Origin of the sequence: Nocardioides daedukensis, from assembly GCF_013408415.1 — a bacterium.
In the GTDB taxonomy this organism is placed as follows: domain Bacteria; phylum Actinomycetota; class Actinomycetes; order Propionibacteriales; family Nocardioidaceae; genus Nocardioides; species Nocardioides daedukensis.
The window spans coordinates 3,623,040-3,678,148 of record NZ_JACCAA010000001.1; the positions used below are offsets into that span (position 1 = coordinate 3,623,040).

Annotated in this window: 55 protein-coding genes and 1 tRNA gene (1 of these 56 only partly in view); 34 read left to right on the plus strand and 22 right to left on the minus strand. The window is 68.9% G+C overall.

Features of this window, described 5'->3' with window-relative positions; genetic code table 11:
• Positions 1-21 precede the first annotated feature (21 nt).
• From BJ980_RS17685 to BJ980_RS17695, 3 genes are read left to right on the plus strand one after another with little or no spacing between them, the layout of a single operon-like run.
• Complete coding sequence (locus BJ980_RS17685) at positions 22-477, plus strand: DUF2550 domain-containing protein (RefSeq protein ID WP_179503506.1); 456 nt, start codon at positions 22-24, stop codon at positions 475-477.
• 19 nt (positions 478-496) lie between these two features.
• The gene (locus BJ980_RS17690; RefSeq protein ID WP_179503507.1) at positions 497-1,438 is read left to right on the plus strand and encodes an ABC transporter ATP-binding protein; all 942 of its coding nucleotides are present in this window, start codon (positions 497-499) and stop codon (positions 1,436-1,438) included.
• On the plus strand, positions 1,435-2,259 hold the full coding sequence (locus BJ980_RS17695; RefSeq protein WP_179503508.1) for an ABC transporter permease: 825 nt from the start codon (positions 1,435-1,437) through the stop codon (positions 2,257-2,259). The genes BJ980_RS17690 and BJ980_RS17695 overlap by 4 nt, the downstream gene beginning before the upstream one ends.
• Before the next feature lie 30 nt (positions 2,260-2,289).
• Here the strand turns inward: BJ980_RS17695 and BJ980_RS17700 are convergent, their stop codons facing one another.
• Positions 2,290-3,138 (minus strand): GTP-binding protein LepA, encoded by an 849-nt coding sequence (locus BJ980_RS17700; protein WP_179503509.1) that lies wholly within the window; start codon positions 3,136-3,138, stop codon positions 2,290-2,292.
• A gap of 17 nt (positions 3,139-3,155) precedes the next feature.
• Positions 3,156-3,728, minus strand: coding sequence for a cob(I)yrinic acid a,c-diamide adenosyltransferase (locus tag BJ980_RS17705; protein WP_179503510.1), 573 nt, complete (start codon positions 3,726-3,728; stop codon positions 3,156-3,158).
• A 259-nt stretch (positions 3,729-3,987) separates the two neighbouring features.
• On the opposite strand from BJ980_RS17705, the gene BJ980_RS17710 reads away from it, so the two are divergent.
• The 5 genes from BJ980_RS17710 (at position 3,988) to BJ980_RS17730 (ending at position 8,056) form a co-directional block, all read left to right on the plus strand.
• Positions 3,988-4,299, plus strand: a complete 312-nt coding sequence (locus BJ980_RS17710) for an STAS domain-containing protein (protein ID WP_179503511.1) — start codon at positions 3,988-3,990, stop codon at positions 4,297-4,299.
• Between the two features lie 186 nt (positions 4,300-4,485).
• Positions 4,486-6,504 carry a protein meaA gene (locus BJ980_RS17715; protein WP_179503512.1) on the plus strand — a complete coding sequence of 673 codons (2,019 nt, stop codon included), beginning with the start codon at positions 4,486-4,488 and terminating at the stop codon, positions 6,502-6,504.
• A gap of 37 nt (positions 6,505-6,541) precedes the next feature.
• Positions 6,542-6,877 carry a hypothetical protein gene (locus BJ980_RS17720; protein ID WP_179503513.1) on the plus strand — a complete coding sequence of 112 codons (336 nt, stop codon included), beginning with the start codon at positions 6,542-6,544 and terminating at the stop codon, positions 6,875-6,877.
• A 72-nt stretch (positions 6,878-6,949) separates the two neighbouring features.
• A complete protein-coding gene (locus BJ980_RS17725; RefSeq protein ID WP_179503514.1) occupies positions 6,950-7,114 on the plus strand; it encodes a hypothetical protein in 165 nt (54 codons plus the stop codon).
• A gap of 39 nt (positions 7,115-7,153) precedes the next feature.
• A complete protein-coding gene (locus BJ980_RS17730; protein ID WP_179503515.1) occupies positions 7,154-8,056 on the plus strand; it encodes an FAD-dependent oxidoreductase in 903 nt (300 codons plus the stop codon).
• A 3-nt stretch (positions 8,057-8,059) separates the two neighbouring features.
• Here the strand turns inward: BJ980_RS17730 and BJ980_RS17735 are convergent, their stop codons facing one another.
• Complete coding sequence (locus tag BJ980_RS17735; protein ID WP_179503516.1) at positions 8,060-8,596, minus strand: DUF952 domain-containing protein; 537 nt, start codon at positions 8,594-8,596, stop codon at positions 8,060-8,062.
• 65 nt (positions 8,597-8,661) lie between these two features.
• Positions 8,662-9,360 carry an endonuclease NucS gene (gene nucS, locus BJ980_RS17740; RefSeq protein WP_179503517.1) on the minus strand — a complete coding sequence of 233 codons (699 nt, stop codon included), beginning with the start codon at positions 9,358-9,360 and terminating at the stop codon, positions 8,662-8,664.
• A 151-nt stretch (positions 9,361-9,511) separates the two neighbouring features.
• Here nucS and BJ980_RS17745 point away from each other — a divergent pair, with 151 nt between their 5' ends.
• Positions 9,512-10,693, plus strand: a complete 1,182-nt coding sequence (locus tag BJ980_RS17745; RefSeq protein ID WP_179503518.1) for a 3-hydroxyacyl-CoA dehydrogenase NAD-binding domain-containing protein — start codon at positions 9,512-9,514, stop codon at positions 10,691-10,693.
• 100 nt (positions 10,694-10,793) lie between these two features.
• Here the strand turns inward: BJ980_RS17745 and BJ980_RS17750 are convergent, their stop codons facing one another.
• Together BJ980_RS17750 and BJ980_RS17755 are read right to left on the minus strand one after the other, a co-directional pair.
• On the minus strand, positions 10,794-11,276 hold the full coding sequence (locus BJ980_RS17750) for a VOC family protein (protein WP_179503519.1): 483 nt from the start codon (positions 11,274-11,276) through the stop codon (positions 10,794-10,796).
• A complete protein-coding gene (locus BJ980_RS17755; protein ID WP_179503520.1) occupies positions 11,273-11,872 on the minus strand; it encodes a DinB family protein in 600 nt (199 codons plus the stop codon). Before BJ980_RS17755 ends, BJ980_RS17750 begins: the two co-directional genes overlap by 4 nt.
• 114 nt (positions 11,873-11,986) lie before the next feature.
• Here BJ980_RS17755 and BJ980_RS17760 point away from each other — a divergent pair, with 114 nt between their 5' ends.
• Both BJ980_RS17760 and BJ980_RS17765 read left to right on the plus strand, forming a co-directional pair.
• Positions 11,987-12,781 carry an alpha/beta fold hydrolase gene (locus BJ980_RS17760; protein ID WP_343047869.1) on the plus strand — a complete coding sequence of 265 codons (795 nt, stop codon included), beginning with the start codon at positions 11,987-11,989 and terminating at the stop codon, positions 12,779-12,781.
• Entirely contained in the window at positions 12,778-13,728 is a 951-nt protein-coding gene (locus BJ980_RS17765; protein ID WP_179503522.1) for an EamA family transporter, read from the plus strand. The genes BJ980_RS17760 and BJ980_RS17765 overlap by 4 nt, the downstream gene beginning before the upstream one ends.
• A 68-nt stretch (positions 13,729-13,796) precedes the next feature.
• On the opposite strand, the gene BJ980_RS17770 is transcribed toward BJ980_RS17765, so the two are convergent.
• The 3 genes from BJ980_RS17770 to mce form a co-directional block, all read right to left on the minus strand.
• Positions 13,797-15,170, minus strand: coding sequence for a coiled-coil domain-containing protein (locus BJ980_RS17770; protein ID WP_179503523.1), 1,374 nt, complete (start codon positions 15,168-15,170; stop codon positions 13,797-13,799).
• A gap of 136 nt (positions 15,171-15,306) precedes the next feature.
• Positions 15,307-16,647, minus strand: coding sequence for a crotonyl-CoA carboxylase/reductase (ccrA, locus tag BJ980_RS17775; RefSeq protein ID WP_179503524.1), 1,341 nt, complete (start codon positions 16,645-16,647; stop codon positions 15,307-15,309).
• A 162-nt stretch (positions 16,648-16,809) separates the two neighbouring features.
• Positions 16,810-17,277 carry a methylmalonyl-CoA epimerase gene (gene mce, locus BJ980_RS17780; RefSeq protein WP_179503525.1) on the minus strand — a complete coding sequence of 156 codons (468 nt, stop codon included), beginning with the start codon at positions 17,275-17,277 and terminating at the stop codon, positions 16,810-16,812.
• Between the two features lie 126 nt (positions 17,278-17,403).
• Here mce and BJ980_RS17785 point away from each other — a divergent pair, with 126 nt between their 5' ends.
• From BJ980_RS17785 to BJ980_RS17810, 6 genes are all read left to right on the plus strand, one after another.
• Entirely contained in the window at positions 17,404-18,606 is a 1,203-nt protein-coding gene (locus tag BJ980_RS17785; RefSeq protein WP_179503526.1) for an acetyl-CoA C-acetyltransferase, read from the plus strand.
• Entirely contained in the window at positions 18,606-19,628 is a 1,023-nt protein-coding gene (meaB, locus tag BJ980_RS17790; RefSeq protein WP_179503527.1) for a methylmalonyl Co-A mutase-associated GTPase MeaB, read from the plus strand. The genes BJ980_RS17785 and meaB overlap by 1 nt, the downstream gene beginning before the upstream one ends.
• Before the next feature lie 132 nt (positions 19,629-19,760).
• Positions 19,761-19,931, plus strand: a complete 171-nt coding sequence (locus BJ980_RS17795) for a hypothetical protein (protein ID WP_179503528.1) — start codon at positions 19,761-19,763, stop codon at positions 19,929-19,931.
• 7 nt (positions 19,932-19,938) lie between these two features.
• A complete protein-coding gene (locus BJ980_RS17800) occupies positions 19,939-20,460 on the plus strand; it encodes a PH domain-containing protein (protein ID WP_179503529.1) in 522 nt (173 codons plus the stop codon).
• Between the two features lie 11 nt (positions 20,461-20,471).
• Positions 20,472-20,960, plus strand: a complete 489-nt coding sequence (locus BJ980_RS17805) for a MarR family winged helix-turn-helix transcriptional regulator (protein WP_179503530.1) — start codon at positions 20,472-20,474, stop codon at positions 20,958-20,960.
• A 24-nt stretch (positions 20,961-20,984) separates the two neighbouring features.
• Positions 20,985-22,238: a hypothetical protein gene (locus BJ980_RS17810; RefSeq protein ID WP_179503531.1), complete on the plus strand. Its 1,254-nt coding sequence runs from the start codon at positions 20,985-20,987 to the stop codon at positions 22,236-22,238.
• A 19-nt stretch (positions 22,239-22,257) separates the two neighbouring features.
• Here BJ980_RS17810 and BJ980_RS17815 read toward each other — a convergent pair whose 3' ends face one another.
• The gene (locus BJ980_RS17815; protein ID WP_179503532.1) at positions 22,258-23,376 is read right to left on the minus strand and encodes a protein kinase domain-containing protein; all 1,119 of its coding nucleotides are present in this window, start codon (positions 23,374-23,376) and stop codon (positions 22,258-22,260) included.
• Between the two features lie 65 nt (positions 23,377-23,441).
• Here BJ980_RS17815 and BJ980_RS17820 point away from each other — a divergent pair, with 65 nt between their 5' ends.
• On the plus strand, positions 23,442-24,404 hold the full coding sequence (locus BJ980_RS17820) for a co-chaperone YbbN (protein WP_179503533.1): 963 nt from the start codon (positions 23,442-23,444) through the stop codon (positions 24,402-24,404).
• A gap of 3 nt (positions 24,405-24,407) precedes the next feature.
• Here the strand turns inward: BJ980_RS17820 and BJ980_RS17825 are convergent, their stop codons facing one another.
• From BJ980_RS17825 to BJ980_RS17850, 6 genes are all read right to left on the minus strand, one after another.
• Positions 24,408-25,334 (minus strand): NUDIX hydrolase, encoded by a 927-nt coding sequence (locus BJ980_RS17825; RefSeq protein ID WP_343047871.1) that lies wholly within the window; start codon positions 25,332-25,334, stop codon positions 24,408-24,410.
• Between the two features lie 68 nt (positions 25,335-25,402).
• The gene (locus tag BJ980_RS17830) at positions 25,403-26,278 is read right to left on the minus strand and encodes a phosphotransferase family protein (protein WP_179503534.1); all 876 of its coding nucleotides are present in this window, start codon (positions 26,276-26,278) and stop codon (positions 25,403-25,405) included.
• Complete coding sequence (gene glgB / locus BJ980_RS17835) at positions 26,275-28,449, minus strand: 1,4-alpha-glucan branching protein GlgB (RefSeq protein WP_179503535.1); 2,175 nt, start codon at positions 28,447-28,449, stop codon at positions 26,275-26,277. Before glgB ends, BJ980_RS17830 begins: the two co-directional genes overlap by 4 nt.
• Before the next feature lie 166 nt (positions 28,450-28,615).
• Positions 28,616-30,001, minus strand: a complete 1,386-nt coding sequence (locus BJ980_RS17840; RefSeq protein WP_179503536.1) for a maltokinase N-terminal cap-like domain-containing protein — start codon at positions 29,999-30,001, stop codon at positions 28,616-28,618.
• Positions 30,001-31,692, minus strand: a complete 1,692-nt coding sequence (treS, locus tag BJ980_RS17845; protein WP_179503988.1) for a maltose alpha-D-glucosyltransferase — start codon at positions 31,690-31,692, stop codon at positions 30,001-30,003. Before treS ends, BJ980_RS17840 begins: the two co-directional genes overlap by 1 nt.
• A gap of 44 nt (positions 31,693-31,736) precedes the next feature.
• Entirely contained in the window at positions 31,737-33,707 is a 1,971-nt protein-coding gene (locus BJ980_RS17850; RefSeq protein ID WP_179503537.1) for an alpha-1,4-glucan--maltose-1-phosphate maltosyltransferase, read from the minus strand.
• Between the two features lie 142 nt (positions 33,708-33,849).
• Between BJ980_RS17850 and glgP the strand changes: the two genes are divergently transcribed.
• Entirely contained in the window at positions 33,850-36,420 is a 2,571-nt protein-coding gene (gene glgP / locus BJ980_RS17855) for an alpha-glucan family phosphorylase (RefSeq protein ID WP_179503538.1), read from the plus strand.
• 38 nt (positions 36,421-36,458) lie between these two features.
• Here glgP and BJ980_RS17860 read toward each other — a convergent pair whose 3' ends face one another.
• The 3 genes from BJ980_RS17860 to glgX form a co-directional block, all read right to left on the minus strand.
• Positions 36,459-37,391, minus strand: coding sequence for an esterase/lipase family protein (locus BJ980_RS17860; protein WP_179503539.1), 933 nt, complete (start codon positions 37,389-37,391; stop codon positions 36,459-36,461).
• 72 nt (positions 37,392-37,463) lie between these two features.
• Positions 37,464-38,288, minus strand: a complete 825-nt coding sequence (locus BJ980_RS19530; protein ID WP_179503540.1) for an ion channel — start codon at positions 38,286-38,288, stop codon at positions 37,464-37,466.
• 2 nt (positions 38,289-38,290) lie between these two features.
• Positions 38,291-40,456 (minus strand): glycogen debranching protein GlgX, encoded by a 2,166-nt coding sequence (gene glgX, locus BJ980_RS17870; protein ID WP_179503541.1) that lies wholly within the window; start codon positions 40,454-40,456, stop codon positions 38,291-38,293.
• 75 nt (positions 40,457-40,531) lie between these two features.
• Here glgX and BJ980_RS17875 point away from each other — a divergent pair, with 75 nt between their 5' ends.
• The 11 genes from BJ980_RS17875 to BJ980_RS17925 all read left to right on the plus strand — a co-directional run bounded on the left by BJ980_RS17875 (position 40,532) and on the right by BJ980_RS17925 (position 47,672).
• Entirely contained in the window at positions 40,532-41,311 is a 780-nt protein-coding gene (locus tag BJ980_RS17875) for an enoyl-CoA hydratase/isomerase family protein (protein WP_179503542.1), read from the plus strand.
• Between the two features lie 84 nt (positions 41,312-41,395).
• Entirely contained in the window at positions 41,396-41,773 is a 378-nt protein-coding gene (locus BJ980_RS17880; RefSeq protein ID WP_343047873.1) for a hypothetical protein, read from the plus strand.
• A gap of 195 nt (positions 41,774-41,968) precedes the next feature.
• Positions 41,969-42,751: an electron transfer flavoprotein subunit beta/FixA family protein gene (locus tag BJ980_RS17885; RefSeq protein ID WP_425490343.1), complete on the plus strand. Its 783-nt coding sequence runs from the start codon at positions 41,969-41,971 to the stop codon at positions 42,749-42,751.
• An 11-nt stretch (positions 42,752-42,762) separates the two neighbouring features.
• A complete protein-coding gene (locus BJ980_RS17890; RefSeq protein ID WP_179503544.1) occupies positions 42,763-43,704 on the plus strand; it encodes an electron transfer flavoprotein subunit alpha/FixB family protein in 942 nt (313 codons plus the stop codon).
• A gap of 112 nt (positions 43,705-43,816) precedes the next feature.
• Entirely contained in the window at positions 43,817-45,067 is a 1,251-nt protein-coding gene (locus tag BJ980_RS17895; protein WP_179503545.1) for a glutamate-5-semialdehyde dehydrogenase, read from the plus strand.
• 49 nt (positions 45,068-45,116) lie between these two features.
• A complete protein-coding gene (locus BJ980_RS17900; RefSeq protein WP_179503546.1) occupies positions 45,117-45,266 on the plus strand; it encodes a hypothetical protein in 150 nt (49 codons plus the stop codon).
• 2 nt (positions 45,267-45,268) lie between these two features.
• Complete coding sequence (gene nadD / locus BJ980_RS17905; RefSeq protein WP_179503547.1) at positions 45,269-45,880, plus strand: nicotinate-nucleotide adenylyltransferase; 612 nt, start codon at positions 45,269-45,271, stop codon at positions 45,878-45,880.
• Positions 45,877-46,254, plus strand: a complete 378-nt coding sequence (rsfS, locus tag BJ980_RS17910) for a ribosome silencing factor (protein WP_179503548.1) — start codon at positions 45,877-45,879, stop codon at positions 46,252-46,254. The genes nadD and rsfS overlap by 4 nt, the downstream gene beginning before the upstream one ends.
• Entirely contained in the window at positions 46,251-46,859 is a 609-nt protein-coding gene (locus tag BJ980_RS17915; RefSeq protein ID WP_179503549.1) for a histidine phosphatase family protein, read from the plus strand. Before rsfS ends, BJ980_RS17915 begins: the two co-directional genes overlap by 4 nt.
• A gap of 108 nt (positions 46,860-46,967) precedes the next feature.
• Positions 46,968-47,040, plus strand: a tRNA-Ala gene (locus BJ980_RS17920).
• A 113-nt stretch (positions 47,041-47,153) separates the two neighbouring features.
• A complete protein-coding gene (locus tag BJ980_RS17925; protein ID WP_179503550.1) occupies positions 47,154-47,672 on the plus strand; it encodes a universal stress protein in 519 nt (172 codons plus the stop codon).
• 15 nt (positions 47,673-47,687) lie between these two features.
• Here BJ980_RS17925 and BJ980_RS17930 read toward each other — a convergent pair whose 3' ends face one another.
• Positions 47,688-48,158: a hypothetical protein gene (locus tag BJ980_RS17930; RefSeq protein WP_179503551.1), complete on the minus strand. Its 471-nt coding sequence runs from the start codon at positions 48,156-48,158 to the stop codon at positions 47,688-47,690.
• Positions 48,159-48,290: 132 nt separating this feature from the next.
• On the opposite strand from BJ980_RS17930, the gene BJ980_RS17935 reads away from it, so the two are divergent.
• The gene (locus tag BJ980_RS17935; protein ID WP_179503552.1) at positions 48,291-49,286 is read left to right on the plus strand and encodes a sensor histidine kinase; all 996 of its coding nucleotides are present in this window, start codon (positions 48,291-48,293) and stop codon (positions 49,284-49,286) included.
• Positions 49,283-49,945 carry a response regulator gene (locus BJ980_RS17940; RefSeq protein WP_179503553.1) on the plus strand — a complete coding sequence of 221 codons (663 nt, stop codon included), beginning with the start codon at positions 49,283-49,285 and terminating at the stop codon, positions 49,943-49,945. Before BJ980_RS17935 ends, BJ980_RS17940 begins: the two co-directional genes overlap by 4 nt.
• Before the next feature lie 16 nt (positions 49,946-49,961).
• Here the strand turns inward: BJ980_RS17940 and BJ980_RS17945 are convergent, their stop codons facing one another.
• Both BJ980_RS17945 and BJ980_RS17950 read right to left on the minus strand, forming a co-directional pair.
• Positions 49,962-50,723: an SDR family NAD(P)-dependent oxidoreductase gene (locus BJ980_RS17945; RefSeq protein ID WP_179503554.1), complete on the minus strand. Its 762-nt coding sequence runs from the start codon at positions 50,721-50,723 to the stop codon at positions 49,962-49,964.
• 17 nt (positions 50,724-50,740) lie between these two features.
• The gene (locus BJ980_RS17950) at positions 50,741-51,391 is read right to left on the minus strand and encodes a hypothetical protein (protein ID WP_179503555.1); all 651 of its coding nucleotides are present in this window, start codon (positions 51,389-51,391) and stop codon (positions 50,741-50,743) included.
• A 314-nt stretch (positions 51,392-51,705) separates the two neighbouring features.
• Here BJ980_RS17950 and leuS point away from each other — a divergent pair, with 314 nt between their 5' ends.
• Entirely contained in the window at positions 51,706-54,216 is a 2,511-nt protein-coding gene (gene leuS, locus BJ980_RS17955) for a leucine--tRNA ligase (protein WP_179503556.1), read from the plus strand.
• Positions 54,217-54,244: 28 nt separating this feature from the next.
• Positions 54,245-55,109 carry the 5' portion of a DegV family protein gene (locus BJ980_RS17960; RefSeq protein WP_179503557.1) on the plus strand. Its footprint extends 98 nt past the window's final position, so the window shows 865 of its 963 coding nt (coding positions 1-865); its start codon is at positions 54,245-54,247; its stop codon lies beyond the right edge, outside the window.

Consider the following 55,109-nt stretch of genomic DNA (forward strand, 5'->3'; position numbering starts at 1 on the left):
TCATTCTGGTTGGGAGGGTGAATGCCATTCTGGCAATGGATCGTCGATCTGATCGTCGTCCTGCTCATCCTCGTCGTCGTCTGCGGCTGCGCCCTGGTCATCCGTCGCCGGATGATCTCCCGCAACGGCGGCACCTTCGAGCTCAGCATCCGCGCCCGGTCTGCACAGATCGGGCGCGGCTGGGTTCTCGGGCTCGGCCGTTATTCGGGCGAGCAGCTGCAGTGGTTCCGGATCTTCTCGTTGGCCCCCGGCCCGCGGCGCTCGTGGCACCGTTCTGAGCTCAGCTATTCGGGTCGTCGCCAGCCGGCCGACAGCGAGCAGATGGCGCTGTACGCCGATCACGTCATCGTCATGGTTGCCACCCCCGACGGGCGGATCGAGATGGCGATGAACTCGGCATCCCTGATGGGCTTCCAGTCCTGGCTGGAGTCCGCGCCTCCGGGCGCCGACTGGACCCGGCGTCGCCCCCAGCTGTGAGTCCCGCATAGGTTGGGACATGCACCTAATCAGCGACGAAAGGGCGACCGTGGCGGGCACCGCGATCGAGATCAAGAACCTGACCAAGGCCTTCGGCGCTGTGCGGGCCGTGGATGACCTCACCTTCACGGTGAGACCCGGCGTGGTGACCGGCTTCCTGGGGCCCAACGGCTCAGGCAAGACCACCACGCTGCGGATGTTGCTGGGGCTCGTGGCGCCCGACAGCGGCAGCGCCACAATCGGCGGCCGGAAGTATGTCGACATCGATCGGCCGGCCTCGGTCGTCGGAGCAGCCCTGGAGGCGGCCAGCTTCCACCCCGGCCGCTCGGCGCTGGACCACCTGCGGGTCTTTGCTCCGCTTGCGGGAGTTGCGGACCAGCGCTGCAAGGACGTGCTCGAGCACGTCGGCCTGGGCCCGGTCAGTGACCGCAAGGTGGGTGGGTTCTCCTTGGGCATGCGCCAACGCCTCGGCCTGGCCACGACCCTCCTCGGCGATCCGGGCGTGCTGGTGCTCGACGAACCCTCCAACGGGCTCGACCCGGAGGGGATCGTCTGGTTGCGCGGGTTCCTGCGGCACCTGGCCCACGACCAGGGCCGCACCGTCCTGGTCTCCTCCCACGTCCTGGGCGAGGTCCAGGCCACCGTCGACGACGTGGTCGTCATCGCCGGCGGCAGGCTGGTCCACGAGTCGCCGTTGCAGGACCTGGTCGCGATGGCCGCTGACCGGGTGAAGGTGGTGACCCCTGACATCGACGGCTTCACCCGACTGGCCCAGTCGCGGGGTTGGCAGTTCGAGGTCGTCAGCGGTGGTCTGCACCTGATCGGCGCAGGTCCGGCCGAGGTCGGGGCCGCCGCACACGCCGAGCGGCTCGAGATCCATGGCCTGGCCGGTGAGGGCAAGGGCTTGGAAGAGGTCTTCCTCGAACTGACCGACCCCAACCGTTCGGCGGTGGCAGCATGATCGCGACGATGGCGAGCGAGTGGCGCAAGATCACCACGACCAAGATGTGGTGGCTGCTGGCCCTGGTGATGTTCGGCTACATGGCGTTCCTGGGAGCCGTGCTCGGGTTCTCCCTCACCCAGAGCACCGAGCCGACCGGACCCGGGATGGGTGGCGGCGGCGTACCGTCGGGCCTCGAGGCAGCACAAGCGACGTACACCGTCGGGGCATCGCTGGGCTATGTGTTCCCGTTGATCGTGGGCGCGTTGGCGATGACCGGCGAGTTCCGCCACCAGACGATCACCCCGACCCTGCTCTACCAGCCGGTTCGCAGCACGGTGCTGTTCGCCAAGCTCGCGGTCAACCTGGGACTCGGCCTGGTCTATGGCGTGATCGGGACCCTGGGCGCGGTCATCGGCGCGGCCCCGTTGCTCGGCACGGTCGGCGACGGGCTTTACCTCGACAACGGCGAGGTGTGGGGCAACCTGATCTTCTCGGTCGTCTCCCTGGCCATCTGGGCGGTGATCGGCGTTGGGCTGGGCACGATGCTGACCAACCAGGTGGCCGCGATCGTGATCATCCTTGCCTTCACCCAGTTCGTCGAGCCGATCCTGCGGATCGGCCTGGCCGCCGGAGGCGACGCGCTGGACCTCGGTGCGATGAGCGAGAGCGCCAAGTTCCTGCCCGGAGCGGCTGCCGAAGCGCTGGTCGGCTCGTCGTTCTATGCCGCCTCGGGTCTCGAGCTGCTCGGTCGCTGGGCCGGAGCGGCGGTGCTGATCGCCTATGCCGTGGTGTTCGCGGTGATCGGCCGGTTCACGACCCTGCGCAAGGACATCACCTGAGGCTGGGCCGGTCGACCGGGGGAGTCGGTCTCAGCCGGCCCGGTGCAGCTCGATCGCCTCGCGCATCGCGTCCATGACGTAGGTCGGGACCGGCAGTCCGCGGCGCTGGGCCCAGAGCAGGTCGTTCTCGACGCGACTGATCTCGGTGACGAAGTGGTCCAGGTCGTCCTCGACCCCGAGCGCGACCAGCACCGCACCGAAGTCGGCCCGCTGCAAGTCGTTGTTCGCACCCACAGGGGCGAACGAGATCCGCCGCAGGCGGGCGATCAGCCAGCGCTGCCACGGCGAGAGCTGGGCGTCGAGCGCCGTGGCCGAGAGCCGGTAGAACGCATAGTGGCCGGGCTCCTGGCGCCGGATTGGGGCGATCACGGTCTGCGCGACGGCCGTCTCGCCGAGCTGGGCCACCCCGTCGTGGAGACGGTTGTAGGCCAGCACCGCGGAGCGCTCGGTCGACATGCCGGTCAGGTAGTAGAGCATGCGCACCACGTCATGGACCGGCGACAGGTGGGCCAGGGCGCCGAGGATGCGGATCTTCGGCGAGACGGTCGTGGTGTCGGTGACCGCTGGTGGGCGTCCGATGACGGTCTGCAGCTTGTCGAGGATCAGGCCGTGGTGGATTTCCTGGGGCTGCCAGACCTCGCTGTAGAAGCGCCGGTCGACTGCCGAGGCGTCCGGAAGCATGGCCGTCAGCTCCAGGACGTTGCGGTCCACCTCGAGCTCGACGCGGGCCAGGTAGTCGAGCACGTGCCCATATCGCTCTGCGAGCAGCTCGGGCCGGTGCACGGTGTAGTCGACCGAGTCGAGCGGCACCGGGGGATGCTCCTGCTCGATCCTGTCGACGTGGGCACTCAGGCGCGCATCGGAGGCCACCGTAGGCATGCGCCGAGCATAGTGCCTCAGCGCTCGCCGCCGGGGACCCACAGCACATCGCCGTTCTCACGGTTGGCGTGCCGGGCCAGGATGAAGAGCAGGTCCGAGAGCCGGTTCAGATACTTGATGGCGAGGATGTTCATCGTCGCCTCGTGCTCGGCCCATGCGGCCCAACCGGCGCGCTCGGCACGACGTACGACGGTGCGCGCGACGTGCAAGTGCGCCGCACCGGCGGTGCCCCCGTTGAGGATGAAGGACCGGAGGTTCTCCAGGTCCTCGTTGAACTCGTCGCACCAGCCTTCGAGCCGGTCGATGTAGTCCTGCTCGATGCGCAGCGGCGGATATTCGGGGTTCTCCACGACCGGCGTGGCAAAGTCCGCGCCGACGTCGAAGAGGTCGTTCTGGATGCGGGTCAGCACCTTGACGACGGGCTCGTCGAGCGCGCCCTGGGCCAGCGCCACACCGATCACTGCGTTCGCCTCGTCGGCCGTCGCATAGGCCTCGAGCCGGAGATCGGTCTTCGACGTGAGGCTCATGTCGCTGAGTCGGGTCTGTCCGGCGTCGCCGGTGCGGGTGTAGATGCGGGTGAGGTTGACCATGCATCGAGCGTAGTGGCCGGGGTACAGGGGCGCTGTCCAGGGTCGCAATGCGGTGCGGTTGGGTCCATGGAGCACCACTTGAGTCACACCAGTCACATAGCGGACATTGCGCCTCACGAACGTCCGACCATGTGTCATCCGGTGGATCCGCAGAAATATCCGGGCCGCGGGGCAACCAAAACAACGTGGTCCGCGTCATAGTTGGTGACAGAAGGTTTCAACGTGGGCGTTCGGGCGTCCATGAAGAAGGGGAGACGACATGGACATCACCACCGACGGTCCGGCACTCGTCCTTGCCGGGCAGTTCGACGTGCGCAGCACCATGGAAGTTCGAGCCGCCATCTACCAGCACCTGCACGAGTGCCTCGACGAGGAGATCTTCGTCGACCTCACCGATGTCGACGCGGTCGACGTGACCGCGCTCAAGGTCCTTGCCGTCGCGACGCGTTCGGCCGAACGCGACGGACGCCACCTCCGCCTGCGGGGTTGTGGCCCTGCCGTCCGACGGATGCTGCACGTCTCCCACCTGCGCCGACTGGTTGCGGTCGAGCGCGAGAAGATCCCGGCCTGACGCAGAGGCGTCCTTCGGCCGACGCGGCCGGACCGGGCCGACCGCAGGGGAGTCGGCCGGGTCCCGGGCGTGCTGATTGTTCCCGCGCAGATGACTGCGCATGAGGTTTGGGCACGACGCTGGATGTAGTCATCCCCACACACGGACACGGTTACCGGTCGGTCAACTTCGTTCTAGGCTTCGCTCATGAGCAACTCTGCAGAGAACCCGGTGACCAAGGACCGACCGTGGGTGATGCGCACCTACGCCGGCCACTCCACGGCCGAGGCATCGAACGCGCTGTACCGGAACAACCTGTCCAAGGGACAGACCGGGCTCTCGGTTGCCTTCGACCTGCCCACGCAGACCGGATATGACCCGGACTCGCCGCTGGCGCGCGGCGAGGTCGGCAAGGTCGGCGTGCCCGTCCCGCACATGGGCGAGATGCGCAAGCTCTTCAAGGACATCCCGCTCACGGAGATGAACACCTCGATGACCATCAACGCGACGGCCATGTGGCTGCTCGCGATGTACCAGGTCGCCGCCGAGGAGCAGAACCCCGAGCTGGACCCTGCCGAGGTGGCCAAGCAGCTCGCCGGGACGACGCAGAACGACATCATCAAGGAATACCTCTCCCGCGGCACCTACGTGTTCCCGCCCGAGCACTCCTTGCGGCTGATCAGCGACATGATCGCCTACACGGTGAACTACATCCCGAAGTGGAACCCGATCAACATCTGCAGCTATCACCTGCAGGAGGCCGGCGCCACGCCGACCCAGGAGCTCGCCTACGCACTGGGCACGGCCATCGCCGTCCTGGACGCGGTCAAGGACGCCAAGCAGGTCTCGGAGGAGGACTTCGAGAAGGTCGTCGGCCGGATCTCCTTCTTCGTCAACGCTGGTGTCCGGTTCGTGGAGGAGACCTGCAAGATGCGGGCCTTCGTCCAGCTCTGGGACGAGATCACCCGTGAGCGCTACGGCGTCCAGGACCCCAAGATGCGCCGCTTCCGCTATGGCGTCCAGGTGAACTCCCTCGGCCTGACCGAGGCCCAGCCCGAGAACAACGTCCAGCGGATCGTGCTCGAGATGCTCGGCGTCACGCTGTCCAAGAACGCCCGCGCCCGCGCCGTACAGCTGCCGGCGTGGAACGAGGCGCTCGGCCTGCCCCGGCCCTGGGACCAGCAGTGGTCACTGCGCCTGCAGCAGGTGCTGGCCTTCGAGTCCGACCTGCTCGAGCACGAGGACATCTTCGACGGCTCGCACGTGATCGAGGCCAAGGTCAACGCACTGGTCGAGGGCGCCAAGGCCGAGATGGACCGGGTCCAGGCGCTCGGCGGTGCGATCGCGGCCGTCGAGTCCGGCTACATGAAGTCGGAGCTCGTCTCCGCCCACGCCGCACGTCGCGCTCGGATCGAGTCCGGCGAGGAGAAGATCGTCGGGGTGAACAGCTTCGAGACCACCGAGCCGTCGCCGCTGACGGCCAACCTCGACGAGGCGATCATGACCGCCGATCCGAAGGCCGAGGAGGCCGCCAAGGCCTCGGTCGAGGCGTGGAAGGCGCAGCGCGACGAGAACGCGGTCACCGAGGCCCTGGCCCGGCTCGCCGAGACCGCGAAGGGAACCGAGAACCTGATGGAGGCCACCTTGGCCGCCGCGCGTGCAGGTGCCACCACCGGTGAGTGGGCCGGAACGCTGCGCGAGGTCTTCGGTGAGTTCCGTGCACCGACCGGTGTCTCCGGCGCTGTCGGGGTGGCCGAGGCCGGAGCCGAGCTCACCGCCGTGCGCGAGAGGGTCCAGGCCACCGGCGAGGAGCTCGGAGGCCGGCTGCGACTGCTGGTCGGCAAGCCGGGACTCGACGGACACTCCAACGGTGCCGAGCAGGTCGCGGTGCGTGCTCGCGACGCTGGCTTCGAGGTGATCTACCAGGGCATCCGGTTGACCCCCGAGCAGATCGTCGCCGCGGCCGTCGCCGAGGACGTGCACTGCGTGGGTCTCTCGATCCTGTCCGGATCGCACATGGAGCTGGTCCCTGCCGTGCTCGCCGGCCTCGAGGAGGCCGGCATGGGCGACGTCCCGGTGATCGTCGGCGGGATCATCCCCGACTCCGACGGCAAGGCGTTGATCCAGTCCGGAGTCGCTGCGGTCTACACGCCCAAGGACTTCGGCCTGACCCAGATCATGGACGGCATCGTGGACGTGATCCGGAAGGCCAACGAGCTCGACTGAGACTCGACGACGTTCGGGCGGGGGCACAATGGGGGTCATGTCCGACCTCCAGTGCCCCGCCCGGATGTGGGTCGTGCCGGCCGCGGCCACTGACCTCGATCGGTTCGAGGGACTGCGGAGCGCCAAGGTGTCCTTGGTCTACAGCGACGCGAGGAGCCTGGCCCGGGCCGTCGAGGTCGCAGACGACCTCGGGGTCCCGGTGGAGATCAGGCTCGACCTGCCGCGGCTCGGTGTCGCTGACCCGGTGCCCGAGGTCCTCGACGACCTGGCCGACCTGCACCGCGGGGAAGCGGTGGCGTTGGTGCTCGATGTTGCCACGGCCCTGGTCCTCGACCGGGACACGGCCGGCTGGTCGGTGCGCGCGCTCGACTGACAGGGACGCCCGGATGCGATGCGCGTCACAGAGGTAAGGCAACCCTTCACGTTGGGGCGTATCATCGTCGGCATGGGGAAGAAGGTGAAGCCGAAGAGCGAGTGCTGCGTGTCCAAGGACCGTTGCAAGCGTTGCCCGATCCGCATGATGAAGGAGGGCACGCTCCCGCCCGGCTACACCGTGAAGAAGCGCAAACTGGTCAAGGTCGACAAGAAGAAGCTGGCCAAGGCGGCCTGATCCACGCGCGGATCGGGACAAGTGCGGCAGACTCCTGCCATGTCTCGAGTGATCGTCGTGGGCGCCGGTGTGATCGGCCTGACCTGTGCTGTCCGGCTGCTCGAGCGTGGCCACCGGGTGAATGTCGTCGCACGCGACCTACCCCTGGAGACGACCAGTGCCATCGCCGGTGCGTTCTGGTATCCCTATCGAGCCCTTCCCCAGGACCGGGTCACGGCATGGGCCGGAGCGTCGTACGCCGAGTTCGTCGGCCTGGCAGGTGAGCCGGAGACCGGGGTCTCCATGGTCACCGGGACCGAGGTCTTCACCAACCGCCAGCGTGATCCGTGGTGGCGCGAGGCCGTGCCGAGTCTGGATCGTGAGACCTCGCTGCCGGCGGGCTATGTCGACGGCTGGACCTTCACCACGCCGGTGATTGAGATGCCGGTCCACCTGCGCTGGCTGAGCCGGCGGGTGGACGAGCTCGGCGGCACCATCACCCGGCTCAACCTGTCCGCCCTCCCGACGGGTGCCGACCTGGTCGTCGACTGCGCCGGGCTCGGTGCCCGACACCTTGCGGGCGACCGTTCGGTGACGCCGGTGGCCGGCCAGGTCGTCGTCGTGGAGCAGTTCGGCCTCGACCGGTGGTGGCTGGATGCGGCAGGACCGACGTACGTCGTGCCCCGCGCGCACGACGTCGTGGTGGGCGGCACCGATGCCGAGGGGGAGTGGAACCGGAGCCCGTCACCCAAGACTGCCGCGGACATCCTGGAGCGGGCCGCACGCCTGGTGCCGGGCGTGGACCGAGCACGGGTGCTGCGCCACAAGGTGGGCCTGCGCCCGGTGCGTCCGGCCGTCCGCGTCGAACGGATCGGCGACGTGATCCACTGCTATGGCCACGGCGGCGCCGGGGTCACCCTGTCCTGGGGCACCGCCGACGAGGTCGCCGCCCTGGCCGGTTGACCCTCAGCCGGCGAGGCGTCGTTCGCGGCGTCGGTAGAGTGCGATCATGGCGGCCGTGGACAGGGCCGCGCCCACCAGGAGAGCCCAGAGCCCGGCCGAGTCTCCCCAGAGCCAGACGCCGAGGAAGCCACATGCCGAGGCCACGACCATCACCACGATCGCGGCGGCGATGCGGAACGAGAACTCGGCCAGGAACTCACCCATGAAGCTGCGCTGGGGGCGTGCCTGCTGGCCGCCGAGCGGTTCGACGGCGACCACCGCGGACGGGTTGATCGGCCCATGGATGTGCGGGTACGTCGTGTCGCCCACCTCGTCCTCGCTCCACGGGGAGGTCAGCTTCTCGGTGTCGATCGTCAACAGCACCAGGGGAGTGCGGACGTCGGCGTAGTAGCGCTCCCGCACGCCCTCGACCTGGTCCTCGCGGGAGGCGTGGATGAAGCCCTCTTCCTCGAGCGTGCGATCCAGCGTCGACTGGGCATAGGAGCCCGCCAGCCGTGCGGCGTCCCAGCGGGACTTCTCGGCGATGTGGAAGATGAGCATGGTCAGATCCTGTCAGACGTTCAGCCGGGAGTGGACGCGCCGGGAACGGTTCCAGATCCTGTCGCCTAGAAGAGTCGCTCGGTGGGGTCGTCCATCCCGCGCAGCGCGTCGTAGTCGACGGTCACGCACTGGATGCCGCGGTCGGTGGCGAGCACCTTGGCCTGCGGCTTGATCTCCTGGGCCGCGAAGATGCCGCGCACCGCGCCCTTGGCGGTGAGCAGCGGGTCGCGGTTCAGCAGCTCGAGGTAGCGGGTCAGCTGCTCCACGCCGTCGATCTCGCCACGACGCTTGATCTCGACGGCCACGGACTCACCGTTGGCGTCGCGACACATCAGGTCGACCGGGCCGATCGGGGTGGGGAACTCCCGGCGGACCAGGGTCAGGCCGGTGCCCAGGCTGGCCGGGTGGTCGGCGAGCAGCTCCTGCAGGTGCTTCTCCACGCCGTCCTTCTGCAGGCCCGGGTCGATGCCGAGGTCGTGCTCGGAGTCGGAGTGGATCTCCTCGAGGAGGATGCGCAGGGTGTCGGCGGGGCCCTTGCCCGATGCTCGGCTGGTCACGAGCCATTCGACCTGACCGTCCTCGGTCACGCCCTCGGTGACCTTGCAGGGCGGCGACATCCAGTTCAGCGGCTTGTAGGAGCCTCCGTCGGAGTGCACCAGCACCGACCCGTCGGCCTTGATCATCAACACGCGGGTCGCCATCGGCAGATGGGCCGAGAGGCGGCCGGCGTAGTCGACCTGGCAGCGCGCAACAACGAGTCTCACGGGAGGCGAGGCTACCGGTGCGCCGGGAAGTGCGGCGTACCGGTTCGTGAACCGCGGACATATCGCCTCGCGCGTCAACGTCTTCCAGATCACGTATCGAGTTCTGGTCTGAGGGTTACCCGCGGGTAGAACGCGTGTCACAATCGCTCGCATGACTGACACCTCAGCCACCAACGAGCAGATCAGCCGCGAGCTGGTCCTCCCTTACCTCAACCACGCGGTCCGCATGTTCGAGAGCGGCTACGCCTCGGCGACCGACATCGACAACGCGATGCGCTTCGGCTGCGGCTACCCGCAGGGCCCGCTGGCCACCATCGACGAGATCGGCGTCCAGCAGGTCCGTGACGAGCTGGCTGCGCGTTTCTCCGAGAGCGGCGACAACCTGCACAAGCCGGCCGACCTGCTCGAGAAGCTGGCCGCCGAGGGTACGACGTTCGCGTCCGGTGCCGCCGGTGCCGATGCCGAGGCGCCGCAGCTGAAGCACGAGATCACCAAGGTCGGTGTCGTCGGCACCGGCACGATGGCCTCGGGCATCGTCCAGGTCTTCGCCCAGGCCGGCTATGACGTCGTGTTCGTGGGTCGTGGCGAGGACAAGATCGCCGGTGTCGTGGCGTTCATCGAGAAGGGTCTCGGTCGCCTGGTCGAGAAGGGCAAGCTGGACGAGGACACCAAGGCTGCGGTGCTCGGTCGCCTGACCGGGTCCACCAGCCGTGAGGACCTGGCCGACGTCGACCTCGTCGTCGAGGCCATTGCCGAGGACCTCGAGATCAAGACGCAGCTCTTCAAGGACCTGGACCGGATCGCCAAGCCCGGCGCGATCCTGGCCACCACCACCTCGTCGATGCCGATCACCCAGCTCGGCGAGGTCACCTCGCGCCCCGAGTCGGTCATCGGGATGCACTTCTTCAACCCGGCCACCGTGATGAAGCTGGTCGAGGTGGTCACCACCTCGGCGACCTCGGCCGACGTGGACCAGACCGTCCTGGCGCTGTGCGCGAAGGTCAAGAAGGTCGCCGTCTCCTGCGCCGACCGCTCCGGCTTCATCGTGAACGCGCTGCTGTTCCCCTACCTCAACGACGCCGTCAAGATTGTCGACGAGGGCCGCGCGGACATCGACACGGTCGACGCCGCGATCAAGGAGCAGGCCGGCTTCCCGATGGGACCGTTCCAGCTGCTCGACGTGGTCGGCAACGACGTGTCGTTGGCGATCCAGCAGGAGTTGCACACCGAGTTCAAGGAGGCCGGCTTCGCGCCGGCCGCCGGGCTCGAGAAGGTCGTCGCCGAGGGCAACCTCGGTCGCAAGACCGGCAAGGGCTTCCACACCTACAACTGAGCCACACGCGCCGCGCCGCGAGGTGCCGCGCAGCCCCGAGGGAGCAGCCCGGGCGTCGCAACTCCACCAGGAGGGGCGGCGCCCGGTGTCATTCCCCGGCTCAGTCCAGGCAGAACTCGTTGCCCTCCGGGTCCCGCATCACGATGAACCCGGCGCCCATCGGCGGCGCCGGCTCGAACCTCTCGACCCGGGTGGCGCCGAGCGCGAGAAGTCGGCTGGCCTCGGCCTCGAGAGCGGTCATTCGTTCCTCGCCCTCGAGGCCCGGTGCGGCGCGTACGTCGAGGTGCACCCGGTTCTTGGCCGACTTGCGCTCGGGGACGCGTTGGAAGAACAACCGCGGGCCGGTGCCGGCAGGGTCCACCGAGGCGGAGGCGCGATTGCGCTCCTCGGTCGGGACGCCGAGCTTGTCCAGCGCCTCCTGCCAGGTGGAGAAGCCGGGCGGTGGGGCGGCGTACTCGTAGCCGAGCGCTTCGTTCCAGAAGCCGGCGAGGGCGTCAGGATCGGCACAGTCGAAGGTGATCTGCACGGTGCGCGCGACGACGGGGCCGGTCGTGTCGGGCCCAGTCACGGCCTGCCCAGTCATTTGGAGGACTCTTCCTTGCGCCACGGCTTGAGCCACTCCGTCTCGGGCCAACCCTCGCGACCGGCGATCAGCTCAAACATGGTGGCGCCGTCGATCGACTCCCGGATGATGTCCGCGTGACCGGCGTGGCGGGCCAGCTCCTCGATCAGGTGCAGCCACACCCACCGCACGGACCAGGCGGTGATGTCCTTCGGGTTCCACGGCGCGTCGGGAACGGGGACCGGGGCGTCGAGGTCGACCGCTGCGATGGCCTCCAGCACGGCGCTCGACACCTCGTCGAAGTGGGCCAGGACGTCGGCCACGGTGTCGGTCGGCAGCCAGGTGATGTTGCGCTCGCGGTCGGCGTACACCTCCTCGAGGGGACGGTCGTCGCTCACCGGGTTCGGGGCGGCCAGGGCGTGGGCAGCCCAGGTGACCTGGTTGTGTGCGGCGTGCTTGACCAGCGCGCCGACGCTGAGAGCGCTGCGGGTCGGCGTCGCGCCGGCCTGCTCGTCGGTGAGTCCGAAGATCACGGCGCGGAACGCGTCCTGCTGCTGGATGAGGTAGGCACGCAGACCGTCGCGCTCATCGATGACCGGGGGAGCTTGGGCAGGCATGGGGTCGTCCTCTCGTTGTTTCGTTGACGGTCTCACCCTCCCACCGGATGTGGACAGATCCTGACCGCAATGGGGTTCGGTCCGGAGAACTTCCGGGTGCGCCACAATGAGGGCGTGAGTGACTCCGACCTGCACGTGACGAACCTCGGCGAGAGCGGCCCGCGGGTCGCCTTCTGCCACGGACTCTTCGGCCAGGGGAAGAACTGGACGGCGATCGCCAAGGCGATCTCCGATGACCACCGGGTCTCCCTGATCGACATGCCCAACCACGGACGCTCCCCGTGGACTGAGCATCTCGACTATCCCGAGATGGCCGAGCAGGTCGCCGAGCTATTCGACGCCGACGACCCGGTCGCCCTGGTCGGTCACTCGATGGGCGGGAAGATCTCGATGCTGCTGGCCCTGCTCCACCCCGAGCTGGTCGAGCGGCTGGTGGTCGTCGACATGTCGCCCGTGGACTACCCGGGGCAGAGCGAGTTCGCCGGCTACATCGACGGCATGCAGGCGCTGGACCTGGCCTCGATGAGCACCCGCGCCGAGGCCGACGAGGCGCTGTCCGAGGCCGCCCCCAATCGCACCGTGCGCAGCTTCCTGCTCCAGAACCTCCGTCGCGACAGCGGTGGCCAGGGCTGGCGGTGGATGCCCAACCTGGACCTGCTCGGCCGCGAGCTGCCGGTGCTCGGCGGCTGGCCCGCGGACCGGGTGGAAGCAACGACGTACGACGGTCGCGTGCTGTGGGTGGCCGGAGCGGAGTCGCCCTACGTCAAGGACGACTATGCGCCGGCGATGGAGGCGCTGTTCCCGCGGGTGGCCAAGGTGACCATCAAGAACGCCGGACACTGGGTGCACTCGCAGCAGCCCGAGGTCTTCACCGAGGTGCTGCGACGGTTCCTGGCCACGAAGCCATGACGGCCACCGGGCCCCGGCTGGCCTCGGGCCTCGGCTTCGCGCTCCTCTCGGCGGCCTCCTTCGGGCTCTCCGGGTCGTTGGCCCGCGGGCTGCTCGACCAGGGCTGGAGCGCCGGCGCCGCGGTCACCGTCCGGGTCGCGATCGCCGCCCTGGTGCTGCTGGTCCCGGCCGCGATGGCGCTGCGTGGGCGTTGGCACCTGCTGCGCAACGCCTCGGGCATGGTGGCCATCTATGGGGTCGTCGCGGTAGCCGGCTGCCAGCTCTGCTACTTCTATGCCGTCGAGCACCTGCAGGTGGGCGTCGCGCTGCTGATCGAGTACACCGCTCCGGTCGCCGTGGTGGTGTGGCTCTGGTTGCGCCACGGCCACCGGCCGGGACGACTCACCCTGGCCGGCGCGCTGGTGGCTGCCGCCGGACTGGTGCTGGTCCTCGATGTGGTCTCGGGCGCACGGCTGAGTGCCGTGGGCGTGCTCTGGGCACTCGGCGCCATGGTCGGAGCCGCCACCTACTTCGTGCTCTCCGCCGACGAGGACAACGGACTGCCGCCGATCGTGCTGGCCGGCGGCGGGCTCTCGGTCGGTGCGCTCGCGTTGGGCCTGGCGGGCGCGATCGGCATCGTCCCGATGCAGGCAGCCACTCGCGACGTCGAGTACGCCGTCGGTTCGGTGCCGTTCTGGGTGCCCCTGCTGGCGCTGGGCCTGGTCACGGCAGCGCTCGCCTACACCACGGGCATCGCCGCGGGCCGTCGGCTGGGCTCGCGACTGGCCTCGTTCGTCGCGCTCAGCGAGGTGCTGGCCGCGCTGGCGGCGGCCTGGCTGCTGCTCGACGAGCTGCCCCGGGCGCTGCAGCTCGTCGGTGGCGTGCTGATCCTGGCCGGCGTGGTGCTGGTCAAGATGGGGGAGAAGGACATCAGGACCCTCGAGGAGGACGGGCTCCCCGTGATCTGAGGCGTCCGGACACGCACGACGCCCCGACGGATCACCGTCGGGGCGTCGTGGAGTGGCTGTGAGTGGTCTCAGTCCTCGTCGCCGAAGCCGGACATCACGTCGCGCAACGCTGCGAGCTGGGCGGTGATCGAGTCGCGACGTCGCGCCAGACGGTCGACCTCGGCCCGGGTCGCGGCCAGCTCCCGGTCGGCGTCGGCCTGGCCGGTGGCGGTCAGGCTCTCCGACTGGCTGCGTGCGGAGGCGACGATCTGCTCGGCCTCGCGGCGGGCGCGGGTGAGCAGTGCCTCGGACTCCGTCTGGGCCTGGGCGCGGTGCGCCGAGGCCTGGTTGGTGGCCTCGCTGGCGCGCTGCTCGGCTGCGGCGGCGCGCTGCTCGGCCTCCTCGACCAGCCTGCGGGTCTCTGCGGTGGCGCTGGAGTGGTAGTCGGCCGCCTCCTTGGCCAGGCGCTCCTTCTCCACGGCCAGCGTGCGGCGTGCCTCCTGCACCTCACGGTCGGCGGCGGCCCGGGCCTTCTCCGCCTCCCGCTGGGCGGTGACCCTGGCGTCGTTGCTCTCCTGCTCGGCGGCCAGTCGGAGCTGGTCGGCCTCCCGCTTCGCGGCGGCGCGGAGGTCCTGGGCCTCGCTGCGGGCCAGGTTCCGCTCCTGCTCGGCGTCGGCGATGATGCGGGTCCGCTGCTCGTCGATCTCGGTGAGCTGGACGACGCGCATGTCCTCGGCCTCGCGGCTGGCGTCGGCACGGATCGCCTTGGCGTCCGCGTTGGCCTGTGAACGGATCTCGGTCGCCTCGCGGACGGCCTGGTTGCGGATGTCCTCGGCCTCCTCCTCGGCCAGTCGCAGCAGCTCGTTGGCGCGGCCACCCAGGCCGGCGTACGAGGGCCGCTCGGCCTCGGAGACCTTCTTCTTCAGTGCCTCGAGCTCACCCTCCAGCTCGATGACCCGCTTCTCGGACATGCCGAGGCTGTTGCCCAGGCCTGCCTTCTCGGTGGTGAGCTGGTTGAGCAGCTGGTCGACGGCGCCCTTGTCATAGCCGTTGCGGCGCACCACGGGCAGCGAGGGCAGGGACGGGGACTGGACGGCCGGAGAGTATGCCGAGTGGCCACCGCTCGGCGCGGAGCCCTGCGACGGCTGCGCCTGGGCGTGCTGCTGCTGGGGTGCCTGCTGGCGGGGGGCGGCTGCGGCCGGCGCCTGGCGTGCCGGTTGTGCGCCGGACTGTCCCTGGCCCGACTGCTGGCCCGACTGCGGGCGCGCCTGCTGGCCGGACTGCTGGCCCGACTGCTGGGGCCGGGCGGGGGACTGCGCCGGAGGGCGAGTCGACGTACGTTCCTGCCCCTTGCCCGGCTCGTCCTTGATCGCCGGGATCACCTGGGTGGCGTCATCCGCGCCGGTCGACGCGGGGTCGCCCGTGGAGGCGTCATCGAAGATGGACAGGCCGTCGTCACTCATTCACAAATCCTTAGTCAGTCGTGGCACCCGTGTGTCCTACAGTCTTGCGGATCGCCGGTAAAGAACCCACCCCGGCTCGCGCACAGTGCGCGAACCGGGGTGGAATTGTTCATGGCGTGTGCTCCACGCCTTCTGCTCAGACGCCGCGGAAGGCGTTGATCTTGTCGATGTGCTTCTCGCGCAGCTCGGTGTTGAGCACGCCGAGGCCCTCGGAGGGGGAGAGCGCCAGCACGCCGACCTTGCCCTGGTGCTTGTTGTGGTGCACGTCGAGCGCGGCCTGGCCGACCTGGTCCAGGGTGTAGGTGCGCGACAGGGTCGGGTGGATCTTGCCCTGGGCGATGAGGCGGTTGGCCTCCCACGACTCGCGGTAGTTGGCGAAGTGCGAGGAGACGATCCGCTTCAGGTTCATCCACAGGTAGCGGTTGTCGTACTCGTGCATGTAGCCCGTGGTCGACGCGCAGGTGGTGATGGTGCCGCCCTTGCGGGTGACGAAGACGGAGGCACCGAAGGTCTCGCGGCCCGGGTGCTCGAAGACGATGTCGATGTCCTCGCCGCCGGTGAGCTCACGGATCTTCTTGCCCAGTCGCAGCCATTCCTTGGGGTTCTGCTGGGTGCCCTCTTCGTTCCAGAACTGCCACTTCTCGTCGGAACGGTTGATGATGAGCTCGGCGCCCATCTTGCGGCAGATCTCGGCCTTCTCCTCGTTGGAGACGACACAGATCGGGTTGGCGCCACCGTTGAGCGCGTACTGCGTGGCGAAGCCGCCCAGGCCGCCCGAGGCGCCCCAGATCAGGACGTTGTCGCCCTGCTTCATGTCGCCACCGTTCTTGGAGACGAGCTGGCGGTAGGCGGTGGAGTTGACCAGACCGGGGGAGGCAGCCTCTTCCCAGGTCAGGTGCTCGGGCTTGGGCATCAGCTGGTTCGACTTGACCAGGGCGATCTCGGCGAGACCACCGAAGTTCGTCTCGAAGCCCCAGATGCGCTGCTCCGGGTCGAGCATCGAGTCGTTGTGGCCGTCGGCCGACTCCATCTCGACCGACAGGCAGTGCGCCACGACGCGGTCGCCGGCGTTCCACTTGGTCACACCGGGGCCGGTCTTGAGCACGACGCCGGACAGGTCCGAGCCCACCACGTGGTAGGGCAGGTCGTGACGCTTGGTGAGCTCGGAGAGGCGGCCGTAGCGCTCGAGGAAGCCGAAGGTGGAGACCGGCTCGAAGATCGAGGTCCACACGGTGTTGTAGTTGATCGCGGACGCCATCACGGCGACGTAGGCCTCGCCCGGTCCCAGCTCGGGAAGGGCGACGTCCTCGACGTGGAGGGACTTGCGCGGGTCCTTCTCCTTGCTCGGGATGCCTTCGAACATGTCGACCTCGTCCTTGTGGACCGTGACGGCCCGGTAGGACTCGGGCAGTTCGAGGTTGGCGAAGTCCTCGGCGCTGGTGTCGCCGGCCTGGATCGCGTCAAGAATGTGCTGCACGGGGAAACTCCCTGGAAGTGTCGAGTGGGCGAGTCGGGCACAACGTACCCGTGAGTAACGTGGAGTGGGGCGCTGTGAGACTGACGTCTCACACGCAGGGTGGTCTTCTGCGCCCCGGGAACGGTCTCAGTGTGGCCGACGGTTCGGTGCGTCAGTGCTGGGTCAGTGCTCCGGGGACGCCGCGGGCTCGACCAGCTCCACCAGGACGCCACCGGCGTCCTTGGGGTGGATGAAGTTGATCCGGGAGTTCGACGTGCCGCGCTTCGGCTCGGGATAGAGCAGGCGCAGGCCACGCTCGCGCAGGATCGCGGAGACCTGCTCCACGTCGGTCACCCGGTAGGCCAGCTGCTGCAGGCCGGGGCCGGAGCGGTCGATGAACTTGGCGATCGTGGACTGGTCGTTGAGCGGTGCCAGGAGCTGGATCCGCTGGGTGGTGGTGTCGCCGCCCTCGGAGTTGATCTGGACCATGGCCTCACGGACGCCCTGCTCCTCGTTGACCTCCTCGTGGGCGACCTCCATGCCGAAGGTGTCGCGATAGAAGGCAATCGCCTCGTCCAGGTCGGGAACGGCGATGCCGACGTGATCGATGCAGACGAACAGGTTCTTGGGGATGTCGACAGGTGCGCTCATGGGGCCATCGTGACCTGCGCGCGCAAGCGTGAGTGACGACGTCCACATCCGGGACACATGGTCTCGATGAATAGGACGGGGTTAGGCTCGCAACATTCCATTCATGCATCACCAGGAGGAACAGAAATGTCGTCCACGTCCGGCGGATCCGTCATCGTTGCAGGGGCACGTACGCCCGTTGGTCGCCTTCTCGGCGGCCTGAAGTCCCTCTCGGCGGCCGACCTCGGCGGTGTCGCCATCAAGGGTGCCCTCGAGAAGGCCGGCGTCGCCGGCGACCAGGTCGACTACGTGATCATGGGCCACGTGATCCAGGCCGGTGCCGGCCAGATCACCGCTCGCCAGGCCTCGGTCAAGGGCGGCATCCCGATGAACGTCCCGGCGATCACGATCAACAAGGTCTGCCTCTCGGGCATCAACGCGATCGCGCTGGCCGACCAGCTGATCCGCGCCGGCGAGCACGACATCGTCGTTGCAGGTGGCATGGAGTCGATGACCAACGCCCCGCACGTGCTGCAGAAGTCCCGCGAGGGCTTCAAGTACGGCGACACCCCGCTGGTCGACTCGATGGCCTACGACGCCCTCTACGACCAGTTCACCGACCAGCCGATGGGCAACCTGACCGAGTCGTGCAACGCGGCCGGCAAGAACCTGACCCGCGAGGAGCAGGACGAGTTCTCGGCCCGCTCGCACCAGCTGGCCGCCCAGGCCTGGAAGAACGGCGTCTTCGACGACGAGGTCGTCCCGGTGACGATCCCCTCGCGCAAGGGTGACGTCACCGTCTCCCAGGACGAGGGCATCCGCGGCGACACCACCGCCGAGTCGCTCTCCGGGCTGCGCCCCGCCTTCGACAAGTCCGGCACGATCACCGCCGGGTCCTCCTCGCAGATCTCCGACGGCGCTGCTGCGGTCGTCGTGATGAGCAAGGCCAAGGCCGAGGAGCTCGGCCTCGAGTGGATCGCCGAGATCGGCGCCAGCGGCCAGGTCGCCGGCCCCGACTCCACGCTGCAGCTGCAGCCGGCCAACGCCATCGTCAAGGCTGCCGAGAAGGAGGGCATCGCGGTCTCCGACATCGACCTCTTCGAGCTCAACGAGGCGTTCGCCGCAGTGGGCATCGAGTCCGCTCGCCAGCTGGGCGTCGACGCCGACAAGGTCAACGTCAACGGCGGTGCCATCGCGATCGGTCACCCGGTCGGCATGTCCGGCGCCCGGATCGTCCTGCACCTGGCGCTCGAGCTCCAGCGTCGCGGTGGCGGCACCGGTGCTGCCGCGCTGTGCGGTGGCGGCGGCCAGGGCGACGCCCTGATCATCCGCGTGCCCGCCAAGGCCTGATGGTCACGGACAACGCTTCCAGCGCAACGGCCGGCCGACCGCGAGGTCGGTCGGCCGTTGCCGTTCCCGAGCTGGTCGAGAAGGCGCGTGCCGGGGACCCGCGCTCGGTGGGTCGACTGATCTCCCTGGTCGAGGACGCCTCGCCGCTGCTGCGCGAGGTGATGGCCGAGATCTGTCGACACGACGACTCAGCCGCCGATCGGGCGATCACGATCGGCATCACCGGCGCCCCGGGGGTGGGCAAGTCCACCTCCACCAACGCGCTGGTCACCGAGCTGCGCAAGGCAGGCAAGCGCGTCGGTGTCCTGGCCGTGGACCCGTCCTCGCCGTTCTCCGGTGGCGCCCTGCTCGGTGACCGGGTCCGGATGGGTGACCATGCCCTCGACAAGGACGTCTACATCCGGTCGATGGCCTCGCGCGGTCACCTCGGGGGACTGTCGTGGAGCACCCCGCAGGCGATGCGGGTGCTCGACGCCGCGGGTTGCGACGTCGTCCTGGTCGAGACCGTCGGTGTCGGGCAGAGCGAGGTGGAGATCGCCGGACTGGCCGACACCACGATCGTCCTGCTGGCTCCCGGCATGGGGGACGGCATCCAGGCTGCCAAGGCCGGGATCCTGGAAGTGGGCGACGTGTACGTCGTCAACAAGGCCGATCGCGACGGAGCCAGCTCGGTGCGCCGCGACCTTCGCAACGCACTCGCCCTGACCCAACGCGGCGAAGGTGCCTGGAAGCCCCCGGTGCTGATGACCACCGCACAGGACGGCTCCGGCATGGCCGAGGTCGTGGCCGAGCTCGACAAGCACGCCGAGTGGCTGCGCGCCAGCGGTGAGCTGGCGCGGCGGCGTACCCGTCGCGCTCGCGAAGAGGTCGAGGCGATCGCGGTCACCACGCTGCGCCAGCGCTGGGCCGCCGTCGGGCGCCACGACCGGCTCGACGCGCTGGCCGTCGAGGTGGCCGAGGGCAGGACCGACCCCTACACGGCGGCGGACGTGCTGCTGGACGCGCCCGAGTCGGCTGGGTGAGGGCCCGGCCCGTTGGGCGCGCCTCCCGCACCCCTCGGGTCGCAGTTGTTAGAAAAGACCCTGCAGCAAGTTGTCCGAGCAAGTTCTCCGGGCAGCACCCTGCCCACACCACACTGAGGATGGAGAGTTGAGATGGACGCCAAGAAGGGCGTGCTCGCCGTCGTCGTGCTGTTCCTCGGTTTCTGGATGTTCAAGGACCCCAGTGGGCTGGCGGACATCGCCAGCTCCGGCGCGGGCGAGGGCTGGGGGCTGACCACTCAGCTCTTCGACGCGACGATCAACTTCATCAACGAGTTGTTCTAGGACCGCCATGGGGTTGACCAAGACCCTGTCGGATCCCAACATCCGCAAGCACCTGCTCCGCGACGAGGGCGAGGTGATAGTCGATGAGGTCATGCACCACTGGATCGTCTACGTGGTGCCGATCCTCGAGGTCGTCCTCGCGCTGGTCCTCCTGATCGCGTTCCCGTTCATCGACATCGACCTGGCCTGGTTCCCGTTCCTGCTGGCCGTTGCGATCCTGGGCCACGCCGGCTACAAGACGCTGGCCCACTTCCGGGACAGGTTCGTGATCACCAACATGCGCGTCTTCCGGGTGCACGGGGTGTTCACCTCAAACCTGGCCACGATGCCACTGAGCCGGATCCTCGACATCACCGTCGTCAAGCCGTTCCACGGGCGCCTGCTCGGCTTCGGGCACTTCGTCTTCGAGTCCGCCGCCCAGGAGCAGGGGCTGCGCGACATCCGCCACGTGGCTCGTGCCGACGAGCGGGACCTCTCCATCCAGCGCGTCGTCCAGCGTTCCGGCCTGCGCGGACCCAAGGTGAACTAGGTGAGTCTCCGATGACCCTGCCCTTCGACCCCATCGACGAGGCCGCCCGACAGTGGGGCGAGCGCTGGGACGGTGTGGCGCAGATGCACGCCGTCACGTCTCTGATGCGGGTCCAGCAGCTCGTGCTCGGTCGGCTCGACGCCATCCTCAAGCCGCACGGCCTCACCTTCGCGCGCTACGAGGCGCTGGTGCTGCTGGTCTTCTCCTCACGCGGCGCGCTGCCGCTGGGCAAGATGGGCGAGCGCCTGCAGGTGCACCCCACCTCGATCACCTCGATCATCACCCGACTGGTCGTCTCCGGACACGTCGTACGCCGTCCGCACCCGAATGACGGTCGTGCGGTGCTCGCGGAGATCACCGAGTCCGGCCGGGCGGTCGTCGAGGCGGCCACGGCGGACCTGCTCAAGGAGGGCTTCGCGCTCGGCTCGATCAGCGAGGACCAGCTGGGCCAGCTCTCGGAGCTCCTTCGACCGGTGCGCAACGACGCAGGTGATTTCTGAGTGCCGGTGGGTAGGGTGCCGGTCGTGAATCGGATGCGCATCGCGGTTGTGGCTGCACTCTTCGGGACCCTGGCCTGCACTGGCATCGGTCCGGCGTCAGCAGACCCCGGTGACCTCGGTGGTGAGCCGATCAAGACCACGACCGATGAGGGCACCCCGGTGCCGATCAAGGCCGGTCTGTGGAAGGTCACGCTTGCGCCGGGCGACCTGCCGCTGTGGTTCGTCTACGAGCGCGACCCGAAGCACCCCGACAGCACGGTGCACATCGGGGTGAGTGCACGGTCCACCGGCGAGAGTGCCGGCACCGTCTCGCTCAAGGCGGCCGCCGACAACGAGGATCGCACCTCGTGCGGCAGCGGCTCCGCCACAGGCGACTTCTCCCAGCCGCAGCTGCCCTTCGGTGTGGAGCTCGCCGTCGGCACCGGGGACTACGGCTCTCGTGACTCCGCCTGCCTGACCTCGGACAGGATCAAGTTCAGTGTCGGCCCCGGCTACTCGACGCTGGACGATGACCTGGAGCTGGCGATCAAGGTCGTCGAGGAGAGCTCACTTCGAGACGCGGACGATCCCGCCCTCCCGGCCCCGCCGGAGGAGGACGCCGCGTTCGTGGCACCGAAGGCCAGCAGCCCGGAGGCGGTGACGCCGGGCACCACGTTCTCGGATGCTCCCGTTCTCGACGACGGCACGGTCTCGGGAAGCGTCAAGGAGGGCGAGCAGGTCTTCTACCGGGTGCCGCTCAACTGGGGACAGACATTGGCCGCCCAGCTGGACGCCAAGGCGTTGCCGCAGGCCGTCCTCGACCAGGGCGGCCCGGCATCCCTGTCCGTGGACATCTACACACCGATGCGGCGCAACGTCGACTCCGGCTTCGACGACACGACCGAGCGCGGACAGGTCGGTGACGAGGCTCTCGAGCTGACCACCGGGCGTGGGCCACTGCTCTATCGCAACCGCTTCGAGAACGGGGTCACCTACCTTCCCGGCGACTACTACGTCGCGGTGTCGGCCAAGCCGAACACGTCGCGCGAAGAGGCCGCTGAGATCCCGTTCGAGCTCACCGTCCAGGCCCAGGGCGAGGTCGCCGGTGTCCCGGAGTTCACCGAGGACAAGGGCTATCTGATCGGCGCGGACCAGCGGTCCACCGTGGCATCGGGCACTCCGCGGCCCACGGACTCCGAGGAATCGGGCTGGGTCAACGCGCGTCGGCTCGGCGGACTCGGACTCGGCCTGGTCGGCCTCGTCCTGCTGGCGCTGGGCGCGCTCCGTCTGCGCAGCTGAGCGACCCGTGACACTCGCGTCAACCGAGGATGAGCACGCCTGCTCCGAGGAGACACAGGACGCCGGCGAGCAGCATCACCAGTGCGGTCAGGTTGGAGCGACCCGTCGTCTCGGGAGGCTGGTGAGCGACATGGTGGGGCCTGTGCATCGTGGTCGGGGCGCCGCGATCCAACATCGTCGGGTTGGCCGTGGTCTGCTGGCCGGCTGAGCCGAAGGGAGCAGTCGTGGCGGGGGAGTACGGCGTACCGCCGGCGGTCACAGGAGTTGTGGGTGTGGCGGTCCACTGGTCCTGGTCCACGCGCACGTCGGCGAAGTGGTCCCTGATGAAGATCGACTCGCCCGGCTCCGGGGCCAAGCCGGTGAGCGACAGCGCCGCGAGGCGCTCACGGAAGTCGGTGGCGCTCGTCGGACGCTTGGTGGCATCCTCGTCGGTGGCCACGGCGAGCAGCTCCACCAAGGCCCTGCGATGCGGATCGTCGTCGGAGATCGCGTCGACGTCGATGCCGGGCGTCTCGGTGGAGGGGCGGTCACCGGTCAGCATCTCGAAGCCGACCCGACCGACCGAATAGATGTCCGAGCGGAAGTCCGGGTCACCGCCGCGCCACTGCTCGGGCGCCATGTACCCGGGGCTCCCGATCACCATCGAGGCCCGGGTCATCCTAGGCTCGTCCAACGGGGCCGCGATGCCGAAGTCGGTGAGCCGCAGGTGGGGCATGGCGGCACCGGTCGGCTCGAGGAGCAGGTTCGCGGGCTTCACGTCACGGTGGACGATGTCGGCTGCGTGCACCGCTTCGAGGGCCTGCAGCGTCTGGTCGAGAAGGAGCGCGGTCCAGCGGACGGGGAGGCGGCCCTGCTCCTTGAGCAGCCCTGAGACGGCACCGCCGCGCATCAGCGGCATGGTGAACAGCACGCGGTCGTCCATGCCTGCCCAGGACTGGGGAGTGACGACGTGGTCATGGTCGATGCGCATCGATTGCTCGCGCACGAAGCGGAGCAGCGAGGCGGCATCGGACTGGCGAAGGATCTTGGCGGCCTTCATCTGGTTGTCCGAGCGATCCAGGATGCACCAGACCGTGCCCATGCCTCCCATCGCAATGGGATCGAGCAATTCATAGCGACCTGCGAAGACTTCACCCACGGGCACGACCCTACCCACCCAACCCCCGGCGTACGCCTCTTGTCGCATCGGGGAAGATGGTGCCCATGAGTCAACAGCCGTTCTCCCGTCCCGGTGCGATCGACCTGTCCGGCCTGCGCCAGCCGGCCAACACGCCTGCCCCTGGTGCAGGCGCGCCAGCCGGAGGTGCGCCCGCCGGTTCAGCTGGTGGGGCTGCGCCCGGTGGCGCCTACTCGGTGACCATCACCGAGCAGAACTTCCAAGAGGTCCTCGAGGCCTCCCGTACGGCGCCGGTGGTCCTGGTCTTCCACTCGCCGCAGCAGTCGCCCGAGAGCAGCCAGATGGCGCGCGACGTCGAGACCGTCGTCGCCGAGCACGAGGGCCGCTTCCTGGCCGGTGACGTCGACATCGACGCAGTGCCCGGGATCGCGCAGGCCATGCAGATCCCGCAGGTGCCGCTGATGCTGGTGCTGCTCGACGGTCGTCCGGCCACCCAGCCGATCCCCGGGCCTGCCCCGATCGAGGACATCCGGGCGCTGTTCGCCCAGCTCGTCCAGCAGCTCACCGCCCAGGGCATCGCCGGACGGCACGCCCCGCGCGGAGCAGCCCCCGTCGCCGAGGGCGAGGAGCCGCAGGCCGACCCCCGCTATGCCGCCGCGCAGGACGCGCTGGGCGAGGGCAACATCGACCTCGCCGTCGCGGAGTACCAGAAGCTCGTCGACGCCAACCCGGCCGACACCGAGGCGAGCGCCGGGCTGGCCATGGCGAAGGTGCTCCAGCGCACCCAGGGCGTCGACCTGAACGCCGCGCGCCAGGCTGCGGCCGAGGCCCCCGACGACATCGACGCCCAGACCATGGTGGCCGACCTGGACATGCTCGGCGGACACGTCGAGGACGCGTTCGGCCGGCTCACCGAGCTGGTCCGCCGCACCGCCGGCAACGAGCGGGACAAGGCACGCACCCACCTGCTCGGGTTGTTCGCGGCCGTCGGCAACGACGACCCCCGGGTGATCCGCGGCCGGCAGAACCTGGCCTCGGCACTGTTCTGAGCCTCAGGGGCGGCCGGACTCGGTGTACGTCGGGCCGTCCCCGGCCAGTGCCGCCAGCGCGGCGGCGACCCGCCGGGCGGTGAAGTCGGCGGCGCGCTCTTTGACCTGGTCGAGGGTGAGGAACTCCGCCGAGCGGATCTCGCGCTCCTGCTTCACGATCGACTCCAGCACGGACGGGTCGTGGACCCCGCCGTCGAAGATCAGGCAGACGGCGTCGTCCCACCCGCCCCAGGCCGGCAGCCAGTCGGTCAGCACGAGTGGGCCGGCCTCGATGGTCAGGGAGAGCTCCTCCTCGAGCTCGCGGACGGTGGCCAGGCGGGGTGACTCGCCGACCTCGACCACGCCGCCGGGCAGGTCCCAGTCCTTCTTGTAGGTCAGCTGGCACATCAGCACCCGGCCGTCGGGATCGCGGACCAGCATCTGCCCGATCGCCCGCTTGCGTGGCAGGAACGAGTTGAGCAGGGATCGGAACGTCGACGGATCACTGAGCGGCGGGTCACTGGCAAGCCGCGCCGCGACGACGTACCCGGTGGTGGTCTCCCGCTCGGCTGTCCCGGGAGAGACCCGGCTGATGCCCTCGCGGCGCAGGCCGGCCCGGGTGGCCACCCGCAGCGAGGCGTCGTCGTCGGAGGGGATCACGGCCTCGAGCCGGTCCAGGCCGAGGCCCTGCTGGCCGGAGTCGGTCAGCGCCCAGTCGGTGAGCAGGCGTACGCCGCGCGCAGCGCTGCCGCGGCGGCGGTGCTCCTGCTCGAGGTGCCAGGTCAGCCGGCCCGCAGACGTGCCGAGGCGTTCGATGGCGACCCGACCGATCGGGATTCCCTCGCGCTCGACGACGAAGGCGAGCTCCGCGGTGGTGGTGGCGGAGCCAGTGTCGGACGCCGGTCGCAGGCTCACTGATCCGTCGGTCAGGGTCGGCAGATCGTCACTCACGTGGCCACCCTACTGGGGCCGTGTCGAAGTGATCGCGGTGCCAGAACTGCCCACAGATCGACCGCGTCCTAGCCCACGCGCTCGCGCAGCAGGTCGTGTGCCCGGGCAGCGACCGGGTTCTCCTCGCGACGACTCGCGAGGTTGAGCAGTGCCCACAGATCGGCCGCCTGTGCCTGTTCGAGGAGCAGCCCGACATCGCTCGCCTCCGGGATGTCGAGATGCTCGAGGACCGCGGCGGTGAGCACCGGCTCGTCGTCGAAGCGGAGCAGGTTGCCCAGGTCCTCGACCGCCAGGCCGGCACGGGCGAACTCCCAGTCGAGCAGGCCGGTGACCTCACCCGACTCGGGATCGACGAGCAGGTTCTTCGGGTTGAAGTCACTGTGCACGAGGCAGGCACGCTGGAGTGGGTCGAGCAGGTCCTGGCTGCGAGCGGCCAACGAGGTCAGCGCAGTGCGTTCGGTGGGTGACCAGTCGCCGAAGAGGCCGTCGGCGAGCAATGACTCCAGATAGGTCGGCAGGTCCGTGTACGGCGCCGGCCACGGCTCGGGAGACAGCCGGGGCGTGGTGAAGGCGCCGGCATTGAGGAACGGCATCCCCGACAGGCGAGTGAGGATCCGGCCCAACGAGGCGCCGATCCGGGCACGCAGCTCGGCAGAAGCCGTCAGCAGCACGAGGTCGAGCCGGGTGCCGGGCAGCATCGAGGTGACCAGCAGTGCGGGCAGCTGCGCCTCGGGTTCGGGTCGGCGTACCTCCAGCACTTCGGGCACCGGGAGCAACCCACGGACCAGGTGCAGCACCGCGGCATCGATGTCGACCGCGTCGTGGCCACGGGTGGCGGAGCGGTTCGCGAAGATGCGTACGACGGCCTGCGCCCCGTCCCACTCGGCGCGGAACGTCTCACCGCTGTGACCGCCCTCGAGCGGCTCGAGACTGGGCGGGATCATCGGGCCGCGCGGAACCAGACAGTCGCCAGCGGCGGGACCACGATCTCGGCGTACGCCGGCTGGCCCTGGCACTCGCCGTCCACCGCCTCGATGCGGCCCAGGTTGCCGACCCCGGAGCCGGCATAACCCTCCGAGTCGGTGTTGAGCACCTCGAGCCACTCACCACTCGCAGGCAGGCCGAGCCGGTAGTCGTGGTGCGGGACGGCCGAGAAGTTGCTGACGCAGACCAGGTCGGGCGCGCCGGGGGCACGACGTACGAAGGAGAAGACGTTGCGGCTCGCGTCGTTGGCGTCGATCCAGGCGAAGGTGGCGGGGTCGTTGTCGGTGGCGAAGAGCGCAGGGGTGGCGCGATAGGCGGTGTTCAGGTCACGCACCAGCGTCTGGATGCCGCGGTGCTCGACGTGGTCGAGCAGCCACCAGTCGAGCTCGCGGGCCTCGGCCCACTCCGACTCCTGACCGAGCTCGGCGCCCATGAAGAGCAGCTGCTTGCCGGGGTGCGCCCACTGCCAGGCCAGGTAGGCGCGCAGGTTCGCCAGCTGCTGCCACCGATCGCCGGGCATCTTGCGCAGCAGGGAGCCCTTGCCGTGCACGACCTCGTCGTGGGAGAGCGGCAGGACGTAGTTCTCGGCGAAGGCATAGACCAGCGGGAACGCCAGCTGCCCGTGGTGGTGGACGCGGTGCACCGGCTCGTTGCGGATGTAGGCGAGCGAGTCGTGCATCCAGCCCATGTTCCACTTGAACCCGAAGCCGAGCCCGCCCGCAGACGTCGCCCGGGTGACGCCGTCCCAGGCCGTCGACTCCTCGGCGATCATCATGATCCCGGGCACCCGGCGGTGCACGACCTCGTTGAGCTCCTGCAGGAAGCGCACCGCGTCGAGGTTCTCCCGGCCACCGTGCTCGTTGGGGGTCCACTCGCCCGGCTCGCGGGAGTAGTCGAGGTAGAGCATGCTGGCCACCGCGTCGACGCGGAGGCCGTCGGCATGGAACTCCTCGAGCCAGTAGAGCGCGCTGGCGACGAGGAAGTTGCGCACCTCGTGACGGCCGAAGTCGAAGATGTAGGTGCCCCACTCGGGGTGCTCGCCCAGATGCGGGTTCGGGTGCTCGTAGAGCGGGGTCCCGTCGAACCTGGCCAGCGCGAACTCGTCCTTGGGGAAGTGCGCCGGCACCCAGTCCAGGATCACGCCGATGCCGGCCCGGTGGAGCGTGTCGATCAGGTGGCGCAGACCGTCCGGGTCACCGAAGCGCGCAGTCGGCGCGAAGTAGGAGGTGACCTGATAGCCCCAGGAACCGCCGTAGGGATGCTCCATCACCGGCATCAACTCGACGTGCGTGAAGCCCAGGTCGACGACGTACGCCGTCAACTCCTCGGCGAGGGTCGCATAGTCGGGGGTGGCGCCGCCGTGCTTGCGCCAGGAGCCGAGGTGGACCTCGTAGACCGACATCGGCTCGTTGACCGCCTGGCTGCGGCTGCGTGCGGCGATCCACTCCTCGTCGGTCCAGGTGTGGGTCGACTCGACGATCCGTGATCCCGTGGCCGGCGGCACCTCGGTGGCGTTGGCCAGCGGGTCGGCCTTGTCGTGCCAGTGCCCGTCGGCGCCGAGGATCGCGAACTTGTAGCAGGCGCCGGCAGTCACGTCGGGCAGGAACAGCTCCCAGACGCCCGAGGTGCCGAGCTGGCGCAGGGGAGTGGCCCGGCCGTCCCAACCGTTGAAGTCACCGATCACCCTGACGCCGCGCGCGTTGGGTGCCCAGACCGCGAAGCCGGTGCCGGTGACGCCGCCGTCGAAGCTGCGGACGTGGGCGCCGAGGACCTTCCACAACTGTTCGTGGCGGCCCTCGCTGATCAGGTGGATGTCCAGCTCGCCGAGCGTCGGCAGGTGCCGGTAGGGGTCGTCGTGGGTGACCGGCTCGAAGCCGTCGTAGGTGACCTCGACGCGATAGTCGGGGACCTCGGTGACGGGCAGCTCGCCGCCCCAGACGCCGTCGTACTCATGGGTGAGGTCGGTGCGGTCCTGACCGTGCAGGACCGTCACGCGTGCCGCCATCGGGCGGAGCACCCGGACCGTGACGGAGCCCTCGTGCAGGTGCGCCCCCAGGACATGGTGGGGGTCCCCGTGGCCGCCGTTGACGAGCAGGTCGAGCTCGGCGGTGGATATCGGGCGGATCGGCATGCTGACCCCTTCAGGACGACTATGGGTGAGCGTTCTTCGAGCCTAGCGGGAATCGTGGAGCGTCAAGTGCTGGGCGCGGAACGTGAATTGGCGACGGGTCGGCGTGGTGCAGAACGTGAATCCGCGACGGGTCGGCGAGGGGGTGGGGCGGGGCGGGGGATGCGGGTCAGCGGTTGACGATCCGCTCGATGCCGGCCAAGGGGATCGGCAACCAGGACGGACGGTTGCGCACCTCGTAGACGCATTCGTAGACGGCCTTGTCGGCCTCGTAGGCGTCGAGGAGCAGCTGCTCGTCGTCGCTCAGCTCGCGCCCGGCACAGGCGCGCAGGAACGCCGAGCGGTTGCGCAGCGTCCACTCCTGCCCGCGGTAGTCGCGCTGCGTCTCGCCGGTGCCGTCGGAGCCGGCGAAGATCCTGGCCACGGCCAGGGCCGCGTAGTCGAAGGACCGGAGCATCCCGGCGACATCGCGCCACCGGGAGTCGGGGAGCACCCGTTCGGCCAGTGGCCTGGCCGGCTCGCCCTCGAAGTCGACGATCTTCCAGCCCTTGGCGGTGCGCAGCGTCTGGCCCAGGTGCAGGTCGCCGTGGATCCGCTGGACCGCGACGGCGTCGAAACCCGCGACCTGGTCGAAGATCGCGCTCAGCCCGGCGCGGTGCTCGGCCAGGTCGGGCACGACCTCGATCGCCGCGTCGAGACGGGCACGCATCGATCGGGCGAGCTCGGCCATCTCGTCGGGGCTGCGGGTCGCCACCGGGAACTTCTCGGCCAGCACCTCGTGGACCTCGGCAAGGGCCTCGCCCAGGCGTTCGCTCTCACCCGCGAAGTCACCCCCGACCTCGGCCGCGTGCAGGTCGGCCTCGGCATAGAGGTTGCGCACGCTGGCCTGGGCCAGCTCCCACCCGTCGCTGGCGGTGCGCAGGAACTGCTGCAGCATGCCGAGCTGGATCACCGAGCCCGTGGTCTGGCTGTCCGGGTCGTTCACCTCGAGCCAACCGAGCAACGCGGCCACGTGCTCGGAGCCGGCCTCGGTGAGGACGCGGTGTACCTGCACGTCCGGGTTCACCCCGGGCGTGACCTTGCGGAACAGCTTGAGCAGCGAGTCCTCGCCGAAGGCGACCGAGGAGTTGGACTGCTCACCGGTGAACGGCGAGGAGATCGCCGAGGTGTCGAGCTGGCTGCCCGGCAACCGGTGGAAGGCGAGCGCGCCCGGGGAGAGCGAGGGATCGGCGAACGAGGCCAGCAGCTGGCTCATCGCCTCACGATCGTGGATCGCGTCATAGACGTGGCTGCGGCCGAAGTCAGGGTCGTCCCAGACGCCGATCAGGGCATGCTCGAGCCGGTCGTCGGGACCGGTGCGGAAGGCCAGCGGCAGCTGGTAGAGCTCGCTGTCACCCTCGGCGAAGGTGATCTCGACCAGGTCGATGGCGACCCCCGGACCCTCGTCGGGCAGCGGAAGCGTCCCGGCACGGCGTACGCCGGTGACTTGGAAGGTGCGGCCCTTGCTGGCGAACCAGCGGGCGTTCTTGATGAAGTGGCGCAGTTCGCTGTCCATCAGGAGTCCTCGCTCGCGAAGGCCCCGTGCTGCGGCAGCCGGAACCAGTAGAAGCCGTAGGGAGCCAGGGTCAGCAGGTAGGGCAGCTCGCCGATCGCGGGGAACGGCACACCGCCCAGCAGCTCGACGGGTCGGCGCCCCTCCCACTGCCGCAGGTCCAGCTCGACCGGCTGGGGGAAGCGCGAGAGGTTGTGCACGCAGAGGATCACGTCGTCCTCGTGCTCGCGAACGTAGGAGAACACGCTGGGGTTCGAGCCGCCGAGGTCGCGGAAGTCGCCGAGGCCGAACGCGTCGTGCTGGCGGCGGGCGTGGATCATCCGGCGGGTCCAGTGCAGCAGGGAGGAAGTGTTCTCCATCTGCGACTCGACGTTGACGGCCTGGTAGCCGAAGACCGGGTCCTGGATCGCCGGCAGGTGCAACCGGCCGGGGGTGGCGGAGGAGAAGCCGGCGTTGCGGTCCGGCGTCCACTGCATCGGGGTGCGTACGCCGTCACGGTCACCGAGCCAGATGTTGTCGCCCATCCCGATCTCGTCGCCGTAGTAGAGGACCGGCGACCCGGGCAGCGAGAGCAGCAGCGCGGTGAAGAGCTCCATCCGGTTGATGTCGTTGTCCAGCAGGGGAGCCAGGCGCCGACGGATGCCGATGTTGGCCTTCATCCGTGGGTCCTTGGCGTATTCCTCCCACATGTAGTCCCGGTCCTCGTCGGTGACCATCTCGAGGGTGAGCTCGTCGTGGTTGCGCAGGAAGATTCCCCACTGGCAACCGTCGGGGATCGACGGGGTCTGCTCGAGGATCTCGGAGATGGGGTAGCGCGACTCACGGCGTACGGCCATGAAGATGCGCGGCATCACCGGGAAGTGGAAGGCCATGTGGCACTCCGTGCCGATCCAGTTCCCCTCAGGCGTCTGCTCGGGGCCGAAGTAGTCGACCACGTCGGCGGGCCACTGGTTGGCCTCGCACAACAGCACTCTGCCGGGATAGTTCTCGTCCACGAACGTTCGGCACTTCTTGAGGAAGTCGTGGGTCTCGGGCAGGTTCTCCCCGTTGGTGCCGGGACGCTCGTAGAGGTAGGGCACTGCGTCGAGGCGGAAGCCGTCGAGACCCATGTCGAGCCAGAACGCCATCGCCTCGAACATCGCCTCATGGACCTTCGGGTTGTCGAAGTTGAGGTCGGGCTGGTGGGAGAAGAACCGGTGCCAGAAATATTGCTGGCGGACCGGGTCCCAGGTCCAGTTGCTCGGCTCGGTGTCGACGAAGATCACCCGGGCGTCCTCGTAGAGCTCGTCGGTGTCCGACCACACGTAGAAGTCGCCGTAGGGGCCCTCGGGGTCCTCGCGACTGGCCTGGAACCACGGGTGCGCATCACTGGTGTGGTTCATCACGAAGTCGATGATCACGCGCATGCCCCGCTTGTGGGCCTCGTCGAGGAACTCGTGGAAGTCCTCGACGGTCCCGGCCTCGGGGAGGATGTTGGTGTAGTCGGCGACGTCATAGCCGCCGTCACGCAGGGGCGAGGTGAAGAACGGCGGCACCCACAGGCAGTCGACGCCGAGCCACTGCAGGTAGTCGAGCTTCTCGGTCAGGCCCTTGAAGTCGCCGGTGCCGTCGCCGTTGGAGTCGCGGAACGAGCGGACCAGCACCTCGTAGAAGACCGCAGTGCGGAACCAGTCCGGTTGGTCGGCCGGCCCCATGCCTGCGGCAGCGCTCCCGGTTGCCGACGGGGTGACGGGCAGGTTCACAAGGGGCTCCTCACGGTCAGGATGTGCGCGGACTCGACACCGGGGTCGAGTCGGACGTAGTTGTGCTCGGTCCAGTTCCAGGTCTGGTCGCTCAGCTCGTCGTGCACCACGAACGGACGGTGCGGGTCGAGACCGAGCGCAGGCAGGTCGAGATGGACCATCGTCTCGTGGGTGCCGTGCGGATCCAGGTTGACCACGGCGATCACGATGTCGTCGCCGGCGTGCTTGGAGAAGACCAGCACGGCGTCGTCGTCGCTGCCATGCACCACGACGTTGCGCAGCTGCTGCAGGGCCGGGTGCGCGCGACGCAGCTGGTTGAGCCGGGTGATGTACGGCGACAGGGTGCGGCCCTCGGCGGCTGCGGCGTCCCAGTCGCGGATCCGGATCTGGTACTTCTCCGAGTCGAGGTATTCCTCCGAGCCGGGCTTGAGTGCCACGTGCTCATAGAGCTCGAACCCGGCATAGACACCCCAGCTGGGGGAGCCGAGTGCTGCCAGCGTGGCCCGGACCTTGAACGCCGAGGGGCCGCCGTACTGCAGGTAGGCATGGAGGATGTCGGGGGTGTTGACGAAGAAGTTCGGCCGCATCAGGTGGTCCGACTGGTGGCTGACCTCGAGCAGGTAGTCGCCGAGCTCCTGCTTGCCGGTGCGCCAAGTGAAGTAGGTGTAGCTCTGGTGGAACCCGACGGCGCCGAGCGCGTGCATCATCGCCGGGCGGGTGAACGCCTCGGAGAGGAAGAGCACACCCGGGTCCACCCGTCGTACCTCGGCCAGGAGACGCTCCCAGAAGGCCAGCGGCTTGGTGTGCGGGTTGTCGACGCGGAAGATCCGGACCCCGTGCGAGATCCAGTGGCACACGATCCGCAGCACCTCGTTGAAGATGCCGCTCGGGTCGTTGTCGAAGTTGACCGGATAGATGTCCTGATACTTCTTCGGCGGGTTCTCGGCATAGGCGATGGTGCCGTCGGCCCGGGTGGTGAACCACTCCGGGTGCGAGGTGACCCAGGGATGGTCGGGCGCCGCCTGCAGGGCGAGGTCGAGGGCGACCTCGAGGTCGAGCTCGCGGGCCCGGGCCACGAACGCATCGAAGTCCTCGAAGCTGCCCAGGTCCGGGTGGATCGCGTCGTGCCCACCGTCGGCGGAGCCGATCGCCCACGGCGACCCGGTGTCCTCGGGGCCCGGGGTCAGGGTGTTGTTGGGCCCCTTGCGGTTCACCTCACCGATCGGGTGGATCGGCGGCAGGTAGAGCACGTCGAAGCCCATCTCGGCGACTGCGTCCAGCCGGTGCGCTGCGGTGCGGAAGGTGCCACTGGTGACCCGGCCGTCCGCGTCCTTGGTGGCGCCCTCGGAGCGCGGGAAGAACTCGTACCAGCTGCCGAACAGGGCGCGCTGCCGGTCCGCCCACAGCGGATAGGGCCCCTCGACGGTGACCAGCTCGCGCAGCGGGTGCTCGGCCAGGGCGGCGACGACCTCGGGCGACTCCAGCACAGCCAGGCGGGCGAGCACCGGACGGTCGGTGTCGCCGGCGGCCTGCGCGGCAGCGGTGAGGGTACGTCGTACGTCGGCGGCATCGGTGGGAAGCTCGGCGAGGAGGCGCTCGATCAGCAGCCGACCCTCGGTGAACATCAGCTCGGTGTCGATGTCGGCAGGGATCTTGATCCCGGCGGCGTGCTGCCAGGTGCCCACGGGGTCCGACCAGGCATGGATCGCGAAGGTCCACGCCCCCTCCACGTCCGGCGTGACCATCGCAGTCCAGCGGTCCGGGACATCGGGATGCTTCGACATCCGCACCGGCGCGCGGCGTTGCCCCGCGGGGTCGGTGAGGACGACTTCGGCGCCGAGCAGGTCATGCCCTTCGCGAAAGACGATCGCGGTGACCGGCAACGGCTCACCGACGGTGGCCTTGGCCGGGTGGCGGCCAAGGTCGACGAGTGGTGTCACGTCCATGACGGGTATGCGTCCGACCATGCAGCCAGCCTTGCGGATCGGGATCGGCCACGCAAACGTTCCACTCCCACCGGCCGCCGCGGCACCCCGGTCGGCTTGCGCGGATCCGGTCGGCCCGAGGTGTTCATTCGACCTGTTCACCAGGGCTGGTTAGGTTCGTGGGGTGAGAGCCATTCGACGATTCACCGTCCGACCGGTCCTTCCCGAGCCGCTCCAGCCGTTGACCCAGCTGGCCACCAATCTCAGATGGTCATGGCATCCGCCGACCCAGGACCTGTTCGCCGAGATCGATCCCGAGGCCTGGCAGGCGGTCGAGGGTGACCCGGTGCGCCTGATCGGCGCGGTCGAGCCCGCGCGGCTCGACGAGCTCGCCGCGGACTCCGCGTTCGTGCGCCGGGTCGAGCAGGCTGCGGCAGGACTTGCGACCTACCTGGGCGAACCCTCGTGGTGGTCGCGCAACGTCGAGGAACCGCCGGGCTCCATCGCCTACTTCTCGCCCGAGTTCGGGGTGACCTCGGTGCTGCCGCAATATTCCGGCGGGCTGGGCATCCTGGCCGGCGACCACCTGAAGACCGCTTCCGACCTGGGCATCCCGATCATCGGGGTCGGTCTGCTCTACAAGCACGGCTACTTCCAGCAGACGCTCTCGCGCGACGGCTGGCAGGAGGAGACCTATCCGGTCCTCGACCCCGACACCGCGCCGCTCTCGCTGCTGCGCGAGACCGACGGGAGACCCTCGCTGATCAGCATCGCCGTACCCGGTGAGGCGCCCCTGTGGGCGCGCATCTGGGTGGCCGCAGTGGGCCGGGTCCCGCTGCTCCTGCTGGACACCGATCTCGAGGAGAACGCCGGCGAGCTCCGCGCCGTCACCGACCGGCTCTACGGCGGCGGTGGTGAGCACCGACTGCTCCAGGAGCTCCTGCTCGGAGTCGGCGGGGTGCGTGCCCTGCGCGCGTTCTCCCGGATCACCGGGACTCCCGCTCCGGAGGTCTTCCACACCAACGAGGGCCACGCCGGATTCCTCGGTGTGGAGCGGATCCGCGAGCTGACCGTCGCCCAGGACGGACCCGGACTGGACTTCGACACGGCGCTCGAGGTGTCTCGTGCGGGAACGGTCTTCACCACGCACACGCCGGTCCCGGCGGGGATCGACCGATTCCCGCGTGAGCTGATCGAGCAGTACTTCGCTGGCAACAGCCCCGTCCCCGGTGCGCCGGTCGACCGGGTCCTCGCGCTGGGCGCCGAGACCCACGACGGGGGCGACCCGGCCGTGTTCAACATGGCAGTGATGGGCTTCCGGCTCGCCCAGCGCGCCAACGGCGTCTCCCAGCTGCACGGAGAGGTCTCCCGCTCGATGTTCAACGGGTTGTGGCCGGGCTTCGACGAGGAGGAGGTGCCGATCTCGTCGATCACCAACGGCGTGCACGCGCCCACCTGGGTGGCCCGCGAAGTCTTCGAGCTCGCTTCCCGAGCCGGTGCCGACGTCAGCAGCGACCGGCCTGAGGTGTGGGACGTCGCCGATCACGTCTCCTCCGAGCAGCTCTGGTCGACCAAGCGCACCCTGCGCGAGCGTCTGGTCGAGGACGTCCGGAGCCGGCTGCGGACGTCCTGGCGACAACGAGGTGCGGCGCCCGCGGAGCTGGGCTGGATCGACTCGGTCCTCGATCCCGACGTGCTCACGATCGGCTTCGCCCGCCGAGTCCCCTCCTACAAGCGGCTCACCCTGATGCTCCGCGACCCCGCACGGCTCAAGGCCCTCCTGCTCCATCCCGAGCACCCGGTGCAGCTGGTGATCGCGGGCAAGGCGCACCCGGCCGACGACGGCGGCAAGCGGCTGATCCAGGAGATGGTCCGGTTCGCCGACGACCCCGAGGTCCGGCACCGGATCGTCTTCCTGCCCGGCTATGACATCGCGATGGCGCAACCGCTCTATCCCGGCTGCGACGTGTGGCTCAACAACCCGCTGCGCCCCTATGAGGCCTGCGGCACCTCGGGCATGAAGGCCGCCCTCAACGGGGGACTCAACCTCTCCATCCTCGACGGGTGGTGGGACGAGTGGTACGACGGCTCGAACGGCTGGGCGATCCCCTCGGCTGACGGGATCGGTGAGGAGGACCGTCGCGACGACATCGAGGCCAGCGCGCTCTACGACCTGGTCGAGAACGAGGTCGCCCCGCGCTTCTACGATCTCGACGCCGACGGCGTCCCGTCCCGCTGGATCGAGATGGTGCGGCACACCTTGAAGTCACTGGGCCCGCGGGTGCTCTCGACCCGGATGCTCCGTGACTACGTGGAGCAGCTCTACCTGCCTGCAGCACGCGCGTCGCGAACCCTGTCCGAACCGGCGCGCGCCGGTGAGTTCGCAGCGTGGAAGCGACGTGTGCGCGACGGGTGGGACGTCGTACACATCGAGCACGTGGAGTCCCACGGTGTGGCCGACTCCGCGGAGATCGGCTCGAGCCTCCAGGTGGCCGCGTTCGTCTCGTTGGGCGAGCTCTCCGGTGACGACGTGGCCGTGCAGCTCGTGCACGGACGGATCGGTCCCGACGACGAGCTCGTCGAGCCGCGGACCCTGCTGCTCGGCGTCGGTGAGAGTTGGGCAGGCGGGCGGCACCGCTTCGAGGGCAGCTTGTCCCTGGATCGCTCCGGACCGTTCGGCTACACCGTCCGGGTGGTCCCGCGCCACGAGCTGGCCGCCTCGGCCGCCGAGACCGGGCTGGTCCGGATCGCCTGAGCCGCCGAGGAGGGAGCGGGTGGGGGAGTCCCCGCTTCTCAGCTGCCGATCGCCGGCAGGTGCAGCGTGCACCGGACCTTGCGCGGGTGTGCCGGGTCCAGGGTGTTCAGGACCAGGTCGGCCGCCGTGCGCGAGGAGACGATCGAGAGGTGGTCGGAGAGGTCGAGACCGCACTTCTTCTGCAGGGTGATGTTGGTCATCCCCTCCTCGATGCCACTCGTGTAGGGGACCACCACCTCGTCCATGGTGGTGACGATGTTGGTGTAGCGCACGCCCTTGGTGGCCACACCACCCTCACGCACCGTGCGCAGGAACTCCGAGGGCGCCGTCATCTGCAGGCAGGCCTTGCAGACCGGGCTGCCGTCCACGGCGTCATAGCCGAAGGCCGCGGCCAGGTCGGGCAGTCCGCCGTTGGTGTAGGTGCCGTGCCACAGCGGGGCGAGACCGATGTAGTTGTCGACGTGCTTCGCGCCACCGAGGAAGCGCACGTAGTACTGCGGCATCAGGGTGCCCTGGGAGTGGCCGACGAGGTCGACCTTCTTCGCGCCGGTCGCCTCGAGCACCTTGGCCACATAGGCCTTGAGCTCGGCCGCGCTGTCCTCGATCCGGTCCTGACCACCCAGGATCGCTCCGGGCGAGATCTTCATCCCGTAGTTCAGGGCGAAGACGCAGTAGCCCTCGTTCTTCAGCAGCGGGCCATAGGTCTGCCAGTTGGTCGCCCGGTTGCCGAAGGTGCCGTGCACGAGGACCACGGGCTTCGGGTGGGCCGCGGTCGGCTTGCAGGTCCAGTCGTTGGTGCCGGGGGCGTTCGCGCCCGGCAGGCCACCGGCGATCACCGTCGGGATGAAGGTGTACGGGACCGGCAGCTTCTCGGCCGCGCTGGCGCCGCCGGTGCCGGCGATCGCGACCAGAGTGGCCAGGCAGAGCGAGAGCGCGAGGGCCACGGGCAGTGAGCGGTGAGCGTGGCGCATGCGGGCGGGCCTCCGGTGTGGTCTCGGTGAGCGAGTGTGCTCATCGTGGCCAACGAGAGGCAGGGTTGTTCGTTACGACGTGGGCGGGCCCGGGGACGGAGGGCTGGGAGGCGTCGAGGTCATCGTCGGCTCACCACCCTCGGGCGGGCTGGTCGTCACCTGGTCCTCGACGGTCTCGGCTGCCGGCGGCTCCCAGGTGCTCGCCTCCACGGTGGCCGTCTCCGACTTGTGGACCACCCGTGCGGCGCGGGCACTCAGCAGGGCCATGATCCGAGCCACGACCAGGGCCAGGTAGAGCATGCCGGCGATCTGCTCGAGCATCACGAACGACCGGGCATGCGGCTCGACCGGGACGATGTCGGAGAGCCCGGTGCTGGTCAGGGTGGTCACGGAGAGGAAGAGCAGGTCGGTCCAGCTCCGTGCCTCCTCGGAGTCGACCGCGGCCATGAAGGATCCGGGCCAGACCACCTGGGTGGCGACGTAGACGTAGGCGAACCCCCAGGCCACCACGGTGAACGTGGCGCCGGTGGCCCACACCTCGTCGCTGGTGACCACGTTGTCGGAGAACATGTATCGGATCAGCGCGTAGGCGATGTAGAAGTAGAACAGGGCGTGGAAGACCGCCGACCACAGCTCGACGGTGTCGTGGGGCCAGATCGCCTCCACCATGGTCAGCACGACCACCGGGATCCCGATCAGCATCGCGACCCAGCTCAGCGCCGGAGTCATCCGCACCGCCATCACTGCGACGACGAGGACGACCAGCGCGAAGGTGCTGAACACCGCGCGACCGACGGGCTGCGATCCGAGGAAGGGATAGACCACGATCCCGATGATCTGGACGGCGAGGAGGATCGCCGACGGGTTGCGTCGAGCACTGCTCAGCCAGCTGGTCACGCTCAGTCCTCCATCATCACGAGCACCGACCTGCCGGCGATCTGCAGAGCCTCGCCGGCCTTGGCCGACTCTCCGACCGGGTGGTCGGGATCAGTCGAGAGTGCGATCGACCCACTCTGCACCCAGGCGTTCTCGGGCAGCGCCACGGTGACCGGCTCCGGACTCGCATTGAGCCAGATCATGAAGGAGTTGTCGACCTGCTGCTCGCCACGGGGACCGGGGGAGCGCAGGGGAGCGCCCGAGACGAACATGCCGATCACGGCCAGGGACTCGTCGAACCAGTCGTCACCGGTCATCTCCCGGCCCGAGGGATGCAACCAGGCCAGGTCCTTGGGGCCGTCCTGGATGGCGGGGCGCCCCTCGAACCAGTGCCGCTGGCGCAGCGCCGGATGCTCGCGGCGCAACCGAAGCGCCGCCTTGGTGACCTCGTAGACGTCGAGCCACGCGTTGTCGGCGCTCCAGTCGATCCACGAGGTCTCGTTGTCGTGCAGGTAGGCGTTGTTGTTGCCGCCCTGGGTGCGACCCCGCTCGTCGCCGGCGGTCAACATCGGGGTGCCGGTGGAGAAGCAGAGCGTCGCCATCAGGTTGGCGGCCTGGCGTCGGCGCAGGGCCACGATCTCGGCGTCGTCGGTCTCGCCCTCGGCGCCGTGGTTCCAGGAGCGGTTGTTGTCGGTGCCGTCCCGGTTCTCCTCGCCGTTGGCCTCGTTGTGCTTGTGGTCGTAGGAGACCAGGTCGCGCAGCGTGAAGCCGTCGTGCGCGGTGATGAAGTTGACCGTGGAGTACGGCGAGCGTCCGTCGTCGGCGTAGAGGTCCGAGGACCCGGCGAGCCGGGTGGCGACCGTCCGGATCCCGTCGGACGCGCCGCGCCAGAAGTCGCGGATGGTGTCGCGGTACTGGTCGTTCCACTCCACCCACGGCGGCGGGAACTCGCCGACGCGGTAGCCCTCCATCGAGGCGTCCCAGGGCTCGGCGATCAGCTTCACGTGGCGCAGCACCGGGTCCTGGCCGATCGCTGCCAGCAGGTGGCAGTCCATGTTGACCTCGAGGTCCACCCGGGTCAGGGCCGAGGCCAGGTCGAAGCGGAACCCGTCCACGTGCATCTCGGTGACCCAGTAGCGCAACGAGTCGAGGATCATCCGCAGGACGTGGGGGTTCGAGGCGTTCACGGTGTTGCCGCACCCGGTGACGTCCCAGTAGGTGTCGTCGAAGCCGGGCCGGCCGGTCTCGGGGTCCGGCTCGCCGGGCACCCGGTGGTAGGTGCCTCGGTCGTCGAGACCGCGGAAGGAGAGGCTCGGTCCGCGGGCGCCACCCTCCGCGGTGTGGTTGTAGACGACGTCGAGGATCACCTCGATCCCGGCCTCGTGGAACGCCTTGACCATCGACTTGAACTCGGTCACCTGCTGGCCCCGGTCACCCGTCGCGGCATAGCCGTTGTGGGGTGCGAAGAAACCGATCGAGTTGTAGCCCCAGTAGTTGACCCGACCGGCCTCCATCAGTGACGGCTCGGGCACTGACTGGTGGATCGGCAGGAGCTCGACCGCGGTGATGCCGAGGTCGCTCAGGTAGTCGATGACTGCGGGGGTGGCCAGGCCGGCGTACGTCCCGCGCAGTTCCTCGGGCACCCGGTCGTGCAGTGCGGTCATCCCCTTGACGTGCATCTCGTAGATGACGGTGTCGCGCCACCGCCGGTGGATCGGGGCGTCGCCCTCCCAGTCGAAGTCGTCGTGCACGACGACGCTGCGGGGGACGTGTGGCGCCGAGTCCTCGTCGTTGAGCTGTGCCGGGTCCTCCAGCACGTGGGCATAGATCGCCGGGACGTGGTCCACGGTGCCGCTGATGGCCCGGGCGAACGGGTCCAGCAGCAGCTTGGCCGGGTTGAACCGCATCCCTTCCTCGGGCAGCCACGGACCGTCGACGCGGAAGCCGTACGGCGTACCCACGGCCACCCCGGGGATCGCCCCGTGCCAGATGCCCAGCGCCTGCTCGGTCAGGCGGTGTCGGTGCTCGCCGCCGTGCTCGTCGAAGAGGCAGACGGTGACCCCGTCCGCGTCGGGTGCGTGCACGGCGAAGTTCGTGGCCTCCTCGCCCCAGGTCGCGCCAAGTGGATAGTTGCGACCCGGCCAGACGGGGGACCGCTGTCCGGGGTGGTGCCAGATTCCGGGAGTCACCCGGCTCATTGTCCACGACGACGCCGACTAGGCTCCGCAGTGTCACCCTCATCACGACAGGAGCTGCAACAGATCATGGGAGAGTTCGTCAACCTCGAGGTGTCCGACGGCGTCGGCACGATCCGGCTCGACCGACCGAAGATGAACGCGTTGAACAAGCAGGTCCAGGAGGAGATCCGGGCCGCTGCCCTCGAAGCCACCGAGCGAGCAGACGTCAAGGCTGTCGTGATCTATGGCGGCGAGCGGGTCTTCGCCGCGGGTGCGGACATCAAGGAGATGGCCGACATGTCCTACACCGACATGGTCGATCGCTCCGCCGGCCTGCAGTCCGCGTTCACCTCCGTGGCCCAGATCCCCAAGCCCGTCGTGGCAGCGGTCACCGGCTATGCGCTCGGCGGTGGTTGCGAGCTGGCCCTGTGCGCCGACATCCGGATCGCGGCGGACAACGCCACCCTCGGCCAGCCGGAGATCCTGCTCGGGATCATTCCCGGAGCCGGCGGCACGCAGCGACTCACCCGTCTGGTCGGCCCGAGCAAGGCCAAGGACATCATCCTCACCGGTCGCTTCGTGAAGGCCGACGAGGCGCTCGCGATCGGCCTGGTGGACAAGCTGGTTCCCGCCGCCGAGGTCTACACCGCTGCCGTGGAGTGGGCATCGCAGTTCAGCAACGCCGCCTCCTATGCCGTCCGCGCCGCCAAGGAGGCCGTCGACCGCGGCCTCGAGGTCGACCTGGCCACCGGTCTCGAGATCGAGCGGATCCAGTTCGCGTCGTTGTTCGCGACCGAGGACCGCACCATCGGGATGGCCTCCTTCATGGAGAACGGCCCGGGCAAGGCAAGCTTCCGGGGCGCCTGAGCCCCAGCATGGCGCACGGCGCCGCAACCGCAGTCACCGTGCGTATATCGTGCGAGCGACACACCGACGACGGAAGGACCGGCCGTGGCCGACGAGAAGGACACCAAGGACGAGCCCGCCGCCCGCAAGGGTGCCGCCAAGACGCCCGGGCGCGAGATGGACGTGGACATGATCCGCACTCGCATCGCCCAGGTGCTGTGGTTCTTGTGCGCGCTCTTCGCGCTGGTCCTGGCCGTCGGTGCGCTCACCTATGCGTTGAAGGCCAACACCGACAACGGCCTGGTCGAGTTCGTGCGTGACGCAGCGAACGCGCTCGACCTGGGCATCTTCAGCATGGACAACGGCATCAAGCAGTTCGAGGGGGACAGCGCCGAGACCAAGAACGCGCTGTTCAACTGGGGTCTGGGCGCCGTCTTCTGGCTGATCGTCGGTCGCCTGGCGGACAAGTTCATCCGTCCGTGATGTGACTGGCGGCGCTCGCGCGACGCCAGTCATGCTGTGATTGATTCCACGCAGTTCCCCGGTTCCTCCGGGCCGTACCACCTAGTAGCCTCACCCCGAATCCTCAGGGATCGAGCAGGTCGCGTTGCGACCGCGCCAAATCGACTGCACAGGAGGGGCCTCACCGGCCACACCACCATGAACATTGTTGTCCTCGTGAAGCACGTCCCCGACGCCACCGCCGACCGGCGGTTCGAGTCGGACAACACCGTTGACCGCGTTGGCGTCGACGGTCTCCTCTCGGAACTCGACGAGTACGCCGTGGAGCAGGCTCTCCAGATCAAGGAGAAGTCCGAGGGTGACGTCACCGTCACCGCACTCTCCATCGGTCCGGAGCAGGCTGTCGACGCAGTCCGCAAGGCCCTCCAGATGGGTGCCGACCAGGGCGTCCTGGTCACCGACGACGCGATCGCCGGATCCGACGCCGTGGCCACCTCCCTGGTCCTGGCCAAGGCGATCGAGAAGATCGGCCAGGACAACGGCTCGGCCGACCTGGTCGTCACCGGCATGGCCTCGACCGACGCCGGCACCAGCCTCGTCCCGGCCATGCTGGCCGAGCGCCTGGGCCTGCCGCAGGTCACCTTCGCCTCGGTCGTCGAGACCCAGGGCGACCAGATCCGTGCCAAGCGTGACGGCGACGCCGCCACCGAGGTGATCGGTGCCACCCTGCCGGTGCTGCTCTCGGTCACCGACCAGACCGGCGAGGCCCGCTACCCGTCCTTCAAGGGCATCATGGCGGCCAAGAAGAAGCCGCTGGAGACCTACTCGCTCAGCGACATCGGCGTTGACGCCGGTCAGGTCGGCCTCGAGGCCGCATGGTCCGCGGTCGAGGAGACCACGGCCCGCCCGCCGCGCACCGCTGGCGAGATCGTCACCGACGAGGACGGCTCGGGCGCCAAGGCGCTGGCCGAGTTCCTCGCCGCCAAGAAGTTCATCTGAGGAGCCTGAACATGTCTGAAGTTCTCGTACTCGTCGACCACGTCGACGGCGCTGTCCGCAAGACCACCAACGAGCTCCTCACCCTGGCCCGTCGCCTGGGCGAGCCGTCGGCCGTCTTCATCGGCTCGGGCGAGGCCCCGGCCGAGGCACTCAAGAAGTTCGGTGCCGAGAAGGTCTACTCCGTGGATGACGCGGAGATCAAGGGCTACCTGGTCGCGCCCAAGGCCGAGGTGCTGGCCCAGCTCGCCGAGAAGACGTCGCCCGCCGCGATCCTGATCCCGTCCTCCGCCGAGGGCAAGGAGATCGCCGGTCGTCTCGCGATCAAGATCGAGTCCGGTGTGATCACCGACGCCGTCGACATCGCCGACGGTGGCGTGACCACCCAGTCGGTCTTCGCCGGTTCCTACACGGTCCAGGCGAAGGTCACCAAGGGCACCCCGATCATCACGGTGAAGCCGAACTCGGCTGCTCCCGAAGAGGTCGCCGGCGCCGGTGCGGTCGAGGCCTTCGCGCCGACCATCTCCGATGCAGCCAAGACTGCGCAGATCGTCGCCGCGCAGCCGCGTCAGTCCACCGGTCGTCCCGAGCTCACCGAGGCCGCCATCGTGGTCTCCGGTGGTCGTGGCACCGGCGGCAACTTCGAGCCGGTCGAGAACCTCGCCGACGCGCTCGGTGCCGCTGTCGGCGCCTCGCGTGCCGCCGTGGACTCCGGCTGGAAGCCGCACACCTTCCAGGTCGGCCAGACCGGCAAGACCGTCTCGCCGCAGCTCTACGTGGCCAACGGCATCTCCGGTGCGATCCAGCACCGCGCCGGCATGCAGACCTCGAAGACGATCGTGGCCGTCAACAAGGACGAAGAGGCCCCGATCTTCGAGCTCGTCGACTTCGGTGTCGTGGGTGACCTGCACTCGGTCCTCCCGGTGCTCACCGAGGAGATCAACAAGCGCAAGTGACCTGATCACTGCCTGCTGCGGCCTCTCCCACCTCGGTGGGGGAGGCCGCAGTGCATTTCGTGGGGGTGAGACGGCGGCGGGGCAGCCCCGCGATCCGACCTAGGCTGGGCCGGTGAGCATCGAGCAGGAAGTCAACGACACCGCACGCCGGGCACGCGCCGCGAGCCACGACCTGGCCACGGCCACCCGCGCAGTCAAGGACACCGCACTCCTGGCGATGGCCGATGCCCTGGTGGCCCGGGCGCAGGAGATCATCAGCGCCAACGCCGAGGACATCGCCCGCGCCGAGCGCAACCAGACCCCGCCCAACATCATCGACCGCCTGCGCCTCGACGAGGCTCGCATCGCCGACATGGCCGCCGGCCTGCGTGAGGTCGCCGGCCTGGCCGACCCGGTCGGCGAGGTGGTCCGTGGCGGCAACCTGGCCAATGGCCTCGAGCTGCGCCAGGTCCGCGTCCCGTTCGGCGTGGTCGGCATCATCTATGAGGCCCGCCCCAACGTGACGGCCGATGCCTCCGGCATCTGCCTGAAGTCGGGCAACGCGGCCCTGCTCAAGGGCTCCAACAGCGCACTGTCGAGCAACACCGCGATCGTCGGCGTACTGCGTGCCGCCATCGAGTCGAACGGACTCCCGGCCGACGCCGTCCAGCTCGTGCCCGGCGAGGGCCATGACGGCGCCAAGGTACTGATGCGGGCACGTGGTCTGGTCGACGTCCTGATCCCACGTGGGGGCGCGGGCCTGATCCGCAGCGTGGTCGAGGAGTCCACGGTGCCGGTGATCGAGACGGGGGTGGGCAACTGCCACGTCTATGTCGACGCGGGAGCCGACCTGGACAAGGCCGCGGCCATCGTCATCAACTCCAAGACCCACCGCACCAGCGTCTGCAACTCGGCCGAGTCGCTCCTGGTCCACGAGGACATCGCCGACGAGTTCCTCCCGCGGATCATCGAGGAGCTCCACGACAAGGGCGTCACCATCCACGGCGACGCCCGCTTCTGCGAGTACGACCACGTCCTCGCCGCCACGGACGAGGACTGGTCGCAGGAGTTCCTCTCGCTCGACATCTCCGCCGCCGTGGTCTCCGACATCGAGGCCGCGATCGGTCACATCCGCGAACACAGCAGCCAGCACACCGACGCGATCGTGAGCGAGGACCAGGCCGCCGTACGCCGCTTCGTCGCCGCGGTCGACTCGGCCGCAGTCATGGTCAACGCCTCCACGCGCTTCACCGACGGGGGAGAGTTCGGCTTCGGTGCCGAGATCGGGATCAGCACCCAAAAGCTCCACGCGCGCGGTCCGATGGGTCTGGTCGAGATGACCAGCACCAAGTATGTCGTCACCGGCGACGGTCACGTGCGTTGAGCGCCGGGCCGATGGGCCCCGGAGCGCCTCGTGCGGATAGGATTCGGCCATGTTCTTGAATGCAATCGTCGTCGCCGCCTCCGAGACCTCCGGTGAGGCCGCAGTCAACCCGTGGGTCGTCGGCGGAATCGCGCTCGGCATCCTCCTCTTCGCACTCCTGGTCGTCGTGGCCATCGGTGGCGGGCGCGAGCACAGCTGATCATGGCTGAGCGGCGCCGTGTGGGAGTGATGGGCGGCACCTTCGATCCCATCCACCACGGCCACCTGGTCGCCGCGAGCGAGGTGCAGGCCTGGTTCGACCTGGACGAGGTCATCTTCGTCCCCACGGGTGATCCGTGGCAGAAGTCGGATCGGGAGGTGTCCCCGGCCGAGCACCGTTATCTGATGACGGTGATCGCGACCGCGGCCAATCCCCGGTTCACGGTGTCCCGGGTCGACATCGACCGTGACGGTCCGACGTACACCATCGACACGCTGCGCGACCTCGGCGAGCAGCTGCCCGACGCCGATCTCTACTTCATCACCGGCGCCGACGCACTCGCCAACATCTTCACCTGGCGCAACGTCGAAGAGCTCTTCAAGCTGGCCAACTTCGTCGGCTGCACCCGCCCCGGCTATGAGATGGAGGCGAAGATGCTCGCCGACATCCCCACCGAACGGGTCACCATCGTCGAGATCCCCGCGCTGGCGATCTCGTCCACCGACTGCAGGAAGCGCACGAAGCGCGGCGAGCCCGTCTGGTACCTCGTGCCCGACGGGGTCGTGCAATACATCGCAAAGCATCAACTCTATCCGTCTGGAGCTTCATCGTGACCGCAACCGACCGGGCCATCGAGCTCGTCCACGCCGCTGCCCGCGCGGCCTCGGACAAGCTGGCCCAGCAGATCATCGCGTTCGACGTGTCCGAACAGCTCGCCATCACTGACGCGTTCGTCCTCGCCTCCGCCCCCAACGACCGTCAGGTGAAGTCGATCGTCGACGAGGTCGAGGACCGGCTGCGCGAGATGGGCCGCAAGCCGATCCGTCGCGAGGGCGAGCGTGACGGCCGCTGGGTGCTGATCGACTTCGGCGACATCGTCGTCCACGTGCAGCACGAGGAGGAGCGCGAGTTCTACGCGCTCGAGCGTCTCTGGAAGGACTGCCCGGCCATCGAGCTGCCGGCAGACGTCGTCTCCCACGAACGATGAACCGTCGCCTGGTCCTGCTCCGTCACGGCCAGACGTCGTGGAATGTCGCGGGTCGGCTGCAGGGACACCGCGACGTCGAGCTCGACGAGACCGGCCACGACCAGGCAGCCTCGGTGGCGCCCCGTGTGGCGATGCTGGAACCGGTCGCACTGTGGTCCTCCGACCTGTCGCGAGCGATGCAGACCGCGGCCTACCTGGCCAAGGAGTGCGAGCTGGAGCCGCGAGCCGACCCGCGATTCCGTGAGGCCGACCTGGGGGAGGCCGCAGGAATCCTCAAGGCCGACTATGCCCACGACAATCCCGAGCTCTTCGCGGCGCTGATGGCTGGCGACTTCGGCCGGATCGCGGGGGCCGAGGACTTCGCGGCGATCCGTGAGCGCTTCGGTGCCGGACTGCAGGACGTGCTCGCTGATCTGGGGCAGGGCCAGACTGCCGTGGTGGTGACGCACGGCAGCGCACTCAAGGCCGGGATCTGCCACGCGCTCGACTGGCCGGCAGGGGCTGCAGCGAGTCTTGCCGGGCAGGGGAACTGCCACTGGGCCGTGCTCACCGAGATCGGTGACACGGGCCGGTTCCGCCTTGCCGGATATGACGTCGGGGCCTGATTCGCTCCTCTTGCCGGTGGCTCCACGCCCGGTCCACCCCCGATTTCACATCGGGCGCGAGTTGTGGCTAAACTTCCGCACGTTGCTCAGCCGCAAGGCAAGAGCAATGGGGCTGTGGCGCAGCTGGTAGCGCACCTGCATGGCATGCAGGGGGTCAGGGGTTCGAGTCCCCTCAGCTCCACCGAAGAAAGAACTCCCGATCATGGATCGGGAGTTCTTCGCATTTGCCCCACACCGGCGACACCGGGGTGGGGCCGGCTGCATGGGGTTGCTTCCTTCGGGCAGAATGGCCCCATGGCCGATGCACAGGAGCAAGTTGTCCGCGATGTCACCCCCGACGGTGGAGTCGTGGTCGGTGACGACGGCTCCAAGGCCGCCTCCCTGGCGGTGCGCTTCGCCGTCGAGGAAGCAGCACGACGCGGCGCCACGCTGCACGTCGTACGCGCCTGGACGATCATGACCTGCGTGCGCCCCGACGACGTGCCGATGGGCATCACTCCCTCCCTGCTCGAGATGGAGGCCTCGACCCTCACCGCCGAGCGGGCCCGGGTCGAGAAGATCGTCGGCGACGCACAGGTCACCGCAGAGGTCCACGTGGCCTACTCGCCCTCGGCGCAGTCGCTGATCAAGGCCTCGGAGACCGCCGACGTGCTCGTCGTCGGCAGCCGCGGTCGCGGCGGATTCAAGACCCTCGTGCTCGGGTCGGTGGCCGACCAGTGCGTCCAGCACGCGCAGTGCCCGGTCATCGTCGTACGCAACTGGGGCAACATCGAGAAGGCGTTCACCGAGCAGGACGCGGTCACCGAAGCCTGAGTCCGGTTCATCGGGTCAGGGGTGCGACCGGTCGGTGACCAAGCGCCTCAGCTCGGGAGTCACCTCCACGTCGGAGGCCGTCACCACGGCCCGGACGATGCGCACGCCCTGGATGATCTCCTCCGGCAGGAACGGTGCCTCATCCCCGACGGAGGGCAGCGAGGCCACCGGGTGCTCGGTGATACGCCGACGGATCGCTGACTCGATGAGGTCGACGGTCTCCCCGCCGACTGACCCGACTGCTGGCCCGCTGCCTGGTCCGACAACTGGCCCGAGGACTGGCCCGTGACGGGACCCCACGCCGGCGAGCTCGACCACGACCTCCACCTCGAGTCGCGCGGTGACGCCGTCGGAGGTGTTGGCACGGGACACGGTCCACAGGCGTTGCGGTTCGTTGACCGGCACCTTGTGCCGGGTGGCGAGCAGACCGACCACGACACCGATCACGACGACGGCGGCGGCCCCGACGATCCACGGCTCGGGCATCGCGACCTCCTTCGACTCTGTGCTCGGGACCCCTCAGACGGACAGGGGTGGGATCCTCACACCATCAAGTGTGCTCGGCAGACATGCCGGATCCCATGGGTTGCCAAGCCCACTTTCTGGCACAGTGACGGCATGCTCCGGACCCACGGCTTCTCCCTGTCCTCGCGGGTGATCCTGGTCAACGGGGTGCTGTTCGCCCTGGGCACCGCACTGTTGGCGTTCTCACCCGCGAGCGTCTCGCCCGAGCCGCTGCTCTCCGAGGTGGTCGTGCTGCTGGTCGGACTGAGCGTGATGATCCTGGCCAACTCCCTGCTGGTGCGCAGCATGCTCCGACCGTTGGAACAGCTCTCGCACGACCTGGACCGGGCTCGCTCGACCGAGCCCATCGCCAAGGTTCCGGTGGCCAGGGCGGGGATCGCCCGCCAGCTGGCAACGGCCGTGAACGACCTGCTCGCCCGGATCGAGATCGGGCGCAAGGAGAGCCAGCTGGCCGCGCTCGCTGCGCAGGAAGCCGAGCGGGCCCGGATCGCGCAGGAGCTGCACGACAGCGTGGGACAGAGCCTCACGGTCGTGCTGCTCGAGCTGAAGGCGGTCGCAGGCCGGGTCGACGCCGATGCGCAGCTCTCGCTCGAAGGCACGCGTGAGACCGTGCGGGCCAGCCTCGACGAGGTCCGCACGGTGGCCCGCCAGCTCCGACCGCACGTCCTCGAGGACCTGGGACTGCGCAGCGCGCTGGCCTCACTGACGACCAAGCTGTTCTCGGAGCGGACCCATGTCGAGCGGGGGATCGCGCCGGGGCTGCCCGAGCTCGACGACCATGTCGAGCTGGTGATCTTCCGGGTCGCGCAGGAGGCGTTGACCAACGTGGCGCGCCATGCCCACGCCTCGACCGTCGACCTCAGGCTCAGCAAGGTAGGGAACTCCGTGGTCCTCCTCGTGGAGGACGACGGCCTCGGCATCGCGCCCGGGGTCCGGGGGACCGGCATCCGCGGGATGGAGGAACGGGCCGCGCTGGTCGACGCGACACTTGAGGTCACTCGTCGCGAGGGCAGGGGAACCCGGGTCCGGCTGGCGGTCCCGATCGGCGACACGACTGAGCGGGCCGATGGGGCCGGGGAGGTGCGATGAGCACGGAGCGAGCCGCTGCGCGCATCCTGCTGGCCGACGACCATGCACTCGTACGCCGCGGCGTACGGATGATCCTCGAGCAGGAGCCCGACCTGGTCGTGGTGGCCGAGGCTGGCGACGGTGCCGAGGCCGTGCAGCTGCTGCGCACCACCGAGGTGGACCTGGTCATCCTCGACGTCGCCATGCCGCGGATGACCGGGCTGCAGGCTGCTCGAGAGATCGCCCGACGCAGGGAGCCGCCACGGATGCTGATGCTCTCGATGCACGACAACGAGCAGTACTTCTTCGAGTCCCTGCGCGTCGGTGCCAGCGGCTACGTGTTGAAGTCAGTTGCCGACCGTGACCTGGTGGACGCCTGTCGCGCGGCCCTGAGAGGCGACTCGTTCCTCTATCCCGGGGCCGAGTCGACGCTGGTGCGTGACTACCTCGAGCGCTTGCGACGTGGGGAGAAGCTGCCCAGTGCGGTGCTGACCCCACGCGAGGACGAGGTGGTCAAGCTGATCGCCGAGGGCTACCTGACCCGTGAGATCGCGGGAGAGCTGGGGATCAGCCCGAAGACCGTCGAGCGGCACCGGGAGAACGTGCTCGCCAAGCTGGGCATGCGCGATCGCACCGAGCTGACCCGCTACGCCGTACGTGTCGGGCTGATCGAGCCCTGAGGCACGCGCCCGCGGATCAGGCGATCGTCATACCACCGTCGACGGGGAGCACCTGGCCGGTGATGTAGCCCGCCGCGGGGGAGGCGAGGAAGACCGCCGTGGCGGCCAGCTCGCGAGGATCACCCTTGCGTCCCGAGGGGATGCGTGTCTGCTGTGCCTCGAGGTAGCCCGGAGGGTATTGGTCGGTCATCTCGCTGGTGAAGAAGCCCGGCGCGATCGAGTTGACCCTGATGCCCTTGCGACCCGTCCACTGCTGGGCGAGGTCACGGGTCAGGCCGTTGAGACCGGCCTTGCTCGCGGCGTACGCCGCCTGGGGGAGCCCGGCAGTGGTGAGGCCCAGGACCGAGCTGATGTTGATGATCGAGCTGCCCTGCCCCATCACCCGACCGCAGGCCTGCGCCATCCAGTAGCAACCGTTGAGGTTCACGTCGATGACCTGGGTGAACTGCTCCACCGTCTCGTGCGTCGCCGGAACGGCGGTGCCGACGCCGGCGTTGTTGACGAGGATGTCGACCCGACCGAACTCGGCCATCGCCGCGTCCACGAGGGCCTGGCACTGGGCCTGGTCGGCGACGTCGGTGGCCACGGTGAGGACTCGACGACCGCTGTCGCGGACCAGTTGCGCGGTGTCCTCGAGGCGGTCGACGCGGCGGGCGCCGAGCACGATGTCGGCGCCCGCTTCGGCGAATCCTTGGGCGAATGCGACGCCCAGCCCACTCGAAGCACCGGTGACGACGGCAACCTTGCCGTCCAGACGGAACATGTCAGTGACAGTCATGGGCGTCACTATAGGACTCAGCGCCAGGTCAGCGGCTTGCCGTCGAACTGGTCGTAGTCGGTGTCGCTGTCGCTGTACATCGCACCGTCCACCTTGGCGCCGGTGCTGACGATCTGGGTGGTGCAGCTCTCGACGGTGTCACCGGGCTTGGCGTCGGACTCGAAGTTCTCGTCCTCGCACGGCGTGAAGGTGCCGAAGTTGATCAGCGGGCTGGCGCCGCGGTCGCCACTGAGGCCGTCGATGTCGGTGGCGGGGTCATAACCGCCCGCCTCACCCGAGACCAGCTCGCCGGTGACCTTGACGTAGAACGGCGCCAGCGTGTTGATGTCCTGCTTGAGCTTCAGGTCCGCGAGGTCGGCGCTCTTGCCCTCGACGATCTCGGTGACGGTCAGCTTCACGGTGATCTCGGTCTTGGCATACATCGTGGTGACCACGGCGGTGTCGCCGATCTTGAGTTCGGTGCCGGCGGGGGTGTTCTCTGCCGTCTCGACCGGGGCCGCGCTGGTGGCCGCCTCGGTGGGGGTGGCCTCCTCGGTCGGAGTCGTCTCGGTGGGGCTCGGCTCCTTGGTGGGCTCGTTGTCCGACGAGTCGGAGTCATCGCTGCCGCACGCCGAGAGCGAGAAGAGGACGAGGGTGGCGGCGGTGGCGATTCCGAAACGGTTCTTCATGATGCTCCCTGTGTTGATTGGCTGTGACAACCTCATGCCCCGGCATGTCCCGGAGCAAACCCGCTGACCACCTGTTGTCGGAACACGGCTCGTCGGATGGGGCCGCTGCTCTGCTGCTGGTTCTGCTGCTGGTGGGCTGACCGTTCCGCTGCGCTATCATCGGGCCATGCGGAACCTGCTCCTTCTTGACCAGCCGCGCTGATCAACCTGACCAGCGTGGCCGCCCTCCTGCCCGGAGGGTTTTTTTGTGCCCGGCGCCGTGTGTGGGTGACGGGCGAGGCGGAGCAGACGCACGTGACGACGAGGAGAACACGATGAGCGAGCAGGGCGACCCGGAACAGGGCGCGACGTACGACGCCGAGGCCATGCAGGCCAAGTGGCAGCGGGTCTGGGATGAACTCAGCCCGTTCGCGGCGAACGACGACTCCGAGCGCGAGAAGCGCTACGCCCTGACGATGTTCCCCTACCCCTCGGGCGACCTCCACATGGGTCACGCCGAGGTCACCGCACTGCACGACGTGATCGCGCGCTACTGGTGGCAGAAGGGCTTCGAGGTCCTCAACCCGATGGGCTGGGACTCGTTCGGGCTGCCCGCCGAGAACGCCGCGATCCGCAACGACTCGCACCCTGCGGACTACACCTACACGAACATCGCCACGCAGCTGGAGTCCTTCCAGAAGTATGCCGTCAGCTTCGACTGGTCGCGTCGCTTCAACACCTCCGACCCGTCGTACTACCGCTGGACCCAGTGGCTGTTCCTGAAGTTCCACGAGAAGGGCCTGGCCTACCGGAAGAACTCCCCGGTCAACTGGTGCCCCAACGACCAGACGGTGCTGGCCAACGAGCAGGTGCTGGCCGACGGCACCTGCGAGCGTTGCGGTGCCGAGGTGACCAAGCGTGAGCTGACCCAGTGGTACTTCCGCACGACCGAATATGCCCAGGAGCTGCTGGACAGCCTGGACGGGCTCGAGCCGACCTGGTCGAGCAAGGTGATCAACGCCCAGCGCAACTGGATCGGTCGCTCCGAGGGGGCGCACGTCTCCTTCGTGGTGCAGGGGCGCGAGGAGCCGGTGAAGGTCTACACGACCCGCCCCGACACCATCTTCGGAACGACGTTCCTGGTGGTCGCAGTCGACGCGAAGCTGGCCGACGAGCTGGTCACCGATGCGCAGCGTCCCGCCTTCGAGGCCTACCGCGACGAGATCCGCAAGGCCTCCGACATCGACCGGCTGGCGACCGACCGGGCGAAGACGGGTGTCGACCTGGGGGTCACCGCCCGCAACCCGGTCACCGGTGAGGAACTGCCGATCTGGGCGACCGACTACGTGCTGGCCGACTACGGCACCGGCGCGGTGATGGGCGTCCCCGGCGGTGACCAGCGCGACTGGGAGTTCGCCACCGAGATGGGCCTGCCGATCGTGCGGACCACCGAGCCGCCGGCCGACTTCGAGGGGGAGGCGTACGCCGGCGAGGGCGTCGCGATCAACTCGCCCGCCCCCGGTGTCGAGGCAGGGCTGGACATCAACGGACTCGCCGTCGCGGAGGCCAAGAGCCGCGCGATCGCGTTCCTGGAGGAGCAGCAGGTCGGCGAGGGCACGGTCAACTTCCGCCTGCGCGACTGGCTGCTGTCACGTCAGCGCTACTGGGGTGCGCCGATCCCGATCATCCACTGCCCCCTCGACGGCGAGGTCCGGGTGCCGGAGGACCAGCTGCCCGTCGAGCTCCCCGAGCTGCGCGGCGCCGACCTCAAGCCCAAGGGCACCTCGCCGCTCGGTGCGGCCACCGAGTGGGTCAACGTCAGCTGCCCGACCTGTGGTGGTCCGGCAACGCGTGACACGGACACGATGGACACGTTCGTCGACTCCTCGTGGTACTTCTTCCGCTATGTCTCGCCGCACGACGAGACCCAGGCATTCGACACCGAGCTGGCCAACGCGTGGGGTCCGATCGACCTGTACGTCGGCGGCGACGAGCACGCGGTGCTGCACCTGCTCTATGCCCGGTTCTTCACCAAGGCCCTGCGCGACATGGGTCTGGTCAACTGGGACGAGCCGTTCTCGGCCTACCTGTCCCAGGGCAAGGTGATCAACAACGGCCGCAAGATGAGCAAGTCGCTGGGCAACGGCATCAGCCTCGGCGCGCAGCTCGACGAGTTCGGCGTCGACGCGGTCAGGCTGACCCTGGTCTTCGCCAGCCCGCCCGAGGACAACATCGACTGGGCGGACGTCTCTCCCGGTGGTTCGGTGCGCTTCCTGCAGCGCGCCTGGCGCCTGAGTGGTGACGTCACCAGTGAACCGGGTGCCGACCCCGCGACCGGTGACGTGGCGCTGCGCAAGGTCACCCACAAGACCGTGCACGAGGTCGAGGCACTGGTGGAGTCGCACCGCTTCAACGTGGTCGTGGCCCGCACCATGGAGCTGGTCAACGCCACCCGCAAGGCGATCGACAACCCGGTCGAGAAGGGCGGCTGCGGTCCGGCTGATCCTGCCGTGCGTGAGGCCGTCGAGACCGTCGCCATCCTGCTGTCGCTGGTCGCGCCCTACACCGCCGAGGAGATGTGGGAGCGCCTCGGCCACCAGCCCACCGTCGCGCGGGTCGGTTGGCCGGCCGTGGACCCGGAGCTGCTGATCGAGGACTCGGTCACCGCAGTAGTTCAGGTCCAGGGCAAGGTCCGCGCGCGCCTGGAGGTCTCGCCCGACATCTCCGCGGCCGACCTCGAGGCAGCGGCGCTGGCCGACCCCTCGATCGTCGCCGCGCTGGAGGGCAAGACCGTGCGCAAGGTGATCGTGCGCGAGCCGAAGCTGGTCAACGTCGTAGCGGGCTGATCTGCGCGCACCCGCTAGGATCCGCAGCATGGCTCACGGTCGGACAGTCGTCGTCACCGACTCCACTGCATCACTGCCCGCAGAGGTGGCAGGACGCGATGACGTGATGGTCATCCCGCTGCAGGTCGTGATCGGGGCCAACTCCTATGACGAGGGCATCGACGAGGGCGCGAACCCCGAGATGGTGGCCGCGGCGCTCAAGGCATTCACCCCGGTGTCGACCTCGCGGCCGTCGCCGGCGGTGATGCTCGACGTCTACGAGAAGCTCGCGGCCGAGGGCGTCACCGAGATCGTCTCGGTGCACCTGTCCGGCGAGATGAGCGGCACCTTCGACTCGGCGCACGTGGCCTCGGGCCAGGCGTCGATCCCGGTGCACGCGGTCGACTCCCGGCAGGTGGGGCCCGCGACCGGGTACGGCGTACGCGCGGCGTTGGCAGTCCTCGAGGCAGGTGGGACCGCAGCCGAGGCAGCCGAGGCCGCGCAGGAGCGGGCGGAGGCCTGCACCTCGCTGTTCTACGTCGACACCTTGGAATACCTGCGCCGCGGCGGACGTGTCGGCGGCCTGGCTGCCCTGCTCGGCAGTGCCCTGGCCGTCAAGCCGTTGCTGCGCATCGAGAACGGGCGGATCGACTCGTTCGAGAAGGTACGCACGGCCGGTCGCGCGCTGGCGCGCCTCGAGGACCTGGCCGTCGAGGCCGCCGGCGAGGATCTCGTCGAGGTGACCGTCGCCCACTTGGCCAGCCCGGACCGGGCCGCCCAGCTCGCGACCAAGGTCACCCCACGGGTCCAGCTCGCCGAGCCGGTCCGCACCACCGAGCTCGGCGCCGTACTGGGAGCCCACGTCGGCCCCGGGATGGCCGCGATCTGCATCGCCCCCGCGCTTCCGGGTGCCG

What these genes read in the sequence shown, in the direction of transcription:
- BJ980_RS17685 (WP_179503506.1), top strand. Translation starts at nt 22, where the DNA reads ATGCCATTCTGGCAATGGATCGTCGATCTGATCGTCGTCCTGCTCATC.
- BJ980_RS17690 (WP_179503507.1), top strand. Translation starts at nt 497, where the DNA reads ATGCACCTAATCAGCGACGAAAGGGCGACCGTGGCGGGCACCGCGATC.
- BJ980_RS17695 (WP_179503508.1), top strand. Translation starts at nt 1,435, where the DNA reads ATGATCGCGACGATGGCGAGCGAGTGGCGCAAGATCACCACGACCAAG.
- BJ980_RS17700 (WP_179503509.1), bottom strand. Translation starts at nt 3,138, where the DNA reads ATGCCTACGGTGGCCTCCGATGCGCGCCTGAGTGCCCACGTCGACAGG.
- BJ980_RS17705 (WP_179503510.1), bottom strand. Translation starts at nt 3,728, where the DNA reads ATGGTCAACCTCACCCGCATCTACACCCGCACCGGCGACGCCGGACAG.
- BJ980_RS17710 (WP_179503511.1), top strand. Translation starts at nt 3,988, where the DNA reads ATGGACATCACCACCGACGGTCCGGCACTCGTCCTTGCCGGGCAGTTC.
- BJ980_RS17715 (WP_179503512.1), top strand. Translation starts at nt 4,486, where the DNA reads ATGAGCAACTCTGCAGAGAACCCGGTGACCAAGGACCGACCGTGGGTG.
- BJ980_RS17720 (WP_179503513.1), top strand. Translation starts at nt 6,542, where the DNA reads ATGTCCGACCTCCAGTGCCCCGCCCGGATGTGGGTCGTGCCGGCCGCG.
- BJ980_RS17725 (WP_179503514.1), top strand. Translation starts at nt 6,950, where the DNA reads ATGGGGAAGAAGGTGAAGCCGAAGAGCGAGTGCTGCGTGTCCAAGGAC.
- BJ980_RS17730 (WP_179503515.1), top strand. Translation starts at nt 7,154, where the DNA reads ATGTCTCGAGTGATCGTCGTGGGCGCCGGTGTGATCGGCCTGACCTGT.
- BJ980_RS17735 (WP_179503516.1), bottom strand. Translation starts at nt 8,596, where the DNA reads ATGCTCATCTTCCACATCGCCGAGAAGTCCCGCTGGGACGCCGCACGG.
- BJ980_RS17745 (WP_179503518.1), top strand. Translation starts at nt 9,512, where the DNA reads ATGACTGACACCTCAGCCACCAACGAGCAGATCAGCCGCGAGCTGGTC.
- BJ980_RS17750 (WP_179503519.1), bottom strand. Translation starts at nt 11,276, where the DNA reads ATGACTGGGCAGGCCGTGACTGGGCCCGACACGACCGGCCCCGTCGTC.
- BJ980_RS17755 (WP_179503520.1), bottom strand. Translation starts at nt 11,872, where the DNA reads ATGCCTGCCCAAGCTCCCCCGGTCATCGATGAGCGCGACGGTCTGCGT.
- BJ980_RS17765 (WP_179503522.1), top strand. Translation starts at nt 12,778, where the DNA reads ATGACGGCCACCGGGCCCCGGCTGGCCTCGGGCCTCGGCTTCGCGCTC.
- BJ980_RS17770 (WP_179503523.1), bottom strand. Translation starts at nt 15,170, where the DNA reads ATGAGTGACGACGGCCTGTCCATCTTCGATGACGCCTCCACGGGCGAC.
- mce (WP_179503525.1), bottom strand. Translation starts at nt 17,277, where the DNA reads ATGAGCGCACCTGTCGACATCCCCAAGAACCTGTTCGTCTGCATCGAT.
- BJ980_RS17785 (WP_179503526.1), top strand. Translation starts at nt 17,404, where the DNA reads ATGTCGTCCACGTCCGGCGGATCCGTCATCGTTGCAGGGGCACGTACG.
- meaB (WP_179503527.1), top strand. Translation starts at nt 18,606, where the DNA reads ATGGTCACGGACAACGCTTCCAGCGCAACGGCCGGCCGACCGCGAGGT.
- BJ980_RS17795 (WP_179503528.1), top strand. Translation starts at nt 19,761, where the DNA reads ATGGACGCCAAGAAGGGCGTGCTCGCCGTCGTCGTGCTGTTCCTCGGT.
- BJ980_RS17800 (WP_179503529.1), top strand. Translation starts at nt 19,939, where the DNA reads ATGGGGTTGACCAAGACCCTGTCGGATCCCAACATCCGCAAGCACCTG.
- BJ980_RS17805 (WP_179503530.1), top strand. Translation starts at nt 20,472, where the DNA reads ATGACCCTGCCCTTCGACCCCATCGACGAGGCCGCCCGACAGTGGGGC.
- BJ980_RS17820 (WP_179503533.1), top strand. Translation starts at nt 23,442, where the DNA reads ATGAGTCAACAGCCGTTCTCCCGTCCCGGTGCGATCGACCTGTCCGGC.
- BJ980_RS17830 (WP_179503534.1), bottom strand. Translation starts at nt 26,278, where the DNA reads ATGATCCCGCCCAGTCTCGAGCCGCTCGAGGGCGGTCACAGCGGTGAG.
- glgB (WP_179503535.1), bottom strand. Translation starts at nt 28,449, where the DNA reads ATGCCGATCCGCCCGATATCCACCGCCGAGCTCGACCTGCTCGTCAAC.
- BJ980_RS17840 (WP_179503536.1), bottom strand. Translation starts at nt 30,001, where the DNA reads ATGGACAGCGAACTGCGCCACTTCATCAAGAACGCCCGCTGGTTCGCC.
- treS (WP_179503988.1), bottom strand. Translation starts at nt 31,692, where the DNA reads ATGGGGCCGGCCGACCAACCGGACTGGTTCCGCACTGCGGTCTTCTAC.
- BJ980_RS17850 (WP_179503537.1), bottom strand. Translation starts at nt 33,707, where the DNA reads ATGGTCGGACGCATACCCGTCATGGACGTGACACCACTCGTCGACCTT.
- BJ980_RS17860 (WP_179503539.1), bottom strand. Translation starts at nt 37,391, where the DNA reads ATGCGCCACGCTCACCGCTCACTGCCCGTGGCCCTCGCGCTCTCGCTC.
- BJ980_RS17875 (WP_179503542.1), top strand. Translation starts at nt 40,532, where the DNA reads ATGGGAGAGTTCGTCAACCTCGAGGTGTCCGACGGCGTCGGCACGATC.
- BJ980_RS17890 (WP_179503544.1), top strand. Translation starts at nt 42,763, where the DNA reads ATGTCTGAAGTTCTCGTACTCGTCGACCACGTCGACGGCGCTGTCCGC.
- BJ980_RS17900 (WP_179503546.1), top strand. Translation starts at nt 45,117, where the DNA reads ATGTTCTTGAATGCAATCGTCGTCGCCGCCTCCGAGACCTCCGGTGAG.
- nadD (WP_179503547.1), top strand. Translation starts at nt 45,269, where the DNA reads ATGGCTGAGCGGCGCCGTGTGGGAGTGATGGGCGGCACCTTCGATCCC.
- BJ980_RS17915 (WP_179503549.1), top strand. Translation starts at nt 46,251, where the DNA reads ATGAACCGTCGCCTGGTCCTGCTCCGTCACGGCCAGACGTCGTGGAAT.
- BJ980_RS17925 (WP_179503550.1), top strand. Translation starts at nt 47,154, where the DNA reads ATGGCCGATGCACAGGAGCAAGTTGTCCGCGATGTCACCCCCGACGGT.
- BJ980_RS17930 (WP_179503551.1), bottom strand. Translation starts at nt 48,158, where the DNA reads ATGCCCGAGCCGTGGATCGTCGGGGCCGCCGCCGTCGTCGTGATCGGT.
- BJ980_RS17935 (WP_179503552.1), top strand. Translation starts at nt 48,291, where the DNA reads ATGCTCCGGACCCACGGCTTCTCCCTGTCCTCGCGGGTGATCCTGGTC.
- BJ980_RS17940 (WP_179503553.1), top strand. Translation starts at nt 49,283, where the DNA reads ATGAGCACGGAGCGAGCCGCTGCGCGCATCCTGCTGGCCGACGACCAT.
- BJ980_RS17945 (WP_179503554.1), bottom strand. Translation starts at nt 50,723, where the DNA reads ATGACTGTCACTGACATGTTCCGTCTGGACGGCAAGGTTGCCGTCGTC.
- BJ980_RS17950 (WP_179503555.1), bottom strand. Translation starts at nt 51,391, where the DNA reads ATGAAGAACCGTTTCGGAATCGCCACCGCCGCCACCCTCGTCCTCTTC.
- leuS (WP_179503556.1), top strand. Translation starts at nt 51,706, where the DNA reads ATGAGCGAGCAGGGCGACCCGGAACAGGGCGCGACGTACGACGCCGAG.